Origin of the sequence: Blastococcus sp. CT_GayMR16, assembly GCF_004570875.1 — a bacterium.
Classification (GTDB): domain Bacteria; phylum Actinomycetota; class Actinomycetes; order Mycobacteriales; family Geodermatophilaceae; genus Blastococcus_B.
Genome location: NZ_SPQK01000001.1, coordinates 339,160 through 394,355, shown reverse-complemented (window position 1 = coordinate 394,355; position 55,196 = coordinate 339,160). Strand labels below are relative to the sequence as shown.

55 protein-coding genes and 3 tRNA genes (1 of these 58 running past the window's edge) are annotated in these 55,196 nt (G+C 73.0%); 29 read left to right on the top strand and 29 right to left on the bottom strand.

Going from position 1 to position 55,196, the window contains the following annotated elements:
* Positions 1 to 179 precede the first annotated feature (179 nt).
* Entirely contained in the window at positions 180 to 380 is a 201-nt protein-coding gene (locus tag E4P38_RS01960) for a hypothetical protein (protein WP_135130011.1), read from the bottom strand.
* 395 nt (positions 381 to 775) lie between these two features.
* Positions 776 to 848, bottom strand: a tRNA-Lys gene (locus tag E4P38_RS01955).
* Positions 849 to 1,016: 168 nt separating this feature from the next.
* Here E4P38_RS01955 and E4P38_RS01950 point away from each other — a divergent pair.
* The 5 genes from E4P38_RS01950 to E4P38_RS01930 all read left to right on the top strand — a co-directional run bounded on the left by E4P38_RS01950 (position 1,017) and on the right by E4P38_RS01930 (position 5,569).
* Positions 1,017 to 2,189 carry an Ig-like domain-containing protein gene (locus E4P38_RS01950; protein WP_245160731.1) on the top strand — a complete coding sequence of 391 codons (1,173 nt, stop codon included), beginning with the start codon at positions 1,017 to 1,019 and terminating at the stop codon, positions 2,187 to 2,189.
* An 87-nt stretch (positions 2,190 to 2,276) separates the two neighbouring features.
* A complete protein-coding gene (locus E4P38_RS01945; RefSeq protein ID WP_209308879.1) occupies positions 2,277 to 2,696 on the top strand; it encodes a hypothetical protein in 420 nt (139 codons plus the stop codon).
* 136 nt (positions 2,697 to 2,832) lie between these two features.
* Positions 2,833 to 3,915, top strand: a complete 1,083-nt coding sequence (locus E4P38_RS01940; RefSeq protein ID WP_135130009.1) for a sialidase family protein — start codon at positions 2,833 to 2,835, stop codon at positions 3,913 to 3,915.
* Positions 3,912 to 4,193, top strand: coding sequence for a ubiquitin-like small modifier protein 1 (locus tag E4P38_RS01935; protein ID WP_135130008.1), 282 nt, complete (start codon positions 3,912 to 3,914; stop codon positions 4,191 to 4,193). Before E4P38_RS01940 ends, E4P38_RS01935 begins: the two co-directional genes overlap by 4 nt.
* A 137-nt stretch (positions 4,194 to 4,330) precedes the next feature.
* Positions 4,331 to 5,569, top strand: a complete 1,239-nt coding sequence (locus E4P38_RS01930; protein ID WP_135130007.1) for an HNH endonuclease signature motif containing protein — start codon at positions 4,331 to 4,333, stop codon at positions 5,567 to 5,569.
* A gap of 44 nt (positions 5,570 to 5,613) precedes the next feature.
* Here the strand turns inward: E4P38_RS01930 and E4P38_RS01925 are convergent, their stop codons facing one another.
* Positions 5,614 to 5,856, bottom strand: a complete 243-nt coding sequence (locus tag E4P38_RS01925; RefSeq protein ID WP_135130006.1) for a hypothetical protein — start codon at positions 5,854 to 5,856, stop codon at positions 5,614 to 5,616.
* Between the two features lie 134 nt (positions 5,857 to 5,990).
* On the bottom strand, positions 5,991 to 7,130 hold the full coding sequence (locus E4P38_RS01920) for an acyl-CoA dehydrogenase family protein (protein ID WP_135130005.1): 1,140 nt from the start codon (positions 7,128 to 7,130) through the stop codon (positions 5,991 to 5,993).
* A gap of 92 nt (positions 7,131 to 7,222) precedes the next feature.
* On the opposite strand from E4P38_RS01920, the gene E4P38_RS01915 reads away from it, so the two are divergent.
* The 3 genes from E4P38_RS01915 to E4P38_RS23110 all read left to right on the top strand — a co-directional run bounded on the left by E4P38_RS01915 (position 7,223) and on the right by E4P38_RS23110 (position 10,735).
* Complete coding sequence (locus tag E4P38_RS01915; RefSeq protein ID WP_135130004.1) at positions 7,223 to 8,704, top strand: NAD(P)/FAD-dependent oxidoreductase; 1,482 nt, start codon at positions 7,223 to 7,225, stop codon at positions 8,702 to 8,704.
* 70 nt (positions 8,705 to 8,774) lie between these two features.
* Positions 8,775 to 10,100, top strand: coding sequence for a methyl-accepting chemotaxis protein (locus tag E4P38_RS23115; protein ID WP_245160730.1), 1,326 nt, complete (start codon positions 8,775 to 8,777; stop codon positions 10,098 to 10,100).
* 113 nt (positions 10,101 to 10,213) lie between these two features.
* Positions 10,214 to 10,735, top strand: coding sequence for a hypothetical protein (locus E4P38_RS23110; RefSeq protein ID WP_209308878.1), 522 nt, complete (start codon positions 10,214 to 10,216; stop codon positions 10,733 to 10,735).
* 54 nt (positions 10,736 to 10,789) lie between these two features.
* On the opposite strand, the gene E4P38_RS01900 is transcribed toward E4P38_RS23110, so the two are convergent.
* Together E4P38_RS01900 and orn are read right to left on the bottom strand one after the other, a co-directional pair.
* Positions 10,790 to 10,865, bottom strand: a tRNA-His gene (locus E4P38_RS01900).
* Positions 10,866 to 10,958: 93 nt separating this feature from the next.
* Entirely contained in the window at positions 10,959 to 11,627 is a 669-nt protein-coding gene (gene orn / locus E4P38_RS01895; protein ID WP_245160729.1) for an oligoribonuclease, read from the bottom strand.
* Between the two features lie 144 nt (positions 11,628 to 11,771).
* Between orn and E4P38_RS01890 the strand changes: the two genes are divergently transcribed.
* Together E4P38_RS01890 and E4P38_RS01885 are read left to right on the top strand one after the other, a co-directional pair.
* Positions 11,772 to 12,959, top strand: a complete 1,188-nt coding sequence (locus tag E4P38_RS01890; RefSeq protein ID WP_135130003.1) for a hypothetical protein — start codon at positions 11,772 to 11,774, stop codon at positions 12,957 to 12,959.
* Positions 12,960 to 13,118: 159 nt separating this feature from the next.
* Positions 13,119 to 14,924, top strand: a complete 1,806-nt coding sequence (locus E4P38_RS01885; protein ID WP_135130002.1) for a hypothetical protein — start codon at positions 13,119 to 13,121, stop codon at positions 14,922 to 14,924.
* Here the strand turns inward: E4P38_RS01885 and E4P38_RS01880 are convergent.
* Positions 14,921 to 15,517: a TetR/AcrR family transcriptional regulator gene (locus E4P38_RS01880; protein ID WP_245160728.1), complete on the bottom strand. Its 597-nt coding sequence runs from the start codon at positions 15,515 to 15,517 to the stop codon at positions 14,921 to 14,923. The two genes, E4P38_RS01885 and E4P38_RS01880, sit on opposite strands and share 4 nt — an antisense overlap.
* 90 nt (positions 15,518 to 15,607) lie before the next feature.
* On the opposite strand from E4P38_RS01880, the gene E4P38_RS01875 reads away from it, so the two are divergent.
* Genes E4P38_RS01875 through E4P38_RS01865 form a run of 3 tightly spaced genes read left to right on the top strand, consistent with a single transcriptional unit; the run spans position 15,608 to position 20,402 of the window.
* Positions 15,608 to 17,221, top strand: coding sequence for a carboxyl transferase domain-containing protein (locus E4P38_RS01875; RefSeq protein ID WP_135130000.1), 1,614 nt, complete (start codon positions 15,608 to 15,610; stop codon positions 17,219 to 17,221).
* 5 nt (positions 17,222 to 17,226) lie between these two features.
* Positions 17,227 to 19,248 carry an acetyl/propionyl/methylcrotonyl-CoA carboxylase subunit alpha gene (locus tag E4P38_RS01870; protein ID WP_209308877.1) on the top strand — a complete coding sequence of 674 codons (2,022 nt, stop codon included), beginning with the start codon at positions 17,227 to 17,229 and terminating at the stop codon, positions 19,246 to 19,248.
* Positions 19,248 to 20,402, top strand: coding sequence for an acyl-CoA dehydrogenase family protein (locus E4P38_RS01865; RefSeq protein ID WP_135129998.1), 1,155 nt, complete (start codon positions 19,248 to 19,250; stop codon positions 20,400 to 20,402). Before E4P38_RS01870 ends, E4P38_RS01865 begins: the two co-directional genes overlap by 1 nt.
* Here E4P38_RS01865 and E4P38_RS22705 read toward each other — a convergent pair.
* Genes E4P38_RS22705 through E4P38_RS22695 form a run of 3 tightly spaced genes read right to left on the bottom strand, consistent with a single transcriptional unit; the run spans position 20,374 to position 21,575 of the window.
* On the bottom strand, positions 20,374 to 20,544 hold the full coding sequence (locus E4P38_RS22705) for a hypothetical protein (RefSeq protein ID WP_167760400.1): 171 nt from the start codon (positions 20,542 to 20,544) through the stop codon (positions 20,374 to 20,376). The genes E4P38_RS01865 and E4P38_RS22705 overlap by 29 nt on opposite strands.
* A complete protein-coding gene (locus E4P38_RS22700; RefSeq protein WP_167760399.1) occupies positions 20,528 to 21,022 on the bottom strand; it encodes an adenylate/guanylate cyclase domain-containing protein in 495 nt (164 codons plus the stop codon). Before E4P38_RS22700 ends, E4P38_RS22705 begins: the two co-directional genes overlap by 17 nt.
* Position 21,023: 1 nt before the next feature.
* Complete coding sequence (locus E4P38_RS22695; protein WP_167760398.1) at positions 21,024 to 21,575, bottom strand: hypothetical protein; 552 nt, start codon at positions 21,573 to 21,575, stop codon at positions 21,024 to 21,026.
* Positions 21,576 to 21,919: 344 nt separating this feature from the next.
* Here E4P38_RS22695 and E4P38_RS01855 point away from each other — a divergent pair, with 344 nt between their 5' ends.
* Together E4P38_RS01855 and E4P38_RS01850 are read left to right on the top strand one after the other, a co-directional pair.
* Entirely contained in the window at positions 21,920 to 23,185 is a 1,266-nt protein-coding gene (locus E4P38_RS01855; protein WP_135129996.1) for a hypothetical protein, read from the top strand.
* Positions 23,166 to 23,831: a GNAT family N-acetyltransferase gene (locus E4P38_RS01850; RefSeq protein WP_135129995.1), complete on the top strand. Its 666-nt coding sequence runs from the start codon at positions 23,166 to 23,168 to the stop codon at positions 23,829 to 23,831. The genes E4P38_RS01855 and E4P38_RS01850 overlap by 20 nt, the downstream gene beginning before the upstream one ends.
* On the opposite strand, the gene E4P38_RS01845 is transcribed toward E4P38_RS01850, so the two are convergent.
* From E4P38_RS01845 to E4P38_RS01825, 5 genes are read right to left on the bottom strand one after another with little or no spacing between them, the layout of a single operon-like run.
* A complete protein-coding gene (locus tag E4P38_RS01845; RefSeq protein WP_135129994.1) occupies positions 23,821 to 24,834 on the bottom strand; it encodes an NADPH:quinone reductase in 1,014 nt (337 codons plus the stop codon). The genes E4P38_RS01850 and E4P38_RS01845 overlap by 11 nt on opposite strands.
* A gap of 32 nt (positions 24,835 to 24,866) precedes the next feature.
* The gene (locus E4P38_RS01840; protein ID WP_135129993.1) at positions 24,867 to 25,283 is read right to left on the bottom strand and encodes a hypothetical protein; all 417 of its coding nucleotides are present in this window, start codon (positions 25,281 to 25,283) and stop codon (positions 24,867 to 24,869) included.
* 22 nt (positions 25,284 to 25,305) lie between these two features.
* Positions 25,306 to 25,656, bottom strand: coding sequence for a cupin (locus E4P38_RS01835; RefSeq protein WP_135129992.1), 351 nt, complete (start codon positions 25,654 to 25,656; stop codon positions 25,306 to 25,308).
* A 32-nt stretch (positions 25,657 to 25,688) separates the two neighbouring features.
* Complete coding sequence (locus tag E4P38_RS01830) at positions 25,689 to 26,336, bottom strand: HAD family hydrolase (protein ID WP_135129991.1); 648 nt, start codon at positions 26,334 to 26,336, stop codon at positions 25,689 to 25,691.
* A 35-nt stretch (positions 26,337 to 26,371) separates the two neighbouring features.
* Positions 26,372 to 27,178, bottom strand: a complete 807-nt coding sequence (locus tag E4P38_RS01825) for a methyltransferase domain-containing protein (RefSeq protein WP_135129990.1) — start codon at positions 27,176 to 27,178, stop codon at positions 26,372 to 26,374.
* 71 nt (positions 27,179 to 27,249) lie between these two features.
* On the opposite strand from E4P38_RS01825, the gene E4P38_RS01820 reads away from it, so the two are divergent.
* The 4 genes from E4P38_RS01820 to E4P38_RS01805 are packed head-to-tail and all read left to right on the top strand — an operon-like array spanning position 27,250 to position 30,818.
* Positions 27,250 to 28,092 (top strand): formate/nitrite transporter family protein, encoded by an 843-nt coding sequence (locus tag E4P38_RS01820; protein WP_135129989.1) that lies wholly within the window; start codon positions 27,250 to 27,252, stop codon positions 28,090 to 28,092.
* Between the two features lie 11 nt (positions 28,093 to 28,103).
* The gene (locus tag E4P38_RS01815) at positions 28,104 to 28,919 is read left to right on the top strand and encodes an alpha/beta fold hydrolase (protein ID WP_135129988.1); all 816 of its coding nucleotides are present in this window, start codon (positions 28,104 to 28,106) and stop codon (positions 28,917 to 28,919) included.
* A gap of 55 nt (positions 28,920 to 28,974) precedes the next feature.
* A complete protein-coding gene (locus tag E4P38_RS01810) occupies positions 28,975 to 29,553 on the top strand; it encodes a metalloregulator ArsR/SmtB family transcription factor (protein ID WP_135129987.1) in 579 nt (192 codons plus the stop codon).
* Positions 29,550 to 30,818 carry an MFS transporter gene (locus E4P38_RS01805; RefSeq protein ID WP_209308876.1) on the top strand — a complete coding sequence of 423 codons (1,269 nt, stop codon included), beginning with the start codon at positions 29,550 to 29,552 and terminating at the stop codon, positions 30,816 to 30,818. Before E4P38_RS01810 ends, E4P38_RS01805 begins: the two co-directional genes overlap by 4 nt.
* On the opposite strand, the gene E4P38_RS01800 is transcribed toward E4P38_RS01805, so the two are convergent.
* From E4P38_RS01800 to E4P38_RS01775, 6 genes are all read right to left on the bottom strand, one after another.
* Complete coding sequence (locus tag E4P38_RS01800; RefSeq protein ID WP_209308875.1) at positions 30,805 to 33,411, bottom strand: bifunctional FO biosynthesis protein CofGH; 2,607 nt, start codon at positions 33,409 to 33,411, stop codon at positions 30,805 to 30,807. The genes E4P38_RS01805 and E4P38_RS01800 overlap by 14 nt on opposite strands.
* A gap of 52 nt (positions 33,412 to 33,463) precedes the next feature.
* A complete protein-coding gene (locus E4P38_RS01795; RefSeq protein ID WP_135129986.1) occupies positions 33,464 to 34,048 on the bottom strand; it encodes a dihydrofolate reductase family protein in 585 nt (194 codons plus the stop codon).
* 77 nt (positions 34,049 to 34,125) lie between these two features.
* Positions 34,126 to 34,974 carry an ABC transporter permease subunit gene (locus E4P38_RS01790; protein ID WP_135129985.1) on the bottom strand — a complete coding sequence of 283 codons (849 nt, stop codon included), beginning with the start codon at positions 34,972 to 34,974 and terminating at the stop codon, positions 34,126 to 34,128.
* Positions 34,971 to 35,933: an ABC transporter ATP-binding protein gene (locus tag E4P38_RS01785; RefSeq protein ID WP_245160727.1), complete on the bottom strand. Its 963-nt coding sequence runs from the start codon at positions 35,931 to 35,933 to the stop codon at positions 34,971 to 34,973. The genes E4P38_RS01790 and E4P38_RS01785 overlap by 4 nt, the downstream gene beginning before the upstream one ends.
* A gap of 19 nt (positions 35,934 to 35,952) precedes the next feature.
* A complete protein-coding gene (locus E4P38_RS01780) occupies positions 35,953 to 37,029 on the bottom strand; it encodes a hypothetical protein (protein ID WP_135129983.1) in 1,077 nt (358 codons plus the stop codon).
* Positions 37,013 to 37,645 carry a sigma-70 family RNA polymerase sigma factor gene (locus tag E4P38_RS01775; protein ID WP_135129982.1) on the bottom strand — a complete coding sequence of 211 codons (633 nt, stop codon included), beginning with the start codon at positions 37,643 to 37,645 and terminating at the stop codon, positions 37,013 to 37,015. Before E4P38_RS01775 ends, E4P38_RS01780 begins: the two co-directional genes overlap by 17 nt.
* 189 nt (positions 37,646 to 37,834) lie before the next feature.
* Here E4P38_RS01775 and E4P38_RS01770 point away from each other — a divergent pair, with 189 nt between their 5' ends.
* Positions 37,835 to 38,785 carry an intradiol ring-cleavage dioxygenase gene (locus tag E4P38_RS01770; protein WP_135129981.1) on the top strand — a complete coding sequence of 317 codons (951 nt, stop codon included), beginning with the start codon at positions 37,835 to 37,837 and terminating at the stop codon, positions 38,783 to 38,785.
* Positions 38,786 to 38,789: 4 nt separating this feature from the next.
* Here E4P38_RS01770 and E4P38_RS01765 read toward each other — a convergent pair whose 3' ends face one another.
* Positions 38,790 to 39,302, bottom strand: coding sequence for a flavin reductase family protein (locus E4P38_RS01765; RefSeq protein ID WP_135129980.1), 513 nt, complete (start codon positions 39,300 to 39,302; stop codon positions 38,790 to 38,792).
* A gap of 35 nt (positions 39,303 to 39,337) precedes the next feature.
* Here E4P38_RS01765 and E4P38_RS01760 point away from each other — a divergent pair, with 35 nt between their 5' ends.
* Entirely contained in the window at positions 39,338 to 40,759 is a 1,422-nt protein-coding gene (locus tag E4P38_RS01760; protein ID WP_245160726.1) for an NAD(P)/FAD-dependent oxidoreductase, read from the top strand.
* A gap of 14 nt (positions 40,760 to 40,773) precedes the next feature.
* Entirely contained in the window at positions 40,774 to 41,691 is a 918-nt protein-coding gene (locus E4P38_RS01755; RefSeq protein WP_135130141.1) for an NAD(+)/NADH kinase, read from the top strand.
* 6 nt (positions 41,692 to 41,697) lie between these two features.
* On the opposite strand, the gene E4P38_RS01750 is transcribed toward E4P38_RS01755, so the two are convergent.
* Entirely contained in the window at positions 41,698 to 42,483 is a 786-nt protein-coding gene (locus E4P38_RS01750) for a transglutaminase family protein (protein ID WP_135129978.1), read from the bottom strand.
* Positions 42,484 to 42,665: 182 nt separating this feature from the next.
* Between E4P38_RS01750 and E4P38_RS01745 the strand changes: the two genes are divergently transcribed.
* Positions 42,666 to 43,430, top strand: a complete 765-nt coding sequence (locus tag E4P38_RS01745; RefSeq protein ID WP_135129977.1) for a nucleoside phosphorylase — start codon at positions 42,666 to 42,668, stop codon at positions 43,428 to 43,430.
* A 10-nt stretch (positions 43,431 to 43,440) separates the two neighbouring features.
* Here E4P38_RS01745 and E4P38_RS01740 read toward each other — a convergent pair whose 3' ends face one another.
* A complete protein-coding gene (locus tag E4P38_RS01740; protein WP_245160725.1) occupies positions 43,441 to 45,402 on the bottom strand; it encodes an EAL domain-containing protein in 1,962 nt (653 codons plus the stop codon).
* 216 nt (positions 45,403 to 45,618) lie between these two features.
* On the opposite strand from E4P38_RS01740, the gene E4P38_RS01735 reads away from it, so the two are divergent.
* Positions 45,619 to 46,341: a hypothetical protein gene (locus E4P38_RS01735; protein ID WP_135129976.1), complete on the top strand. Its 723-nt coding sequence runs from the start codon at positions 45,619 to 45,621 to the stop codon at positions 46,339 to 46,341.
* Positions 46,342 to 46,436: 95 nt separating this feature from the next.
* Positions 46,437 to 47,483 carry an LLM class flavin-dependent oxidoreductase gene (locus tag E4P38_RS01730; RefSeq protein WP_135129975.1) on the top strand — a complete coding sequence of 349 codons (1,047 nt, stop codon included), beginning with the start codon at positions 46,437 to 46,439 and terminating at the stop codon, positions 47,481 to 47,483.
* Positions 47,484 to 47,493: 10 nt separating this feature from the next.
* Here E4P38_RS01730 and nadC read toward each other — a convergent pair whose 3' ends face one another.
* Genes nadC through nadA form a run of 3 tightly spaced genes read right to left on the bottom strand, consistent with a single transcriptional unit; the run spans position 47,494 to position 51,054 of the window.
* Positions 47,494 to 48,396: a carboxylating nicotinate-nucleotide diphosphorylase gene (gene nadC / locus E4P38_RS01725; RefSeq protein ID WP_135129974.1), complete on the bottom strand. Its 903-nt coding sequence runs from the start codon at positions 48,394 to 48,396 to the stop codon at positions 47,494 to 47,496.
* The gene (locus tag E4P38_RS01720; protein ID WP_135129973.1) at positions 48,393 to 50,039 is read right to left on the bottom strand and encodes an L-aspartate oxidase; all 1,647 of its coding nucleotides are present in this window, start codon (positions 50,037 to 50,039) and stop codon (positions 48,393 to 48,395) included. Before E4P38_RS01720 ends, nadC begins: the two co-directional genes overlap by 4 nt.
* Before the next feature lies 1 nt (position 50,040).
* On the bottom strand, positions 50,041 to 51,054 hold the full coding sequence (nadA, locus tag E4P38_RS01715; RefSeq protein ID WP_245160724.1) for a quinolinate synthase NadA: 1,014 nt from the start codon (positions 51,052 to 51,054) through the stop codon (positions 50,041 to 50,043).
* A gap of 74 nt (positions 51,055 to 51,128) precedes the next feature.
* On the opposite strand from nadA, the gene E4P38_RS01710 reads away from it, so the two are divergent.
* Entirely contained in the window at positions 51,129 to 51,848 is a 720-nt protein-coding gene (locus tag E4P38_RS01710; RefSeq protein WP_135129971.1) for an NUDIX domain-containing protein, read from the top strand.
* A gap of 106 nt (positions 51,849 to 51,954) precedes the next feature.
* The gene (locus tag E4P38_RS01705; protein WP_135129970.1) at positions 51,955 to 52,581 is read left to right on the top strand and encodes a hypothetical protein; all 627 of its coding nucleotides are present in this window, start codon (positions 51,955 to 51,957) and stop codon (positions 52,579 to 52,581) included.
* A gap of 68 nt (positions 52,582 to 52,649) precedes the next feature.
* Here the strand turns inward: E4P38_RS01705 and E4P38_RS23105 are convergent, their stop codons facing one another.
* Together E4P38_RS23105 and E4P38_RS01690 are read right to left on the bottom strand one after the other, a co-directional pair.
* Positions 52,650 to 54,074, bottom strand: a complete 1,425-nt coding sequence (locus E4P38_RS23105) for a lytic transglycosylase domain-containing protein (RefSeq protein ID WP_209308873.1) — start codon at positions 54,072 to 54,074, stop codon at positions 52,650 to 52,652.
* 189 nt (positions 54,075 to 54,263) lie between these two features.
* Positions 54,264 to 54,336: transfer RNA gene (locus E4P38_RS01690), tRNA-Arg, on the bottom strand.
* Between the two features lie 219 nt (positions 54,337 to 54,555).
* Here E4P38_RS01690 and E4P38_RS01685 point away from each other — a divergent pair.
* Positions 54,556 to 55,092: a single-stranded DNA-binding protein gene (locus tag E4P38_RS01685; RefSeq protein WP_135129969.1), complete on the top strand. Its 537-nt coding sequence runs from the start codon at positions 54,556 to 54,558 to the stop codon at positions 55,090 to 55,092.
* A 102-nt stretch (positions 55,093 to 55,194) separates the two neighbouring features.
* Positions 55,195 to 55,196, top strand: partial view of an energy-dependent translational throttle protein EttA gene (gene ettA, locus E4P38_RS01680; protein ID WP_135129968.1) — a 2-nt sliver only. The gene runs 1,669 nt beyond the window's last position; only 2 of the gene's 1,671 nt are visible here; the start codon is cut by the window's right edge — 2 of its three bases fall inside, at positions 55,195 to 55,196; the stop codon falls past the right edge of the window.

Sequence of the window (55,196 nt, the reverse complement as noted above, 5' to 3'; positions counted from 1 at the left end):
CGCCCCATACGGCTGGCCGCTCGCGCTTCGCACTGGAATGTCTCGGCAGCAGAGAGCGCCGGGGCAGTACACGTAGTCCTGGACGCGCAGGGGTCCGCACACGTACGTGTCGGGCCACCGTTCGTCTGCGATCTCGACGACGTCACCTTCGTGGAGATCGGCGACCTGTTGGCGGGTGATCACGCGACAGCTCCCGTGGTGGCTTCTCGGTACCAGCCGCGGACGGTTTCCGGCGTGATGTCGAGCTGGCCGTTCGAGGTGTCTCGGAGGTCGAGCGCGATGGCTCGCCAGGACTTCCCGTCCTTCCGGCGGTCGGTGACGAAGCGGTCGACACCGCCCTCGATGAGGTTGTCGGCGAGTCGCCGTAGCGGTGTGGGCATGTCAGAAGTGTTACCCAAAAGTTGGAAGTTGACAAGCCGAACATGCGAGGTTCTTGCAAAAGTTTGTCGCAAGCTTGATCATGCTGTGCATGACAGCCAGTCAGCAGCCCACAGAGGCGCTACCCGTAGACACTCGCATCGGCTCCGCGGTGCAACAGCTCATGGAGCACACCGATGACAAGAAGCTTCGGCTTGCCTTGGCCCTCGATATCTCCTTGGCCGGCCTCTACCGCAAGCTCTCCGGCGGCACGTGGAAGCCCGATGAAATCGAGTTGGTGTGCAGGCGGTATGGCGTCCAGCCGAACGACCTGTTCTCCGGGCAGCCGATCATCGACGGTCGCCGGCTTTCGGTCGTCGTCAACGACCCGGACGGCCCCGCAGGGCCCGACGGTGGGTGCGCCATCAGGGACTCGAACCCCGAACCCGCTGATTAAGAGTCAGCTGCTCTGCCAATTGAGCTAATGGCGCGTGTCGCCCGACCTGCTGGGCAACGAGGGAGAACGATACCAGCGCCGTCGCAGCGCGGTCCGGCCGCCCGGCGTGACGCTCGACTCGCCCGGTTTGTCGTCCGGACGTGGACACTGGGTCTCTGCGCACGTCAACGGTGCGCGGATGCACGAGGGGAGTCGGGGACAGGTGCGACGGACAGCCGCAATCATCGCCACGGGAGCACTGGTGTTCCTGGCCGGGTGCTCGGGGGACGACTCCGGCGGCTCCCGGGGTGCTGCCGAGGAGGCCGCGGCCCCGGCGCAGGTATCCCTCGCCGTGGCAGACGGCTCGACCGACGTCTCTCCCGTGGTGCCGCTCGAGATCGCCGTCACCGACGGGGAGTTGGGGGCCGTGAAGGTCGTCGACGGGGCCGGCGCCGAGGTCACCGGCACGGTCGCCGAGGTCGCCGAGCAGGAGGGCACCGCCGTCTGGACCCCTGAGGGGCAGCTGGCCTACGGCACGAGCTACACCCTCACGGCATCGGCGTCGAACGCTGACGATGAGGAGGCCACGGCGTCCTCGACCTTCACCACGGTCAGCCCGGCAGCGGTCTCCACGCCGTCGATCGGCCCGCTCGACGGCATGACCGTCGGGGTCGGCATGCCGATCCGCGTGTACTTCGACGACCCGGTGGTCGACAAGGCCGCCGTCGAGAGCCACCTGCTGGTCACCTCGTCCACGCCGACCGACGGCGTCTGGAACTGGTGGAGCGACTCCGAAATCCACTTCCGGCCCTCGCAGTACTGGCCGGCCAACACTCAGGTGACGCTCGACGCCAACCTCTACGGCGTCAACTTCGGTGAGGGCATCTGGGGCGAGAAGAACCGCGCGGTGTCCTTCTCGATCGGGGCGAAGCACGTCTCCATCGCCGACGCCGGCACCCACGTGATGGAGGTCTACGACGGCGACCAGCTGGTCCAGACCTACCCGATCAGCGCCGGCAGCCCGGACAACCCGAGCTACAACGGGCCGCACGTCGTCACCGAGATGAACCGCGAGCGGATCATGGACTCCAGCACCTACGGTGTCCCGGTCGACAGCCCCGGCGGCTACCGGACGCCCGTGGAGTACGCCGTTCGCATCTCCGACAGCGGCGAGTTCGTGCACGCCGCCCCGTGGTCGGTGGCGCAGCAGGGCAACACCAACGTGTCGCACGGCTGCATCAACATGTCGACCGAGCGGGCCGCCTGGTTCTTCAACTTCTCCCAGCCGGGCGACATCGTGGAGATCCGCAACTCCACCGCGGGCGATCTGCGGTCGGACATCTACGACTGGACGATCCCGTGGGACCAGTGGCAGGCAGGCAGTGCGCTGAAGTGACCGGCTGAACGCCCGCGGTGAGAGCCGCGGGCGTTTCTGCTCGGCGCCCCCGGGGCACAAGATCGGGGAATCCGAGGAGGGCTCGTCATGGACACCTGGGTCATCATTCTCATCGTCGTCGTCGCTGTCGTGCTGATCCTGGTGCTGGCGCTCGCGCTGTCGAAGCGCTCGCGCGTGAACAAGGTCCGTCAGCGGGAGCAGGCGCGCGAGCACCTGCAGGAGGCGCAGGTCCGCGGCGCCCGGGCGGAGAGGGAGCAGGCGCTCGCCGAGGAGCAGGCCGCGCGTGCACGGCGCGAGCGCGCCGAGGTCGAGGAGCGGTCGGCGCTGGCCGAGCAGGAGGCCCGCGAGCGCGCGGCCAAGGCCGGCGAGGAGCAGGCAGCCGCCGACGAGCTGCGCGCGAAGGCCGAGAAGATCGCCCCGGACCTCGCCGCCGATCGGCACCCGCACCGCGCGCCCGGCGACACCGTGAACCCGGATCATCCTGAAGGCGGCGCCACGCGCCGCTGAGTTCTCGGGCCGCGGGCGGTCTACCCCTTCGTGAGGCGACGGCCCCGAGCCGAACCGCGCCGGGAGGTCTCGATCCTGTCGGCCGCCGGCCCTACGGTCGCCCTCACGTCGATCCGTCGACCTCGGAGGGACCGCCATGACAGACCTGCTGGCCATCGGTACGCGCAAGGGGCTGTGGCTCGCCCGCAGTGACGACGACCGGCGCACCTGGACGCTGGACGGCCCGCACCTGCTGGCGCAGGAGGTCGCCGCCGTCTCGATCGACACGCGACTGCCCGCCCCGCGCGTGCTGGCCGGCATCCAGTACGGCCACTGGGGGCCGACGGTGATGTGGTCCGACGACCTCGGGACGACGTGGCAGGAGAGCGAGCACGGCGCGATCCGCTTCCCCGAGGACACCGGCGCCGCCCTGGCCCGCGTGTGGCAGCTGCGCCCGGATTCCGCCGATCGGCCCGGCGTCGTCTGGGCCGGGTGCGAGCCGCACTCGCTCTGGCGCAGCACCGACGGAGGGTGCTCGTTCGACCTGGTGCGCGGCCTGCACGACCACCCGCATCGGCCCACCTGGGAGCCCGGCGGCGGGGGAGGGGCGGTGCACACCGTGCTGCCCGACCCGGCATCGGACCGGATCACGATCGCGATGAGCACCGGCGGGGTCTACGTCAGCGAGGACGGCGGCGAGAAGTGGGAGCCCCGCAACCGGGGCATCACCGTCGTCTTCGGGCCCGACCCGCTGCCCGAGTACGGGCAGTGCGTGCACAAGGTGGCGATCGACGCGAGCGGTCCAGACCGGATGTACGCGCAGAACCACTTCGGCGTCTTCCGCACCGACGACGCGGGCGTCTCCTGGTCGTCGATCGCCGGCGGGCTGCCCGTCGACTTCGGCTTCCCGATCGTCTCCTCGCCCACCACCCCGGGCACGGCGTGGGTGGTCCCGCTGGTGGCCGACATGCAGCGCGTCCCGCTGGACGGCCGGCTGCGCGTCCACCGGACCCGAGACGCCGGGGAGACGTGGACCGAACTGGGCGAGGGACTGCCGGACGACGCGTGGGTGGCCGTCATGCGCGACGCCTTCTGCTCCGACGCCGGCGATCCGACCGGGATCTACGTCGGCACCCGCGACGGCTGCGTCTACGCGAGCAACGACGAGGGCGACAGCTTCACATTGGTCGCCGACCACCTGCCCGACGTCCTGACGGTGAAGGCGGCCACACTGCCGTGAGCGTCCAGGTGTTGCTGCCCGGGGTGCTCGCGGCGTTGGCCGGTGGCGAGAAGCACGTGCACCTCGAGCCGGCGGGCGACACCCTGGCCGATCTCCTCGATGCGCTCGCCGCCGAGCATCCGATGCTCGCTCGGCGGATCCGCGACGAGACCGGCCAGGTGCGCCGTTTCGTGAACGTCTACGTCGACGGGGACGACGTCCGGTTCGAGGGCGGGCTGGCGACCAAGGTCCGGGACGGCGCCGAGGTGCAGGTGCTGCCGTCCGTCGCCGGGGGCTGAGCGACCCCTCGGCTCGTCGGCTCGCGGCTGTCTGACTGGCTCAGTCACCCGGTCAAGGGTCTGGTCGCATCTGTGGACAGCCAGCTGACCTGTGGATTCATGTGGCGTGGCGTGCCCTTGACCGGTATTCTTCGTACATGTGTTCGAACGGCTCCGGTGATGCCCTCGCGGATCTGGAGTCCGCCCTGGACCGGCTGGCCGTCGAGGACACCCGGTCGATGTTCGGGCCGCAGGTGCTGGATCGGACTGGTCGGCTGCTGCGCGCGCAGAACCGGCTGGACGCGCGGGTCGCCCGTTCGGTGCGGGAGGGGGAGCTCACCCAGGCCGCGGAGCACGACGGGCTGACGACGATGCAGTCCTGGCTGCGCGGGCACGCCCGCCTGTCGCCGGCCGCCGCGCACCGGGTGGTCCGCGCCGGGCGGGCGTTGGAGCACCTGGCCGCCGTGGCCGCCGCGTTCGCCGCCGGCCGGATCACCGCCGAGCAGGTCGCCGTCATCGCCCCGGTCGCCCGCGACGAGCACCGGGCCGCGGCCACCGAACAGGACGTCGACCACGCGGCCGTCGACGCCCTGCTGGCCGACACGGCGAGCACCCGCCCGCACCGCGAGCTGGCCCAGGTGGTGCACCACTACCTGGAGCGGCTCGACCCCGACGGACCCGAACCCGACCCCACCGAGATGCGGTCACTCACGCTCGCTCAGCACCCCGACGGCAGCGTCACCGGCCGCTTCGAGCTCGACGCGGTCGGCGGGGAGAAGGTGCAGGCGGTGCTGGAGTCGATGCTGCAGGCCAACCGGCCGGCCGGCGACATCCGAAACCGCTCGCAGCAGCTCGGCGACGCCTTCGTGCAATGGGCCGACAACACCCTCGCCGCCGGTGAGCTGCCGTTCCTGCGCACCGTCAAGCCGCACGTCATGGTCACGATCGGCATCGACGACCTCGCCGACCCGCACACCGGCCACGGCGCCGCCGAGACCGGCTTCGGTGCCCGCATCTCCGCCGGCCGCGCCCGCTGGCTCGCCTGCGACGGCAACATCACCCGCATCGTCATCGGCCCCGACGGTCAGCCCCTGGACATCGGTCGCGACAAGAGGATCTTCCCCCCGCACATCCGCAAGGCGCTCGAAGTCCGCGACAAGGGCTGCGTGTTCACCGGCTGCTCCGCGCCCACCCACTGGTGCGACGCCCACCACCTGCTCGAATGGGTGCTCGACGACGGACCCACCTCCGTCGACAACGGGGCGCTGCTCTGCGAGAGCCACCACACCAAAGTCCACCACGGGTTCCGGGTGGAACGACAACCCGACGGCCGATGGCGCACCTGGCGACCCGACGGCACCGAGATCGTCCTGCACCCCCACCTGCTCGCCGCCTGAGCGCCCGAACGCACGCGGGTGGCGCGCCTCGGTGGGAGTGGGGGTCAGAGAGCGGCGAGGGTGGCGCAGTTCTCGCAGAGCTGCTGGGTCTCGTATCCCTCGGGCGGCCAGGGCAACTGCTCGTCGATCGTCACGTAGGCGCCGCAGAGCGCCTTGCGGCTCTGGCCGTTGACCCGCCCGATCGTTGCGTGCGCGGGGCCGATCTGTCGGGGCTTGAGCCCCTCCGCCCCGTAGGAGCCGACCATCACGACCGCGTGGGCAGTGCCGTACGAGTAGACGGTGGTCATGTTCGACAGGGTCCGAGCCTTGCGCGCCCGGCGCCAGTACCGCCGGACGCGTGTTCGGCGCACCCGCCACACCGGTCTCACCCGTTGCCGAACAGCCCGACGGGACGGACTTTCAGCGCCGAAAGGCCGCCTTCTCAGGTGATGAGCAGCCTGGCCACGATCTCGGTCATGATCTCGTTCGTACCGCCGCCGATGCCGAGGATCCGGCTGTCGCGGTAGTGCCGCTCCACCTCGGACTCCCGCATGTAGCCCAGGCCGCCGTGCAGCTGCACCGCGTTGTCGACGACGTAGTCGCATGCGGCGACCGCCGTGTTCTTGGCCATGGCCACCCGGGCGAAGACGTTCTCCCCGGCCTGCCAGTCGTCGACCACCGCCCGCGTGTACGTGCGCGCCACGTCGGTCTGGCGGGCCATCTCTGCCACGCGGTGCTGGATGACCTGCCGGCTGGCCAGCGGCCGCCCGAAGGTCTCGCGCTGCCTGATCCAGGAAAGAGTCAGGTCGAGGCAGCGCTGGGCCGTCGCGTACGCCTGAACGGCGAGACTCAGCCGCTCGGCCGCGAACTGGCGCATGATCGAGTAGAAGCCGCCGTTCTCCTCGCCGATCAGATTCCCGACCGGCACGCGGACCTCGTCGAAGCGCAGTTCGGCGGTGTCCGAGCACAGCCAGCCCATCTTCTTGAGCGGGGCCGAGACATGCACCCCCCGCATCTCCCGCTCCAGCACGAGCAGCGAGATGCCGCCGGCCCCCTCGCCACCGGTGCGGACGGCGACGGTGAAGAAGTCGGCGCGGGTAGCCGACGTGATGTAGAGCTTTCCTCCCGACACGACGAACTCGCCGCCGTCCCGCACCGCACGGGTACGCAGGTGCGCCACGTCGGAGCCGGCGTCGGGCTCGGTGATGGCCAACGACACGATCTTCTCGCCGGCCAGCACCGGGCGGGCCACCTTGTCGATCAGCGCCGGGTCGCCCGCCTCGACCAGATGCGGCAGCCCGATGCCGTGGGTGAACAGTCCCGCGACCAGCCCGCTGGAGCCGCCCGACTGGATGATCTCCTCGGCGATTACCAGCGCGTCCACGGGGGAGCCCCCGCTCCCGCCCGCCCATTCCGGGAAGCCGACGCCCAGCAGGTGCGCCGCGGCGGCCGCCCGGTGGAGTTCCCGCGGGAGCGCTCCGCCCTCCTCCCACGCGGCGAGGTTCGGCACGACCTCCGCCTCGGTGAATCGCCGGGCCGACGCCCGCAGGGCGTTGCGCTCGTCGGTGTCCCAGCTGCTCACGACGCTCCTCGATCTCCGGCGGTCAGGGCACCGGACCCCCCGCGTGACGTGCGGGTACGGCGCGGGGCCGATGCCGACCGTAGGGTGCCGCGGTGACCAGCGTCGCGATCATCGGCACCGGGTTCGGCGGCCTGGCGGCAGCTGTGCGGCTCAAGCAGGCCGGCATCGAGGACCTCGTGCTGTTCGAGAAGAGCAGCGACGTCGGGGGAGTCTGGCGGGAGAACACCTATCCCGGCGCCGCCTGCGACGTCCCCTCGCACCTGTACTCGCTGTCCTTCGCGCCCAAGGCCGACTGGTCCCGGCGGTTCGCCCCGCAGGCGGAGATCCACCAGTACCTGCGCGACGTCGCCCGCGACTTCGACGTCCGGCCGCACGTCCGGTTCGACACCGAGGTGCTCGCCGCCGCCTTCGACGAGGCCACCGGGCGCTGGCGGCTGACCCTGGCCGGGGGAGCCGAGCACGAGGCCGACGTCCTGATCAGCGCGACGGGGCAGCTGAGCCGGCCCAGCACGCCCGACGTCCCCGGCCTGGAGTCCTTCCAGGGGGCGCTGTTCCACTCCGCGCACTGGGACCACGGGCACGACTTCCGGGACGAGCGGGTTGCCGTGCTGGGCACGGGCGCCAGTGCGATCCAGTTCGTGCCGGCCATCGCCCCGCACACCGCCCACCTCGCCGTCTTCCAGCGCTCGGCCCCGTACGTCCTCGGCAAGCCCGATCGCGCCTACCGGGCCCGCGCCCTGCGCGCTTTCCGCTGGGTTCCTGGCCTGCTGCGGCTCAGCCGTGAGGGCAACTACCTGACCAACGAGCTGCGTTCGCTCGGCTTCAACACCGAGCCCCGGCTGCTGTTCGCGCACCGCGCCCGCTTCCGTAGGCACCTGGCTCGAGAGGTCCGGGATCCGGCCCTCCGGCAGAAGCTCACGCCCACCGACCCGATGGGCTGCAAGCGGATCCTGATGTCCAACGACTGGTACCCGGCGCTGCAGCTGCCGCAGGTCGACGTGGTGGAGGAGCGGATCGCCGAGGTCCGCCCGCATTCCATCGTGACCGTCGACGGCACCGAGCGCGAGGTCGACGCGATCGTCCTCGGCACCGGCTTCGCCGCGACCGAGTTCCTGGCCCCGATGACGATCACCGGCCGGGGCGGCCGCGACCTGCACCAGCAGTGGAAGGACGGTGCGAGCGCCCACCTCGGCACCGTCGTCCCCGGCTTCCCGAACCTGTTCGTGCTCTACGGCCCGAACACCAACCTGGGGCACAACTCGATCCTGGTGATGCTCGAGGCGCAGGTCGGCTGGGTGGTGCAGGCGGTCCGGGTGCTGCGGGACCGGCGGATCGGCTGGATGGACGTGCGCGCCGACGTCGCCGCCGCGTTCGACGCCTGGGTGCAGCGGCGGCTCCGGGGCACGGTGTTCGCGACGGGGTGCCACAGCTGGTACCTCACTGAGCGCGGCCGCAACACCCAGAACTGGCCCGCCTCCACGCTCACCTTCCGCCGCCGGATGCGCCGCCTCCGGATCGAGGAGTTCGAATTGTCGTCGGCGCCCGCGGCACTCGCCGGTGACCCCGTCTCCTAGCGGTCTTCCGAGACTGGAGTGGCTCCAGGGTTGCACTCAACTGGTCGGACATCCGGCCGAAGGAAGCAGAGTGACCACCACTGACACCGGCACGACGACGTCCCGGCCCACCGGCTTCTGGGCCCATGTGCCGCGCGGGGCGCGCCTGGAGGAAGCGAGCTTCGTCTCGCGGCACCGGATCATCTCCGCCGTCCTGGCCGTCCATCCGCCGGTGCTCGCCGTGATCGGGATGGTCCGGGACGTGAGCGGGTTCCTGCTGTGGGGCCAGTTGGCGGCGATCGTCGCGCTGCTGGTCCTCGGTCAGGTGCTCGGCAGCCAGGTGGCACGGGCCAGCGTGGTCAGTCTCGGGCTGATGATCGGCGCGGACGTCCTCGTGCACGTCAGCGGCGGCCTCACCGACATGCACATCTGGTTCTACGCCCTACTCGCCCTGGTGGCGCTCTACCAGATGTGGACGCCGTTCCTCCTCGCCGTCGGCTTCGTCGCCGTGCACCACGCCGCGATGAGCCTGTGGATGCCCGAGTCGGTCTTCTCCACCCACCAGGCCCAGCACAACCCCATCCTGTTCGCGCTCCTGCACGCCGTCTTCCTGCTCGCCGAGGCGACATTCCTGGCCTACGGGTGGAAGTTCACCGAGGAGGCCGACCGCGGGCGCCGCGCCGAGCAGCTCCGGGCCGAGCAGCAGGCCGTCGCCCAGGTCGCGGCCCAGGCCGAGCTCGCCGCCGAGCGGGCCCGCGCGGCCGAGGAGGCCGCGGCGACGCTGGCCGGCCGCGAGGAGCGGACCGCCCTGCTCGAGCACCAGATCGCCGAACTCCTGGAGTCCGGGCAGCGCCTGGACGAGAACGTCGGGACGGCGACCGCGGTCATGTCGGGCCTGCGCGAGGCGATCGGCGAGATCGCCGCGGCCGCCAGCCACGCGACGACGACGGCCGCGCAGGCCAGCGCCGGCTCCCGGGAGAGCGCCGAGACGGTCGAACGTCTTGCCGCCACCATGGCCGAGATCGACCACATCGCCGGCAGCATCTCCTCGATCGCCGACCAGACCAACCTGCTGGCCCTCAACGCGACTATCGAGTCCGCCCGAGCCGGTGAGGCCGGCAAGGGGTTCGCCGTCGTCGCGGGGGAGGTCAAGGACCTCGCGGGGGAGACGGCCAAGGCCACCGAACGGATCCGCCGGGTCGTCGACGCCGTCCGTGGCGACGTCGAGGCCGCCGGCGCTGCCCTGGGCAGCGTCCAGGAGGTCATCGAGGGCGTGGTCGAGGCGCAGACGACGATCGCCGCTGCGGTCGAGGAGCAGAGCGCGTCCACCGCCCAGGCGCAGGAGGCCATCGTCGGGGCGTCCCGCGAGGCCACCCGGATGGCCGCTGACCTGCAGCGGATCGTCGACGGCGTCTGACGACGGGCGTGAGTTCCGGCTGCGCCTGACCGTGACCTGTGCCACCGTCGCTCGTTGAACGGGTAGCGGGCCGTCCACGGGGACGGCCCGCGCGCGACAATCCAGGGGACACCATGACGCCGGCACGAGCTCTCTTCGGAGTGGCAGTCGCGGCTGCCGCCACCTACGTCGTGATCAACACCGTGAGCGACGAGGGCCCGCAGTACCTGGGGGACTTCCCCTCGATCGTGGAGCAGGCGCAGGCCGAGCCGCCGGCGGCGATCCCGGGCGTGGACCCCGGCCCGCCGGTGCCCGACCCGCAGCACTACGACGCGCAGCCCGTCTCCCCGGAGGCGCCGGCCGCCCCGCCGGCGGGTCCCGCGGGTCCTGGACCGGTCGGTCCCGCGGCTCCTGCAGGCGGCAACGGCACCGGCGGCGGGTCCGGGGTTCCCGACCCGGCCACGGGGAGTCCGCTGACTGGCGTCGAGGGATTGGGGTCCCTGTTCGACGGTCTGCCCCCGCTGCTCCGCGGGCTGACGGAGGTCGACCTGGCGAAGTACTGCATCGTGGACGGCATCGTCCTCGGACTGGCGCCCTGCGCCGCGATTCCGCCGATCGACCCGGGGGTGCCGGTCGATCCCCTGCCCATCGGCTGATCGGCGCCAACGACGCAGAAGGGCCCCGGTCTGGTGACCGGGGCCCTTCGCGCATGGGGTGAGTGACGGGGCTCGAACCCGCGACACCCAGGATCACAACCTGGTGCTCTACCAACTGAGCTACACCCACCATGTCCCAGCCGGACGCGAGCGTCGGTGGGGAACCGGCGTAACGATACCGGAGGCGATCAGCCTTCCGGCGCGCGACAGGGAGCGGTGGCTGTCAGGCCGTGCCGGCGGCGTCCTGGGCGGGGTTGGCGTCGCCCGCGGCCAGCAGGGCGGCGAAGGAGCCGACGACCTCGTCGGCCGCCGTCTTCGCCCGCCCGCTGTTGGGGCCGGGGGCCGGCACGAACAGGGTGCGGCGGTAGTACGCCAGCTCGCGCACGGACTCGATGATGTCGGCCAGGGCGCGGTGCGCGAGCCCCTTCGCGGGCTGCGCGAAGTACACCCGGGGGAACCAGCGGCGGGCCAGCTCCTTGACCGAGGAGACGTCGACCATGCGGTAGTGCAGGTGGTCGTCGAGCTCGGGCATGTCGCGGGCCAGGAAGCCGCGGTCGGTGCCGATGGAGTTGCCGCAGAGCGGCGCCGTCCGGCGCTCGGGCACCCAGCGCTTGATGTAGGCGAGCAGCTGCTGCTCGGCCTCGGCGATCGTGAGCGTGGAGGCGCGCACCTCGTCGGTGAGGCCCGACTTGGCGTGCATCTCGCGCACGACCTCGTTCATGTCGTCGAGGTCGGCGTCGTCCGCCGAGATGATGAGGTCCAGTCCCGGGTCGAGGACGTTCAGCTCGGAATCGGTGACGAGCACCGCCACCTCGATGAGCTTGTCCTTGACGATGTCCAGCCCGGTCATCTCGCAGTCGATCCAGACCAGGTGTCCCGCACTCTCTGCCACGTGGTCCGACAGTACGCACCGTCCGTCCGGCGTGCCGCGCCTGTCCGCCACTACCGCAACGCCTGCAACAGTGCCATTCGGAGGGTCGGAATCGGGACCGTGCGCGGCTAGGGTCGGTGCCACCACCGAGTCGAGGAAGTTCCCGTGCCCCCTCTTGCTGCACCCGCCCGTCCCCGCGCGGCGGCACCGCCGGCGCCCGGCTCGCTGGGCGCCGCGCTCGCCCATCCCCTCGCCTCGGTGCGCTGGCTCTGGCTGGCCTACATGACGCCCGGGCGCCCGGGCCGCGCCACCACCGAGACCGAGCTGCGGTGGATCTACACCGCCTGGCTCGGCGCCTTCCTGCTCAAGATGCTCGGCTCGTCCTGGGACGTCTCCTGGCACTTTCGCTGGCTGCGCGACGACCTCGCCCCGCCGCACCTGCTCAACTCCGCCGGAACCGCCGTGGTGGTCGGTCTCGTGGTCTTCCACAGCTACAGCGGCTACGGCGTCGACCGGCGGGCGCTGCGCCTGATGCAGTGGGGCATAGCGATGTTCCTGCTCGCCGTCCCGATCGACATCCTCAACCACCGGATCAACGGCCTGGACATCACCAGCTGGAGCCCCAGCCACGGGCTGCTCTACCTGGGGACGGCGATCATGCTGGCCGGGGCGATCCGCGGGTGGTGGCTCTACGCCGCGCCGGGCCGCGTCCGCAATCTGGTGTCGCTGGGCCTCTGGCTGTTCTTCGTCGAGAACGTGCTCTTCCCGAACCAGCACCAGGAGTACGGCGTCCTCTCGCTGCGCGACTACCTCGACGGGCACACGACCGCCGAGCCGCAGCTGCTGGACTTCGCCGCCTCCCAGGGGCAGACCCCGACGATGTTCATGCTCCCGGTGCCGTCCTGGGTGCACCCCGCCTGGCTGATCTGCGCGGGGCTGCTGTCGCTGGTCGTGGCCCGCAAGGCCGTGGGGCTGCGATGGACGGCGACCACCATCGCCGGCGTGTACCTCGCCTACCGCGCGGTCATGTGGCTGCTCCTGGTCGGGATGGGCTTCCCGCCGTCGGTGCTGCCGTTCGTGCTGCTGGTGGGGGCTGTGCTGGTCGACCTCGCGGTCACCTACCGGGTGCCGGGCTGGGCCGCGGGACTCCTCGTCGCCGGCGCCGTCTACGGCGCCGCCGTCGGGCAGGACGCCCTCGACCTGCTGCCGCCGTGGAACTGGTGGTCGGTGTTGCCGGTCGCGGCGGGGTTCGCCCTGCTCTGGGCCGCAGTCGACCTCCTAGTCCGCAGCTCCTGGCTGGCCCGGTGGACGACCGCCGACGAGCCCGAACCGGTGGGCAGCACGACCGCCTGATCCACGGCGCACCGGCGCGGACACGTGGGCCGGACCGCTCGATGACGTAGCGTCGAGGCAGGTGCCGTCGCCGGTACGCCCGCCCCGGGGAGCGCGCGTCCCGCGGCGCCAGGCGGCCTGACGCCCGAGAACCCGACGATCTGCCGGAGGACATACGACGTGCTGGCCCTGACCCCGGTGCCGCTGCAGACGGCGGGGGAGCGTGCGCTCTTTCACGAGCTCACCCGCTGGGACACGGGCGCGTCGGTGCGGGCGGCCGTCGTGGCCTCCATCCCGCTGGTGGACGGCCCCATGGAGCGCCGGCTCTCCGACGCGATCCTCTTCGTCCCCGAAGGCGTCGCCGTCGTCCGGATCGTCGAGGTCGTCCGCCAGTCCGGCGTCGTGACGGCGAAGCCCGAGGGGCCGTGGACGATCGGCCCCGAGGGAGATCCCGGCGCGGTGCTCCAACTCTCCGGTGGCGGGTCCAGCCCGCTGGACGGCCTGATGCGCGCCGGCATGGACACCGCCCAGAAGCTGCGCCGCGCGGGCCTGGAGCCCGGGCGGATCGCCCGGCTCACCGTGCTCGCCGGTGAGGTGACCGGTCTGCTGCCGAGCGACGGCGATCTCGGCGAGGGTGACCAGGTGGCCCTGCTCGAGCCCCGTTCGCTGCTGCTCGGGATCGCCCGGGCCAGCCGCTACACCGGCGTCGACAACCCCCGGCTCTGGACGACGGCGGACGTGCGCGCCGCGCTGGAGGCGCTCGGACTGCAGGGGCGCGGGCCGTCGGTGGAGGAGCTCAACGGCGAGGGGTTCCCGTACTCGCCGTACGTGCTGCGCCGTCCGGAGCTGCTCACGCCCGCGGCGATGGCCGCCTCCCCGTCGGCGGCCGGACCGGTGGCGCCGCCCCCGACCGCCGCTCCGACCGCCGCCCCGGCCCCCGATGCACCCCCCGCCCGCGAGCAGCCCAGCTCCGCGGCGATCGCACAGGCCGTGGCGGCCTCCGCCGCTGCTGCCCATGCCGCGGCCGCCGCGCCGCAGGCTGCCCCGGTGCAGGCGCACCGCGACACCGTGGCGGTGGACGGACCGCAGGCACCGCCCGACGACAACGGCATCGGTGGGCTGTTCGCCAACGCCGAGCCGGCCCAGCCGCCGGTGGCCCCGGCCGAGCCGTCCATGAGGACTGTGACGCCGCGGACGACCGCGGCGCCGCGGACCTCGGTCTTCCCGGCAACCCCGCCGCCCGCGGCCCAGCCGCCGGCGAGCCCCCCGCCCGCTCAGCAGGACGCCGGGCGCTTCTCGTACTGGACCGAGGATTCCCAGGCCGGCGACGTCGAGGACGACGAGTCCGACGGCGGCTCCGGGAAGCGCGCGCTGCTGATGGTGATGGCGGGCGTCCTGGCGGTCGCGGTGATCGGCGTCGTCGCCTGGCTGTTCCTGAAGGACGGTGCGGGGGACGACGGCGGCGGGGGCACGGCCGCCGGGTCCGCGTCGGCGGAGCCCTCGACGGCCGGGCTCGAGGTCGGCACCGTCCAGGACGCCGGTGGCGTCTCCTACACCGTGGAGGCCGCCAAGACCGACGAGACCTGTCTGGGACACGCCTACGGCGACACCGCCGACTTCTTCGCCGACAACGACTGCACCGGCCTGTCCCGGGCGCTGTACTCCGGTCAGGTCGCCGGTGAGGCCGTCGTAGTCTCGGTGAGCCGGGTCCGGCTGGCCGACGCCGCCGCTGCCCGCGCGCTCCGGTCGCTGACCGACGCCAACGGCAGCGGGAACGTCAGCGACCTGCTCCGCGAGGGGGTCCGCTACACCGGCAGCCCCGCGGAGCTGTCCGACGCGGAGTACGCGAGCGCCGTCTCGGGTTCCACGGTCACGATCGTGGAGGCCGCCTGGGTGGACGAGGACGCCGAAGGCAGCTCCGAGGACGTCGACAAGGTGGCCGACGACGGCCTGGCGCTGGCGGTCCCGTCCTTTCCTGCTGGTTAGCCGGTCGCCGCGGCCCAGGCCATGTCGGCCAGCAGGGCGGCCATCGCGGCGCGGTGCAGCCGCCCGGCGCTGTGCGGGGTGGAGTTGATCAGCCCGAAGACGGCGTGTGCGCGGGCCCGGCACGTGGCGGCGTCGGCGGCGGGGTGCAGCCGCGCCAGCACGGTCACCCACACCTCCACGTAGCGGCGCTGCAACCGGCGCACCTTCGCTGCCTCGGCGTCCGGGAGCGAACCGAGGTCGCGGTCCTGCACAGTGATCAGCGCCGGGTTGTCGAGGGCGAAGTCCACGTGGAAGGCGATCAGCGCGCGCAGCTGGGCGGCGGGGTCGGCGCCCGCGTCGGCTACCCGGTCGCTGCCGCCGGCCAGCAGGAACTCGCTGATCTTCACCAGCATCTCGGTGAGCATCGCGTCCTTGCCCGCGAAGTGCCGGTAGATCGCGGGGCCGGTGACGCCCACGGCCGCACCGACGTCGTCCATCCCGACCGCCCGTGAGCCCCGCTCGGCGAACAACTGCGCGGCGGCCCGGAGGATCTGCTCCCGGCGCGACGGGCGATCGGCGTCGGCGTGCAGCGCCGCGTCGCGGATGGAGGTCACGTTCGGCATCGTAGCGACGAAGTGAACGCGCGTTAACTACTCTGGGGTGTGCAGTGGACCATTGGAGTGAACGGGCGTTAACCTCTGCCCGTGGACGCTCCGGTGCTGCCCCGAGCCGCGGCGGTCGACGCCGACGGCGCCGCCCGCAATGCTGCCGCGCACGCCGAGCTGGCTGCCGACCTCGCCGCCCAGCTGCACCGCGTGGCCCTCGGTGGTGGTGAGCGCGCCCGTCAGCGGCACGTCGACCGCGGCAAGCTGCTGCCCCGCGAGCGGGTGGACGCGCTGCTCGACCCGGGCAGCCCCTTCCTCGAGCTCTCGCCCCTGGCCGCGCACGGCCTCTACGACGGCGAGGCGCCCGCGGCCGGGATCATCACCGGAATCGGGCGGGTCGCCGGTCGCGAGTGCGTCGTCGTCGCCAACGACGCCACGGTCAAGGGCGGCACCTACTACCCGATGACGGTGAAGAAGCACCTGCGCGCCCAGGAGGTCGCGCTGCAGAACCGCCTGCCGTGCATCTACCTGGTCGACTCGGGCGGCGCCTTCCTGCCGATGCAGGACGAGGTCTTCCCCGACCGCGACCACTTCGGCCGGATCTTCTTCAACCAGGCGAACCTCTCGAAGGCCGGCATCGCCCAGATCGCCGCCGTCCTCGGCTCCTGCACCGCCGGTGGCGCGTACGTGCCCGCGATGAGCGACGAGGCGGTCATCGTGCGGGACCAGGGCACGATCTTCCTGGGCGGCCCCCCGCTGGTGAAGGCCGCGACCGGCGAGGTCGTCACCGCCGAGGAACTCGGTGGGGGAGACCTGCACAGCCGGGTCAGCGGGGTCACCGACCACCTGGCCGACGACGACGCGCACGCGCTGCAGATCGTCCGCCAGATCGTCGGCACGCTGGGCCCGCGCGAGGCCCGGCCCTGGGACGTCGACCCGGTGGAGGAGCCGCTCTACCCGCCCGAGTCCGTGTACGAGGTCGTGCCCCCGGACCCGCGCACGCCCTACGACGTCCGCGACGTCATCGCCCGGCTGGTCGACGGCAGCCGGTTCGCCGAGTTCAAGCCGCTCTACGGGCACACCCTGGTCACCGGCTTCGCCACGCTGCACGGCCACCCCGTCGGGATCATCGCCAACAACGGCGTGCTGTTCAGCGAGTCGGCGCTCAAGGGCGCGCACTTCATCGAGCTCTGCGACCGCCGCAAGATCCCGCTGCTGTTCCTGCAGAACATCACCGGCTTCATGGTCGGGCGTGACTACGAGGCCGGGGGTATCGCCAAGCACGGCGCGAAGATGGTCACTGCCGTGGCCTGCGCGCGGGTACCGAAGCTCACCGTGGTCATCGGCGGCTCGTTCGGGGCCGGCAACTACTCGATGTGCGGCCGGGCGTACTCGCCGCGGTTCCTCTTCACCTGGCCGAACGCCCGCATCTCGGTGATGGGCGGGGAGCAGGCGGCGAGCGTGCTCGCCCAGGTCCGTCGCGACGGGGCGGAGGCCCGCGGGGAGGAGTGGCCGGCGGAGGAGGAAGAGGCGTTCAAGGCGCCGATCCGCGACCAGTACGAGCTGCAGGGCCACCCGTACTACGCCACCGCCCGCCTGTGGGACGACGGCGTCATCGACCCCGCCCAGACCCGCACCGTCCTGGGGCTCGCGCTCTCCGCCTGCGCCAACGCGCCGTTGGAGGACGTCGGCTACGGCGTCTTCCGGATGTGAGCGACATGTTCGAGACCGTTCTGGTCGCCAACCGGGGCGAGATCGCCGTCCGGGTCATCCGCACGCTCCGCGAGATGGGCATCCGCTCGGTCGCGGTCCACAGCGACGCGGACGCCGGAGCGCTGCACACCCGGCTGGCCGACGTCGCCGTCCCCATCGGGCCGGCCCCGGCGGCGCAGAGCTACCTGTCCATCGAGCGGGTGCTCGAGGCGGCCGCGCGCACGGGTGCTCAGGCGATCCACCCCGGCTACGGCTTCCTCTCCGAGAACGTCGAGTTCGCCCGGGCTTGCGAGGAGGCCGGGGTCGTCTTCATCGGCCCGCCGATCGCCGCGATCGAGGCGATGGCCGACAAGATCCGCGCCAAGCAGAGGGTCATGGCCGCCGGCGTGCCCGTCGTGCCCGGTCGCAACGAGCCGGGGATGACCGATGCCCAGGTCACCGACGCCGCCGTCGCCGTCGGCTTTCCCGTGCTGCTCAAGCCCAGCGCGGGCGGCGGCGGCAAGGGCATGCGGGTCGTGCGTTCCAAGGACGAGCTGCCGGACGCGATCGCCGGGGCCCGCCGCGAGGCCACCGGCTCCTTCGGCGACGACACGCTGCTGGTCGAGCGGTACGTCGGCAACTCCCGGCACATCGAGGTCCAGGTCCTCGGCGACTCGTTCGGCAACGTCATCCACCTCGGCGAGCGCGAGTGCAGCCTGCAGCGCCGCCACCAGAAGGTCATCGAGGAGGCGCCGTCGCCGCTGCTGGACACCGCCTCGCGCGCCTCGATGGGCCGGGCGGCCGTCGACGCCGCCACGGCGGTGGGCTACACGGGGGCGGGCACGGTCGAGTTCATCGTCGACGCCGATCGCCCGCGCGACTTCTTCTTCCTCGAGATGAACACCCGCCTGCAGGTCGAGCACCCGGTCACCGAGCTGATCACCGGGCTGGACCTCGTGGAGCAGCAGGTCCGGATCGCGGCGGGGGAGCGGCTGCCGCTGGACCAGAGCGACATCTCCCTCGACGGGCACGCGATCGAGGCGCGGCTCTATGCCGAGGACCCCTCCCGCGGGTTCCTCCCGCAAGCGGGCACCGTGCTCGGGCTGGTCGAGCCGACCGGGTCGGGCATCCGGGTGGACAGCTCGCTCGCCGTGGGCACCGTCGTCGGCAGCGACTACGACCCGATGCTGGCCAAGATCATCGCCTGGGCGCCCACCCGCGAGACCGCCCGCGCCCGACTCGTGGGAGCCCTCGGGCACACCGCCGTCCTGGGGGTGACGACCAACGCGGCGTTCCTCCGGGCGCTGCTGAACGATCCCGACGTCGTCGAGGGGAACCTGGACACCGGCCTGATCGAGCGCCGCGGGGACGCCCTGACCGCGCCCGAGCCCCCGCCGGCGCACGTGTACGCCGCCGCGGCGCTGGCGCTGCTCATCGAGTCCGAGCCCGCCGGCCCCGTCGTCGACCGCTGGGACGTGCCCGACGGCTGGCGGCTGGGCGAGCCGGCCTGGACCGTGCGGCGGCTGCAGGCCTCCGGCGGGGATCCGGTGGAGGTCCGGCTGCGTGGCCGGTCGAGCGCTGCAGTGGTCCGGGTGGGGGACGGCGAGCCGGTGACCGCGCGGGCCTTCCGCGACGCCGGCCGGCTGACGGTGACCCTGGACGGGCTCACGATGTCCTACGCGGTGGTGCACGAGGGCGGCACGGTGTGGCTGGCCGCCGACGGCCGCGTGGTGGCGCTGCGCGAGCACGAGCGGCTGTCCGCGCACGCCGAGGGATCGACGACCGGCGGCGCCGTCACCTCCCCCATGCCGGGAACGGTGACCGTCGTGCAGGTAGCCGTCGGCGACGAGGTGACGGCGGGGACCCCGCTGCTCGTCGTCGAGGCGATGAAGATGGAGCACGTGCTGACCGCCCCCGTCGCGGGGACGGTCACCGAGCTCGGCGTGACGGCGGGCCAGACGGTCGCGCTGGACGAGCGGGTGGCCGTGGTGACCCCGGAGATCCCGGTGAACCCAGCGGCAGCCGCTCCTGAGCAGCAGGAGAACTGATGTTGGACTACCGGCTCGACGTCGAGACCGAGGCACTGCGCACGACCGTCCGCGAATTCGCGCAGGAGGTCATCGCCCCGCAGATCGGGGAGTTCTACGAGCGGGACGAGTTCCCGACCGAGATCGTCCGGCAGATGGGTGAGCTCGGGCTGTTCGGCCTGCCGTTCCCGGAGGAGTACGGCGGCGGGGGCGGCACCTACTTCGACCTCTGCGTCGTCCTCGAGGAGCTGGCCCGGGTCGACAGCTCGATGGCGATCACCGTCGAGGCCGGGGTCTCACTCGGCGCGATGCCGATCTTCCGGTTCGGCACCGAGGAGCAGAAGCAGGAGTGGCTGCCGCGGCTGTGCTCCGGGGAGGCACTGGGCGCGTTCGGGCTGACCGAGCCCGGGGGCGGTTCCGACGCCGGCGCCACGAAGACGACCGCGAAGCTCGAGGACGGGCACTGGGTCATCAACGGGTCGAAGGCGTTCATCACCAACGCGGGCACCGACCTGACGCAGCTGGTCACCGTCACCGCCGTCACCGGTACGCGCCCGGACGGCCACAAGGAGATCTCGGCGATCATCGTCCCGTCGGGGACGCCGGGATTCGCCGTCGGCCAGCGGTACTCGAAGGTCGGCTGGAACGCCTCGGACACCCGCGAGCTGTCGTTCACCGACGTGCGGGTGCCCGAGGAGAACCTGGTCGGGGAGCGCGGCCGCGGCTACGCGCAGTTCCTGTCGATCCTCGACGAGGGCCGGATCGCGATCTCGGCGCTGTCGGTCGGGCTGGCGCAGGGCTGCGTGGACGAGTCGATCAAGTACGCGGCGGAGCGGGAGGCGTTCGGGCAGCCGATCGGCCGCAACCAGGCGATCGCGTTCATGATCGCCGACATGGAGGTGCGGGCCTCCACGGCCCGACTGGCCTACTACCGGGCGGCGGAGAAGATGCTGCGCGGCGAGCCGTTCAAGCGGGAGGCGTCGATCGCCAAGCTGTACAGCTCGGAGATGGCGATGGAGAACGCCCGCTACGCCACCCAGGTGCACGGCGGCTACGGGTTCATGAACGAGTTCCCCGTTGGCCGCTTCTACCGCGACGCGAAGATCCTGGAGATCGGCGAGGGCACCAGCGAGGTCCAGCGGATGCTCATCGCCCGCGACCTCGGGGTCGGCTGAGACGGCGGTCCGCCAGCGCGTCCGTGGCGGTCAGCAGGTAGGCGTCGACCGGGGTGTCCTTGCCCTTGACGACGAGACCCGGCACCGGTTCCACTGCGGCGCCCGCCGGCAGCCGGCGGCGGATCTCAGCGCCGATCAGCACCCTGCCGACCGGTGCGGCCGCCTGCAGACGGTCCGCGACGTTGACCGGGTCGCCGACCGCCGGATAGGCGACGTAGCCCGCGCCGCCCGTCTCGGTGGACCTCCGCCTGCAGAGCCGCTGCGGCGCGCACCGCCCGTTCCGCGTGGTCGGGCTGGTCGCCGCGCCGGTTGAAGGTGGCGAAGATGCCGTCGCCCATGAACTTCTTCACCTCACCCCCGAAGCGTCGGCTGATGCAGGGCGCCGCGACCTCGTAGTAGGCCCGCAGCATCGCTGCCACCTCGGAGGGGTCGTTCGCCTCGGTGAAGGTCGTGAAGCCGGCCAGGTCACCGATGAGCACCGAGACCTCTTCGCGGTGTTCGCGCGTGGTGGGGAGGTAGAGCTCGCGGAACCGCTCGTCGCGCCATTCGCGGCGGCGGCGAAGACGATCAGGTAGGCCGCCACGATCAGTGCGTGCCACTCCCACCAGGCGGAGTGCCACTTCATCTCCCCGGCGAAGGCGACGCCCACGAGGGCCTCGGCCAGGAGGACGAAGCAGGTGCCGACGCTGATGACCAACACGCGTACAGCCAGCGTCGGGCCCGGATGACGAGGGGTCCCACGCTCGGGCCGACGTCGACCAGGGCGGCCAGCAGCGCGAACACCGCGGCCAGCAGGAGGCCCGCCGAGATGGCGATCGTGAGGCCCGGCAGGGACGCCCGCACGAGGACGCCGGCGGTGCCGATGGCGTGCAGGGCCATGAAGCCGCTGGTCGACAGGAAGCCCAGCGAGAGCAGCAGCACCCGTGCGTCACCGCGACGCCGGGCCGCCTCCCCGGTCACCAGCGACAGGCTGGCGGCGGTCGCACCGACGGTGAGGAACAGGACGAAGTGGAGGGGCGCGTTCGTCCAGTGCCACTGGTCGTAGTCGATCCGCGCCAGGGAGAGCAGCCCGATCAGTGGCAGGACCAGCGCCACGACGAGGGCGGACACAGCCAGCGGGCGCAGCGTGCGGTCGCCGACCTGCCGACCCTCCAGGGTGTGCTGCTTCCCCACCGGTTCGTCACCTCCGGGCCGTCGCGGGCACGGTTCGCCGGCTCGGGCGAACCCGACAGGGTTTTCGCCGTCGGGCGTCCCCGCTTGTGCGCGCATGGGAGCGGGACGCCCAACGGATCGTCTCAGAATCGGAAATGCGCTGGTCAGGTAGGGGTCGGATGCGCAGATGGGGCTCGCGCGTCGCGCGGTGGTCCTGGGATAACGGCTCCCGATCGTCCCGGCGCGTTCGCCGACGGGAAGGGACGGCGGACCAGCGGTCGGCCACAGTCCGCTCCGGCTCTCGACGACGGTCGGCGGGAGACCGCTGGAGCCCCGTGATGCTCGCCCCTCCTCGCCCCACTCCTGTGCCCCGCAGGCGCGCGCTCGTCCGCGGCCCGTTGGTCGGCGTCGGACTGCTCGCCCTGACCGCGTCGGGCGGTTCCGTCGCGGTCGCGGACGACGAGGCGGACCTGGCCCCACCCGCCCCGGAGGCCGACCTCGACGGCGTTCCCGACTCGGCGCCGGTGCTGAACCCCGACGTGCCGGCGCCCGACGTGGCACGAGCCGCGTCGTCCATCGAGGGGTTCTTCGGCCGCGGGAAGACCGTCGGCTTCCAGGTCGACTACGACGCGACCACCGGAGCCGCCCCGGCCGGGCTGGACCTGTCGGGCGCGGTGTTCACGCTGACCGGCAACGGCCAGACGTTCGACTGCACGACCGGCCCGACCGGCTCCTGCTCCGTCACGAGTAACGACACCGGCGGGGACGTGCCGCCGAGCACCTACTCGGTGACGCAGACCGCGCACGCCGTGGGGCTGGCGGGCGCCACCGGCACGGGCTCGGTGCACGTCTGCAGCTTTCTCGACGGCTTCTTCGGGACCTGCGGCGGCGACTCGTTCGAGACGGTCGTCAACGACCCGACCTTCCGGACCCCGGTCGTGACGATCGTCGAGGACGCGGTCACCGGAGCACCGATCGCAGGCGCCGGCTACGCGCTCACCGGCCCGGGCTTCGCCTACGCGGCCTCCGGGGACGCCGCGGCCTCCGCGACCGCCCCGGCCCGGCAGGAGATCCGGGCGACCAGTGCCGCCGACGGCAGCCTGACGTTCTCCGGATGGTTCGCGCCCGACACCAGCTATGTCCTGGCACCTGTCAGCACGGTGGACGGCTACCAGGCCGACGCCGAGACGTCGGGCATCGAGATCGCGCCGTCGACCGGCACGCTGCCCGCGTCCCTGGCTCCGCGGCTGCTCACGCCCATCGGCGGCCCGGCACCGGTCACCCCCGTCGGCACCACCCCGACCGTGCCGGTTCCCGCACCCGTCGCGGCGCCGGCCGGCATCGGGTCGCCGGCTCCGGGGCGGCCCGGGCGGGCGGCCGCGCCGGTCGAACCGATCACGCCCGAGCCCCTCGCGCCGGCTGCCCCGTCGGCGACGGCCAGCTTCGACCGGTCCGGCGCCACGGAGCCCACGACGGCGCCGCTGGCGGGTGGTCCCGCGGCGCCCGCGCTGACCACGGTCAGCAGCAACCTTCCCGACAGGGGCCTGGCGATGGCCCTGGGCGGAGTGTTCCTGACCGCGATCCTCGTCGGCATCGGGCTCGTCCGGCGTCATGCCCGTCGCCGCGCCTGACCTCCTGCTGGACCCGTGGTGGGCCCGGCTCCCTGCACCGGGGGAGCCGGGCACCCCGGCCCGGCACACGCTCGTGGCCGTCCTGTCCGCGGAGTTCCCCGCACACACGGTGGTGCAGTTGCCGGGCGGCCGTCGTCCGAGGGACTGGCGGATCGCGGTGCAGGCCGACGTCGACGGCTCGCGCGTGCACCGCGTGGAGGTCGCCCTGCCCGGAGCGCCGTTGCTCTGGTACGTGGAGCTGCCGGAACCGGCCGCCCGCCCGGCGGCGTCGACCGTCGTGGCCTTCTCCGATCCGCGCTTTCCCGACGGCACGCTGCTCGACGCCGCCCGGGCCCGCCGCGAGGGCGTGGACGGGGGGAGTCAGGTGGGGGCCCTGCGCTGGTGGCCGGGCACCGGGCTGGTCCACCAGATCTACGTGACCCCCGACCACCGGCGCCGCGGGGTGGGCAACAAGCTGAGCCGCGCGGTCTTCGGGATGCAGGCCGCTCGCGGACTGCCGCACCTGCACGGTGACGGGCGCCGGACGGAGCTCGGCGAGGAGTGGCGGAACGGGCTGCACGCCGCGGTCGCCGCGCGGATGGCGCCGCTGTCGGAGGTCATGCCCGCGATGACCCCGTCGGACGCCGCCGGCCCGATCAGGCGGTGACGTCGACGAGCACCTTGCCGACGGCGCCGTCCTGCACCGCCTGGTGTGCGGCGGCCGTCTGCGCGAGCGGGAACACGTGCAGCGGCAGGCCCGACTCCCGGCCGACGCGGACCGCACCGTCGAGCACGGCGGCGTTGACGTCCTCGACGGCGAGGGCCTTGGCCCGCGCCGGCTCGGTGTAGACCAGCACGAACTGCCAGCGGGCATTGGGTCGCATCTGCAGGCGCACCGGGATCGTCACCTCGGCGCCGCCGTCGTCGGCGTACATCGCGACGGCGCCGTGCATCGCGATCACCTGCGCGTCGATGCCGGAGTTCACCGCGGCCGACACCTCCACGATCGCGTCGACCCCCTTCGGCGCGATCCGGCGGACCTCGGCGACGACGTCCTGCTGCCGGTAGTCGACGACGTGGTCGGCCCCGGCCGCGGCCGCCAGCTGGGCCTTGTCGGGACTGCTGACGGTGGCAACGACCGTCGCGTCGGCCCAGCGGGCGAGCTGGATCGCCGCGTTGCCGACCGCCCCCGCGCCGCCCTGCACCAGGACCGTGTGCCCGGAGAGGGAGCCCGGACCGATCCGGTCGGGGAGCGACTCGGCGACCGTCAGGCAGCGGTGCGCGGTGAGGAACGGGATGCCGAGCGCGGCCCCCAGTTCGAAGGACGGTTCGGCGCCGAGGAGGACCGTCTGCCGCGCCGGGACGACGGTGTACTCGGCGGCTGTCCCGAAGGGGCGCTGGTAGGCGGCCTCCCAGATCCAGACGCGCTCGCCGACGAGCACCGGGTCCACGCCCTGGCCGACCGCGTCGATCGTGCCCGCGCCGTCCTGGTTCGGGATCTGCCCGTCCGGACCCGGCTCGGCGTTGCTCCGCGACTTCCAGTCGGTCGGGTTCACCCCGGAGAACGCGACGCGGACGCGCACCTCGCCCGGACCGGGGTCCGGGTCGGGCCGGTCGACGAGTTCCAGGACGTCGGGCCCGCCGGATCGGCGGTAGGAGATCGCTCGCACGGGAAGGCCCTACCCGGGCGGCGTCCGGCCACTCAGCCCGGTGGCGCGTCGTCGTCCGTGGGCCAGGTGAGCGGGGGCAGGCCGGCGAGTGCGACCAGTCGGTCGACGGTCTCCTCGACGACCTCGTCCTCGGGCGGGGCGCCGTCCGGTGAGGCCATCAGTTCCTGCACCGCGGCCGGATCGACCTGCCGACCCTCGGCCTGCAGCAGCCACTGGGCGAAGCCCTCCGACTCGGCGCGGACGTCGACCGGATCGGTCGCGTCGGGTTCGTCGAAGTAGATGCGCTGCTCGTAGCCGAGGAAGAAGCGTCCACCCGTCGCGTCGGCGGCGCGGTAGTCCACCGTGGCGACGTCGCTGTCGTGCACGTCGATCAGGAGGAACGGCACGGCCGTGGGGCCGGCGGTGCTCCATCGGCCGCCGCTGTAGCTGAACTTCCCGAAGAGACCCACGGGCCGAGGCTAGCCAGGCGGCTCAGACCTCGACGGCGACGCTGAGCAGCAGGACGCTGTCCTCGTCGGCGTGCAGCGAGTGCCGCTGCATCGGGACGGGCGCGATCTCGCCGGTGCCGAGGGCCATGGCCGCGTCCGTCCAGACCAGCCGGACCCGGCCGCGCAGCACCTGCAGGCTGGCCGGTCCGGGGCTCTCGTGCTCGCCGAGCTCGGCGCCTGCGAGCAGCGCGATCACCGTCTGGCGGAGACCGTCGACCGGGTGCGCCAGGGTGTGCGCCGCACGTCGCGCCTGCGCGGAGGCCGCCGTGCCGAGCAGTTCGCCGGCGAGGGCGGCGAGATCGACGGGACCCGCAGCGGCGGCCGACTCTGACATCCCCTCAGGCTAGGGGTTCCGCGGGCCCGGACTCAGCGCCAGGTGCGCGTCTCCGGACGGCGGCCCAGGGTGCGCTCGACCTGCCGCGCGGCCTTCTCATCGGCGTTCACCAGCACCGGCCGGGGCGTGCCGGCGAACAGGGGGAGATCCGACGGGCTGTCGCTGTAGGCGGCCGGCCACGGCGGGGGATAGCCGCGCTCGGTCAGCAGGGCCACCTTCACCTCGCCCATCGCCCGCCGTACCCGCGGCGGCCACAGCGCTCCCGTGGAGCCGACCACGTCGAGGTCCCCGAGGCCGATGGCGGCCAGGAACCCCCGCGCCAGGGTCTCCTCGCAGCCGGTGGCGACGACGACCACGTCGCCGGTGCGCTGGTGTTCGCGGACGCAGGCGATCGCGTCGGCGACCGCAGCCTCGGGCTTGCGGGTCAGGGCCTCACCGAACGCCGAGGCGACCGCCTCGACGTCGGACTCCCGCCGGCCGCCGACGGCGATCCGGGTCATGACCCGGGCGGCCAGCGGCCGGAGCTGCGGCAGCATCGCGCCGGGCACCAGCAGCGGGGCCGCGAGCAGCAGGAGGAGCAGTCGGCCCGGGGCCTGCCGGAGCCGCCCATGGAGGAACAGCGTGGACGCGTCGCCGCCGAGCAGGACCTTGTCCAGGTCGAAGACGACCGTCGATGCCATGCCGGGGAAGTACCGGTGCGGTGCGGCGGGAAACCTCAGCCCGCCGTCCCGCGGACCGCCCAGGCGCGGGCGGTGAGGTGGATCGAGCCGTCGTCGGCGGTGGGCAGGCGCGCCCGGAGCGCGTCCCGGAGGGCGGCGCGCTCGTCCTCGGCCAGCGACATCGCGTAGGTGGGCGCGGTCCCCGTGCCGCCCAGGAAGGGGGTCCAGTACGCGTCGAAGCTCGGGAAGTCGGTCGGGACGACGATCTCCTCGACGTCCACGTCGAGCAGCCCCGCCTCGGTGAACAGTCTCCGGAGCGGGTCGGGGCGGCAGAAGTCGAACCGGGCGGCCTCGTCGAGCGACAGCGCGGCCGGGTCCAGGGCGACCGCTGCGGCCCAGAAGTGCGTCATCAGCTGCATCTCGCCCGGGTAGTCCCAGACATAGGCGGAGACCGTTCCGCCGGACCGCGCGGCGCGGCGCATCTCGGCCAGAGCCGCCGACCGGTCCGGGACGAAGTTGAGGACCAGCCCCGAGACGACGACGTCGAACGTGTCGTCGTCCACCGGCAGGGCCCGCGCGTCACCCGCCCGGAAGGAGGCGCGCGGATCGGGCACGTGCGCGGCCGCGTACTCGCGGAAGGGAGCGGAGGGCTCGACGCCCACCACCTCGGCCGGCGCGCAGCAGACGAGCACCGTCTCGGTGAGGGCTCCGGTGCCGGAGCCGACGTCGAGCCACCGGGCGCCGGGGACGACGGCGAGCCGGGCGACGAACTCGGCGGCGACGAGCCGGCTCCACCGACCGACGTAGGACTCGTAGCTCAGACCGCTGGCCCAGGAGTCCGACGGCCGGACCGTTCCGCTCACTGGGCACCTCCGAGAAGCGCATCCCGCACCGTGCCGCCCATACTTCCGGCATCGACCCTCGGGAGGCGCTGATGTCCGCGCGCGAACCACAGGAGATGGCCCAGGTCGCCGCCGAGACCGGGGCGAAGAAGGTGCACCGCACCTGGGACCGGGTGCTGGTCAGCGCCTTCCTCGCCGGGGCGTACATCTCCTTCGGCGCACTGGTCGCGATCACGGTCTCCTCGGGCCTGGACCCCGGGACCTGGGGAACACTGCCCACCCTGTTCATGGGCGCGGCGTTCACCCTCGGGCTGGTCCTGGTCCTGATCGCCGGCTCCGACCTCGCGACCGGGAACATGATGCTGGTCCCGCTCAGCGCCATGCGCGGCAAGATCAGCGCCGGCGACGTCGCCAAGAACCTCACGCTCGTGCTGCTGGGCAATCTGGTGGGGGCCCTGTTCGTGGCGTTCTTCCTCGCCGTGCAGACCAAGGTCATCGGGGATTCCGGCTCGGAGGGCAGCGCGCTGCTCACGTACGAGCGGCTCGCCTCGATCGCGGAGGGAAAGACCGGGCACACCGCGTGGGAGACATTCCTGCGCGGGGTGGGCTGCAACTGGCTGGTCTGCCTGGCGGTGTGGATGTCGCTGGCGTCGAAGTCGGTGTCCGGGAAGGTCCTGGCGATCTTCTTCCCGGTGATGGCGTTCGTGGCGATGGGCTTCGACCACGTCGTGGCCAACATGTTCTTCATCCCGGCAGCCATCTGGGCCGGCGTGCCCGACATCGGCTGGGGCGACGCGCTGTACAACTGGCTGCTCGCCGGCGTGGGCAACCTGGTCGGCGCGGTTCTCTTCGTGTCGACGTCCTACTGGTACCTGTTCCTCAAGGACCAGCCGGACAAGGCCACCGCCGCGGAGGAACCGGCCGAACGCGCCTGAGCCCGGTCGCTGTGCGCCGGGCCCTGCTCGCGACGGGCGTCGTCGTCGTGCTGTTCGCTGTCCTCGTGGGTCTGCTGTGGGGGTTGCAACGGAAGCTGATCTACCTGCCGGACGCCGGTCCGGGCGCACCGGCTGCTGCGGTGCTGCCGGGCGCCGAGGACGTCCTGCTGCGGACGGCGGACGGCCTCGAACTGGCGGCCTGGTACCTGCCCGGTCCGTCGCCCGACGCACCCGCCGTGCTGGTGGCGAACGGCAACGGTGGCCACCGCGGAATGCGCGCCCCGCTGGCGCAGCGGCTGGGGGAGGCGGGGCTCTCGGTCCTGCTCTTCGACTATCGCGGCTACGCAGGCAATCCCGGCAGCCCGAGCGAGGCGGGGCTCGCGCTCGACGTCCGGGCTGCGCGCAGCTTCCTGCTGGAGGACGCCGGCGTGCGCGCCGACCGGCTCGTGTACTTCGGCGAGAGCCTGGGTTCGGCCGTCGTCACCGAACTCGCGACCGAGCACCCGCCGGCCGGTCTGGTCCTGCGTTCACCATTCGTCGATCTGGCGTCGGTCGGCGCCGTCCACTACCCGTTCCTGCCGGTGCGGGCGCTGCTGCGGGACCGGTATCCCGTGCTCGAGCAAATCGCCGGGATCCGGGTTCCGACGACCGTCGTCTACGGCAGTCGCGACTCGATCGTGCCGCCCCAGCAGAGCCGCAGGGTCGCCGAGGCGGCGGGAGCGCTCTGCCGGGCGGTGGAGGTGGCGGGTGCCGACCACAACGATGCCGTCCTGCTCGACGGCGACGCCGTGGTGAGTGCCCTCGTCGAGCTCGCGGATCGGATGTGAGGAGAGATGTGCAAGAACGGTTGCGCAACAGCTCTTGCGCAACCATGATGGGGGCATGGCCACTGAACGCGAGGTCCGTCAGGTCACCGACGCGAAGGTGCTCGCGGCGATGGCGCATCCGCTGCGCTGGCGGCTCATCGACGTCCTGAAGGTCGACGGCCCCTCGACCGCCAGCGCCCTCGCCGAACGCACTGACCAGCGCGTCGCCAACGTCAGCCACCACGTCCGCGTGCTGGCCGACGCGGGCCTGGTCGAGGAGGCTCCGGAGCTCGCCCGGGACCGGCGCGAGCGCTGGTGGCGGCTGGTCTCACCCTCGCTGCGGTGGTCGCCCGAGGACTTCACCGGCGACCCGGCCGCGGAGGCCGTCGCTCAGGCCGCCCAGTCGCTGAGCCTCGACCGGCACGCGGGCCACGCACGCACCTGGTTCGCCGCCGGCGACGAGGAGCGCGAGCCCTGGCGCGAGGTCTCGTTCAGCACCGACAAGTGGCTGCACCTGACGCCGGGTGAGCTCGCGGAGCTCAACCGCCAGGTCATCGACCTGTTCGCCGCGTGGAGCGAGCGGGAACTGCCGGACGACGGCCAGCAGCGCGAGCCGGTGCTGGCCTTCGCCTACGGCATCCCCGCGCGGCCGTGACCAGCGCTGGGCTGTTCCGCGACCACGACTTCCGGATGCTCTGGATCGGGGAGACCACCAGCGCGCTCGGCACCAACGTCACCCGGCTGGCCGTGCCGCTGGTCGCCGTCCTCACCCTGGACGTCAGCACGTTCCAGGTGGCCCTGCTGACGGCGGCCGGCTGGCTGCCGTGGCTCGTGATCGGACTCCCGGCGGGCGCGTGGGTGGACCGACTGTCGCGCCGTCCGTTGATGCTGGTCTGCGACGGCGTCTCGCTGGCCCTCCTGCTCAGCGTGCCGGCGGCGGCGTGGGCCGGCGGACTCACGTTCGCCCATCTGCTGGGCGTCGAACTCCTCCTGGGCACCGCCGCCGTGTTCTTCCAGACGGCCTATCAGGTGTACCTGCCCGGCATCGTCGACGCGGGCTCCATCCCCGAGGCCAACGCCAAGCTCCAGGGGAGCGAGGCCGCAGCCCAGGTGGCCGGGCCGGGTATCGCCGGGCTGGTGACCCAGGCCGTGGGTGCGGTCGCGGGGCTATTGGTCGACGCGCTCAGCTTCGCGGTCTCCGCCGTCTCGCTGTGGCGGATCCGCAGTCCCGAACGCGCCGAACCCGCGGCCGAGGACGCCGGGGGCCTGCGCCGGCAGATCACCGAGGGACTGCGGTTCCTCGGCGGGGATCCCTACCTGCGGGTGCTCGCCGGCTACGGCGCCCTGAGCAACCTCGCGCTGACCGGCTACCAGTCGATCCTGGTCGTGTTCCTCGTCCGGGAGCTGAGCGTCACCGCGGCCACCGTCGGCCTGCTCGTGGCCGGGATGAGCGCCGGTGGCCTGCTCGGCGCCGCCGTCGCGACCACCGTTGCCCGACGTCTCGGCAGCGCCCGCGGGATGATCGCCGCCAACTTCGCCGCCGGCCCGTTCGCCCTGCTCATCCCGCTGGGGGCGCCGGGTCCCCGCCTGCTGCTGGTCGTCCTGGGCGGATTCGGCATCGGGGCCGCCGTGGTGGCCGGCAATGTGATCAAGGGCAGCTTCCGTCAGACGTACACGCCCCGGCCGCTGCTGGGCCGCGTGGTCGTGGGCATGCAATTCCTGAACTACGGCACCATCCCGCTCGGCGCGCTGCTCGGCGGGGCGCTCGGCACCGGCCTCGGCCTGCGGCCGACGATGTGGATCATGGTCGTCTGCGTCGCGCTCGCACCGCTGGCCCTGCTGATCGGCCCGGCCAAGCGGGCCCGCGACTTCCCCGAGAGCCCGCGGACTGTCCGGGAGCAGGCGCTCAGCGCGGCGTGATCGACAGGGTGAGCCGGGCGCGGCCCTCGTCGGTGCGGGCGGTCGCCATGCGCTCGGCTGACGGCGTGCCGTACTCCGTCGTCCGCTGACGGGCCGGGCGGCCGATCGCCGCGGCCATCGCCTCCAGCTCGGCGATGGTCTTCAGCGAGCCGTTCTCGCTGCCGGCCATGCGGCTGATTGTCTCCTCCATCAGCGTGCCGCCGAGGTCGTTGGCCCCGCCCTGCAGCACCGCCTTGGTTCCGGCGTCGGCCAGCTTCACCCACGACGTCTGGATGTTGGAGATCCGGCCGTGCAGCAGCAGCCGGGCGACGGCGTGCACCGCCCGGTTCTCGCGCACCGTCGGGCCCGGGCGGGCGACGCCGGCCAGGTAGATCGGTGAGTTGTGGTGCACGAACGGCAGCAGCACGAACTCGGTGAAGCCACCGGTCTCGTCCTGGACGGCGGCCAGCGTGCGCAGGTGCCCGACCCAGTGCGCCGGGGTGTCGACGTGGCCGTACATCATCGTCGAGGTCGTCGGCAGGCCCACGCGGTGCGCGGTCGTCACGATCTCCAGCCAGGACGCAGTCGGCAGCTTCCCCTTGGTCAGCACCCAGCGGACGTCGTCGTCGAGGATCTCCGCCGCCGTGCCCGGCACCGAGTCCAGCCCGGCCTCCTTGGCGGCGGTCAGGAAGTCCTCGAACGACAAGCCCGTCCGCGCCGCGCCGTTCACGATCTCCATGGGCGAGAACGCGTGCAGGTGGATGCCGGGCTGCCGCTTCTTCACCTCGCGGGCCAGGTCGAAGTACGCCGTCCCGGGCAGGTCGGGGTGGATGCCGCCCTGCATGCAGATCTCGGTCGCCCCGGCGGCCCAGGCCTCGTCGACCCGGTCACCGACCTGGGCCATCGACAGTGTGTAAGCGTCTACGTCGGTGCGCCGCTGGGCGAACGCGCAGAAGCGGCAGCCGGTGTAACAGACGTTGGTGAAGTTGATGTTGCGGTTCACGACGTAGGTGACGTCGTCGCCGTTGACGTCGGCGCGGACGGCGTCGGCGAGTGCGCACAGGTTCTCGAGGTCCGTACCGTCGGCGCCGAGCAGCGCCAGGTACTCGGCGTCGGACAGCCCGGCCGGGTCCTGCTCGGCGTGCAGCAGTGCGGCCAGCACCTCGCGGTCGCCCGCGACCAGCGCCGTGGTGTGGCCGTCCCGAGCGGCCACGGTGCGCTCGCGCAGCTCCGACCAGTCGCCGTAGACCGCGTCGAAGTCGCTGCGCCGGTCGGCGGACCGCCCGACGGTGTCGACCTCCACGTGCAGGTCGACCCGCCCGGACGACGTCCACGACTCGTCGGGCTCCTGCCACGGCAGCCCGGCCGGGATGCGGCCCTCGACGGCGAGCCCGTCGGGTCCGGCCAGGGCGAACACGTGCGGGCGGACGCGCGGGTCCAGCCACGGCTCGGGCTGCACCACGTAGCCCGGCTGGGCGGCCAGGCGCTCCCGCAGCGTGAATCCGGCCTCGGCTGAGAGCGCCGCCAGCTTGTCGATGTTCGGCCACGGCCGTTCGGGGTTCACGTGATCCGGGGTGAGGGGGGAGACGCCGCCCCAGTCGTCGACGCCGGCGCGCAGCAGCAGCCCGAGCTCGGTGGAGTCCGACAGGTTCGGCGGTGCCTGCACCCGCGCCTTCGGGCCGAGCAGCAGCCGGGTGACGGCGACCGCGGCCGCGTACTCCTGCAGCTCGAGGTCGTCGTGTGCCTGCATCGCCGTCCGGGGCTTGGCCCGGAAGTTCTGGACGATGACCTCCTGCACGTGCCCGTGCCGCTGCGCGGACGCCCGGATCTCACCGATCGCGTCCACTCGCTCGGCGTAGTTCTCGCCGATACCGAGCAGTACGCCGGTGGTGAAGGGAACCGCGGAGCGCCCGGCGTCCTCCAGCACGCGCAGCCGGACGGTGGGCTCCTTGTCGGGAGAGCCGTAGTGCGGGCCGCCGGGCTCGGACCACAGCCGCGTCGCCGTCGTCTCCAGCATCATCCCCATGGAGGCCGAGACCGGCTTGAGCCGCTGGATCTCCTCCCAGGTCAGCACGCCGGGGTTGAGGTGGGGGAGCAGCCCGGTCTCCTCCAGCACCCGGATCGCCATCGCCCGCAGGTAGCCCAGGGTCGAGTCGAACCCGTGCGCCTCCAGCCAGGACGCGGCGACCGGCCAGCGGTCCTCGGGCCGGTCGCCGAGGGTGAACAGCGCCTCCTTGCAGCCCATCGCGGCGCCGGCACGGGCGATGTCGAGCACCTCGTCCGGCGACAGGAACGGGGCCTTGCCCTGGGCGCGGAGCTGGCCCGGCGTCGTCACGAACGTGCAGTAGTGGCAGCGGTCGCGGCACAGGTGGGTGAGCGGGATGAACACCTTGCGGCTGTAGGTGACCACGCCGGGCCGGCCGGCCGAGGCCAACCCGGCGTCGCGGACCCGTTCGGCCGCGGTCAGCAGCCGGTCCAGCGGCGCGCCGTCGCCCAGCCCGCGGGCATGCAGCAGCGTCTCCGCCTCGACGGCGTCGAGGGTCACGCCGCGCTCGGCGCGGGTGAGCGCGCGACGCAGCGCGGACTCGGTGGGAGGTCCGGACAGGGCAGTCACGATCAGGACGCTAGTCGCCCCTGGACGCCGCGACGCCGGGCGGGGCTTTCGCTCAGCCGTGCAGGGTGGGCCGGTAGACGAGCTCCTGCGTGCGTCCGTCGAGCGTCCGGCTCTCGATGAGCTCGAGGTCGAAGTCGGCCGCACCACCGAAGATCGGATCCGCACCGGTCCGGCCGGTGATCACCGGGAAGATCGTCACCTGGAGGCGGTCGACCAGGCCGGCCGCCATCAGTGCCCGGTTCATCGCCAGGCTGCCGTGCGAGCGCAACGGCAGCTCGGACTCCTCCTTCAGCCGGGCGACGACGTCGACGGCGTCTCCGTTCACGAGCGTCGCATCGGGCCAGTCGAGGGGTCCCTCGAGGGTCGTCGACACCACGGTCGTCGGCATGTTCTTCATCCGGGTGTTGATGGGGTCGTCGACGTCCGACCCCGCCGACGCAGGGCCCAGGAAGTGCAGGAACTCACGGAAGGTGGTGGCCCCGAGGACGAGTCGCTGTTCCTCCTCGTACTGGGCGAGGCGGCGGGCGAGGAACTCCGGGCCCTGCTTGCCCCAGTAGCCGCCCCAGTCGCCACCCTCGCCGTAGGAGCCGAAGCCGTCGAGGCTGCAGAAGACGTCGAAGGTGTAGGTCGCGGGCATGGTGGCTCTCCTCTGGTGCACTCGGGTTCGAAGGACAGACCGGGAAGGACGGTGGGACTCATCGGCCCCGTCCTCTTTCAGACGTCGCGGCGCTGGAATGACACGGCCGTCAGACCCCAGACCACGGCGATCCAGAGCACGGCCCACGCCAGGTAGGCGAGCGTCAGCGGGGACTCGCTCAGGAACGGGAACCCGCCCTCACCGGGTCCCATCTGGACGAGTGCGATCGGGTCCTGGAAGGCGTTCATGGCCCCGCGCCACAGCCCGTCGGTCGGGAGGATGACCCGCGACACGGTGCCCACGCGCTCGACGCCCTCGTTGCCCAGGGCCCCGCCGATGCCACCGACCACGCCCGCGACCCAGGTGGCCCCGAAGAGCCCGACCGCGATGATGCCCGAGGCCATCGTCGAGACGACGCTGGACAGCAGGAGGGCCAGCGTCAGCAGCACGATCGTCTCGGCCGCGAGCAGCGCCAGTCCCCTCGCGGGGGCCGGCGGCCAGTAGCCGACGACCGTACGGACGACGAGGATCTGCGCGAGGCCGGCCAGGACCACGTAGCCGCAGCCAAATGCGACGAGACCGAGCCATTTGCCGAACAGGACCGACGAGCGGCGGACCGGGCGGGCGAGGATCGACAGCGCCTGCCCCGACTCCACCTCGCCGGCCACCGTGGGGCCCGCGAGGAACGCCGTGCCGATCGCGGCGATGAGGCTGAACCCGAACATGATCAGGTTGAGCAGCAGCGAGGCGACGAGGCGGGCCTCACCGCTGGTCATGGTGCCCAGGTCGGTGTCCAGGCCCACGAGCTTCGAGAAGCCCCAGCCGCTGAGCGCGAGCAGCACCACCGTCAGCACCAGCAGTGCCCACACCACCCGACGGCGGGCGGCCTCCCGCAGCGTGAGCCCGGCGACGGTCAGCGCAGTCATCGCCCGACCTCCTGGTGGCTGGGCTCTTCATGACGCAGGACGGCGAGCAGGCGCTCCTCGAGGCTGATCCGCACGGGCTCGACGGCGTGCACGCGGACGCCGAGGCCGACCAGGTCCCGCACCAGGTCGGGCACGGTGACGCCGTCGTCGTCCGCGTCCAGTTGGACGGTGAACCAGTCACCGCTGCGCGTCAGCGCGCCGGCCGCGCGCAGCCGGTCCTCCGCGCGGCCGTCGGCTGTGCCGAGCCGGAGGCGCACCTCACGCTGCCCGAGGAGCTCGGCCAGGGTGCCCGACGCCGCCACCCGGCCCTTGTCGAGGATCACCACGCGGTCGCAGACCCGCTCGACCTCCCCGATGAGGTGGGAGTTGAGCAGCACCGCGACGCCGCGGGACTTCAGCGAGAGCACGAGGTCACGCACGTCGACCCGGCCCAGCGGGTCGAGCGCGCTCGTGGGCTCGTCCAACACGACCAGCTCCGGGCGGGCGACCAGCGCGACGGCGAGGCCGAGACGCTGCTGCATGCCCTTGGAGAACCCGCCGACCCGGTCGCCGGCGCGGTCGGCGAGTCCGACGAGCGCCAGGCACTCCCGCCGTTCGGCGGCCGGGACGTCGACGCGGGACAGCTTCACGTGCAGGTCCAGCACCTCGGCCGCGGTCAGCCACGGCTGGTAGCGGAACAGCTCGGGCAGGTACCCGACGGCGCGGCGGGACCGGGGATCGGAGGACCGCCGACCCAGCAGCAGCACCTCCCCGCCGTCGGGCCGGACGAGGCCCAGCAGCATCTTGATGACGCTGGTCTTCCCGGCACCGTTCGGTCCCAGCAGGCCGAGGACCTCGCCGCGGGCCACCGCGAAGGAGACGTCGTCGACGGCGGTCTGGCGCCCGTACCGCTTGCGCAGCCCGGAGCACCAGACCGCCGCGGACGGCGGCAGACCGGCGAGCTCGGTCTCAGGGATCACCCCGCGGACGGTAGCGGCGTCAGCGGAGGCCACGGGCGACCGAGAGCAGCTCGTCGGCACTCAGCGTCCCGGCCACGCCGGTCATCACGCCGTCCTCGACCCAGACCACGCCGGCGAAGAGCCCGTTCCGGGACGTCAGCACGGTCGCGTCCGCGCCGTTCACGTCCGCCGCGGAGGTGGTCACCAGCTCGGCGGGGACGGGCAGAGGCAGGGTGCCGTCGTCGTCGTCCGACAGGTCGCGGAGCTGCGCCGCGAGACCGGGGGGCAGGCCCGGGAGGGACAGCAGGTAGTCGCGCACCGTGTCGAACTCGACGCCGCCCGAGGCGTCCACCGTGGGCGCGCCCACTCGGGCGACGACCAGCGTCGGCACACCCGTGGGCTGCGACCAGAAGGCCGCCACGCCGGGACCGGCCTGCAGCCGGAGCGAGCTGCCGTCCACCCCGGGGGGCGGGGCCGGCAGGTCCTCGCCCTCGGCGGCCGCGGCCTGCGCCGCCGTCTCGGCCGAGAAGGTGAAGATCGCACTGATGGTGCCGGCCACCCGGTAGGTCGGATCCCCGCTCACGCCCTCGGGCAGCTCGGCAACCTCGGGGACGGCGAGACCGGTCCGCTCGCGCGCGGTCGCCGCGTCGGGCACCTCCACCGTGTCCGGCTCCTGGGTGACCTCGAGGTCGCCGTACGCGGAGAGATCGGGCAGCTGGACCAGGTCGGCGGTGGTCACCTCGACCGGGTCGACGCTCTCGGTCTGGAAGATCGGCAGCCAGTCGTTGGCCGCCGCCACCCCAGCCCCGGTGACCAGCACGACCGCGCTGATGGCGGCGACCGCCGGACGGCGCACCGCCGCCCGCCACGAGCGGCGCGGAGCCGCCTGCCGCTGTTCGGCCGGATCGGTCGTCGTCAGTCGCACCCAGGCCGCGTCCAGATCCACCCCGGTCGTCACCGGTGCCAGCGCGGCGTCGACGACGCGGGCGTCCGCGCGGACGTCGTCCAGCGCGCGGCGGCAGGCGACGCACGAGGCGACGTGCTCGCGGTCGGAGTCGGAGACCCCGGCCGGCTCGTCGACCAGACGGCGCAGCGTGCCCTCAGTCGGATGACGCATGACGGTTCAACTCCTTGCGCAGTGCGGACTCGGCGCGGCGCACGGTCGTGCCGACGCTGCCGGGGGACATCTGGAGTGCGGACGCGACGTCGGCGTAGCTCAGGCCGCTGTGCCGCAGCACCAGGGCCACGGCCTGCTTCCGGGGAAGCTCGGCGAGTGCCGCACGGACGCGGCTGCGCTCCTCGAGCGTCACCACGGCGTCGGCCACATCGGGCACGACCGCGGGGTCCGCCGCGGCGGCGCTCTCCTCGCGGGTGGAGCGACGGCGTCCCGAGCGGATCAGGTTCAGTGCGGTGTGCGCCGCGGCGACGGAGAGCCAGCCACCGGCCTCACCGGCGGGCACCGACGAGCGGGCGAAGGACAGGAAGACCTCCTGGGCGACGTCCTCGGCCTGGTCCTGCGAACCGAGCACCCGCGCGGCCACGCCGACGATGCGCTGGTACTCGCGACGGAACACCAGGTCGAGATCGGCCCGCATGGCACCGCGGGCCGATGACCCCGAGACCGGCACGCCGACCTTCCCTTCGATCCGACCCACCGCACCGGTGGGCACCGCTCCGGCGAGCGCCAGGACGGCCGAACCCGGTGGTCGCCGGGAATGCCGAACGAGGTCCATACCTCTACAGCACCGCCGCGGCCGGCCATGTGACACCGAGCCCGGAAATTGTGCCCTGCCGGGTGCCGCCGTCCGGCGGAGAACCGGGGCTGTCGCTCACAGGAAACGGGCAGCAGGGGCACAGCCCGGCGCCTGGTCGGCTGCCTACGGTCGGGAGAACCACCCCACGGAGACCCCCGGAGAACCCGCATGCAGAGCACCTCCCAGCCCGAGCACGGTCCGACGTTCGAGGGCCGGTCGTTGCCGCGCCCGCAGGAGGAGCTCGTCGATCAGGGGCTCGGGTTCGATGTCGGCACGCTGCTCAGCCGCCGGCGCCTGCTGGGAGTCCTCGGCCTCGGCGCAGCCACCGTGGGCCTGGCCGCGTGCGGAGGCGGAGCGGGCAGCTCGGCGACCGCGACGTCGTCGGCCTCTGCCTCGGCGAGCCCGGCGGCCGGGGAGATCCCCGACGAGACCGCCGGGCCCTATCCGGGCGACGGCTCCAACGGACCGAACGTCCTGGAGCAGAGCGGCATCGTCCGCAGCGACATCCGATCCAGCTTCGGGGACGCCAGCGGCACCGCCGAGGGCGTGCCGATGACGCTGGAGCTGACCGTCTCCGACCTGACCAACGGCGGCGCGCCCTTCGCGGGGGTGGCCGTCTACGTCTGGCACTGCACACGCGAGGGGGGCTACTCCCTGTACTCCTCGGGCGTCGAGGACCAGAACTTCCTCCGCGGCGTCCAGATCGCCGACGCAGACGGAAAGGTGAGCTTCACCAGCGTCTTCCCGGCCTGCTACAGCGGGCGCTGGCCGCACATCCACTTCGAGGTCTATCCCGACCAGGCCAGCATCACGGATTCGACCGCGGCGATCGCCACCTCGCAGGTGGCCCTGCCGGAGGACGTCTGCACCACGGTCTACGCCGAGTCGGGTTACGCGGCCTCGGTCCGCAACCTCGCGCAGGTCAGCCTCGACAGCGACAACGTGTTCGGCGACGACGGTGGCGCCACCCAGCTCGCCACCGTCTCCGGCAGCGTGAGCTCCGGCTACACCGTCAGCCTCGCCGTCGGGATCGACACCACGACGACCCCGACGGGAGCAGCCGGTGGTGGCGGCGGTCGGCCCCCCGGTGGCCAGCCGCCCTCGGCACCGGCCGGCTGACCGGTCAGGCGCGGCCGGCCGCCCGGCCGGTCTCGTCGACGTAGCGGCCGCGGTGCCGGAGCAGAGGCGCGGCCGCGGGGTCGCCGGGCAGCACGTCGTCGACCGCGAGCAGAGCGAGCACGTGATCGCCGGCCTCGACCAGTCGCTCCAGCCGGCAGTCCAGCGCGACCAGCCCGCCGTCGAGGACGATCGCGTCGCTGGCGGGCGCGCGCGACCAGGGCACCGACTCCAGCAGGTGCCGGGCGCTGGGCCGGCCGGCCGAGGAGAACCGGCTCGCGACGATCGCGTGCCCGGCGGCCAGCACGGTCAGCCCGCAGCGGCCGACCTCCTCCAGCACCTCGGCCGGATAGCCCGCAGCGACGAGCCCCACGGCGATCAGCGGCGGCGCCGCGGACACGCTCACGACCGAGCTGACGGTCGTCCCGACGTCGTCCATGCCGTCGCGCACGGTCAGCAGGCACACCCCGGAGGCGTGCTGGCCGAGCGCGGCGGTGAACTCGGTGGGGGAGACCGGCATGGCGGCCAGTCGACCACACCGACAGGATGGTGCGGGTGAGCAGCGCAGTAGAGCGGACCTATGACGTCGTCGTCCTCGGCGCGGGCTCGACGGGTGAGAACCTCGCCGACATCGCCGTCCGGGGCGGGCTGACCGCCGTCCTGGTGGAGAGCGAGCTCGTCGGCGGTGAGTGCTCCTACTGGGCGTGCATGCCGAGCAAGGCGCTGCTGCGCGGCACGGAAGCGCTCGTCGAGGCACGGGCCGTCGACGGCGCCGCGCAGGCGGTGACCGGCGAGCAGGACGTCGACGCGACGCTGGCCCGGCGGAATCGGTTCACGTCGAACTGGGACGACTCCGGGCAGGTGACGTGGGTCGACGGTGCGGGCATCCACCTGATCCGCGGCACCGGGCGGCTGGCCGGCGAGCGCACCGTCGTCGTCGACACCGGCGCCGGCGAGGTGCGGCTGACCGCCCGGCACGCGGTCGCGGTGTGCACCGGGTCGGAGGCCGCCGTGCCTCCGGTCGACGGGCTCGACGCGATCGACGCCTGGACACCGCGGGAGGCCACCAGCGCCAAGGAGGCGCCGGCTCGGCTGCTGATCCTCGGGGGCGGCTACGTCGGCTGCGAGATGGCCACCGCCTGGCAGGCGCTGGGGTCGCAGGTGACGTTGTTCCAGCGCGGCGAGCGGCTGCTCGACGGCCTGGAACCGGCCGCCGGGGAGGCGGTCGCGGCATCCCTGCGGGCACGCGGGGTCGAGGTGCGACTCGGCTGCGAGATCACCGCCGCCCGGCGGGACGGCGAGGGGGTCGTCGCCACGACGTCGCACGGCGACCTGCGCGGCGACGAGCTGCTGGTGGCGGTGGGCCGCCGGGCGCGCACGTCCGATATCGGGGTGGACACGGTCGGTCTGGAGCCCGGGGAGTACCTCGAGGTCGACGACACGATGCAGGTCGACGGGATCCCGTGGCTCTACGCCGCCGGCGACGTCAACGGCCGCAGGCAGCTGACGCACATGGGCAAGTACCAGGCGCGCCAGGCGGGGGCGGCGATCGTCGCCCGGGCCCGCGGGGAGGAGGTCTCGACCGCGGACTGGTCGCCCTTCGTGGCCACCGCCGACCACGCCGCCACTCCGTCCGTGGTGTTCACCAGCCCCCAGATCGCCAGCGTCGGGCGGACCGTCGCGGAGGCGGAGGAGGCCGGCCTCCCGCACCGTGTCGTGGAGTACCCCATCGGCGACGTCGCCGGGGCCTCGCTGTTCGCCGACGGGTACACCGGGACGGCGATCGCGGTGGTCGACACCGAGCGCGAGGTGCTGCTCGGGATGACCTTCATCGGCCCGGCCGTCGCCGAGCTGCTGCAGGCCGCCACGATCGCCGTGGTCGGCGAGGTGCCGATCAGCCGGCTGTGGCACGCCGTCCCGGCCTATCCCACGGTCAACGAGATCTGGCTGCGCCTGCTCGAGACCTACCGGGGGTGACCGCCGTGCAGCGCATGGAACGCATCGGGCTGGTGCTGCACCCGCGGCGCGACTGCTCCCCGGCCGTGGGGCAGGTGCTGGCGTGGACGTCCTCGCACGGGGTGGAGCTGGTCGCCTCCACCGATGACGTCACCCGCCTCGGTGTCGGCGGCCTGGTCCCCGTTCCCGTCGAGGAGCTCGCCGCGAGCTGCGACGGCATCATCGCCCTCGGCGGCGACGGCACCCTGCTCGGCGCCATGCGCCTGGTCAGCGGGCGCCCGGTGCCCGTGCTCGGTGTGAACTTCGGCAATCTCGGGTTCCTGGCCGAGGTCGAGGGCGCCGAGCTCGACCGGGCCCTGAGCTCCATGGCCGAGGGCGGGTCGACCGTCGAGATGCGCGGCTGCCTCGTCGTGCGGCACACCGGCGGTGAGAGCCTCGCGTTCAACGACGCCGTCGTCGCGCGGGTGCCGGGGGAGGGGCTGGTCGAGGCGACGATGTCGGTCGCCGGCCGGCGCTACGGCCGCTACCGCTGCGACGCGCTCATCCTCGCCACCCCGATGGGATCGACGGCCTACAACTACGCAGCCGGCGGACCGGTGGTCAGCCCGGGCGCCGAGGGGATCCTCGTGACGCCGTCGGCACCGCTGAGCGGCATCTCCCGCAGCCTGCTGCTGGGGCCGACCGAGCCGCTTCGCCTGGAACTGACCGCCGGCCGGCCCGCCTTCGAACTCGACGGCGTGCTCACCGGCCGGCTCGATCCCGGCGAGATCCTGGAGGTCGAGTGGCGTCGCGACGCCGGGCTGCTCGTACGCCTGGCGGGCTCGCGGGCGGCCGACCGCAGCCGGGTCAAGCTCTCGCTGCTCGACCTGCCCCTGCTGCCGCAGGAGCTCCTGGAGCTCGTGCCCGAGAGCCTGCGCCGGCGGCTCGACGACGGGTCGGCCGACGCGGGGTGACCGGCGTCAGGGCAGCGGGAACGGGGCATCATCCGGAACCGGCAGGGGGCCGGCCGTCGTCGCCGTGACGTTCATCGTCCGGAACTCCGCGATCCCGCCGAACAGCGACAGGAACGCGGTGTCCGCGGCGTCGCGGCCCGAGCAGATCCGCACCAGGGAGCTCGTCGGCGCCAGCCGCGTCGAGTCCACGACGCACCACGTGCCGTCGACGTCGGCCTCGACCACGGCGTGGAAGTCCATCGGCGACAGCCCCGGGGCGTAGACCGCCACCAGCCGGGCGGGGATCTCCAGCGCCCGCAACAGGGTGATGGTCAGGTGCGCGTAGTCGCGGCACACGCCCTGACCGGCCAGCAGCGTGTCGACGGCGGTGTCGACCGGGCGGCTCGCGCCGGAGGTGTAGATCAGGCGCCGGTTCACCCAGCCGGCGACCGCGGCGACCAGCTCGCCGCGCGGCAGGGTGCGGTCGAACTCGGTGGTCGCAAAGCCCTCCAGCTGGTCCGAGGGGCAGTACCGGCTCGGCCGTACCGCCACCGCCCACTCCGCCGGGGTGACCTTGCGGGGGGTCCCGCCGGTCTCCGTGGCGGCCGAGTAGGTGATCGTCGTGTCGCCCGCGTTCAGCTGCAGGCGGTGCACGCGGGCGCCCTCGGCGTCGAACTCCTCGGCGTCGACCGTCGCGCCGCCGGAGAGCACGGTCAGCTGCTCGGTGGCCGGATCGGCGACGGCGACCTGCAGCAGCGCGGTCGCCGGTTCGGGGGACCAGATGGTGAGCGTGGCGGCGACGTCGATGCGCATGTGCCCATCCTCGCCCGGACCTGCGGGTTCCTGCTGTGTGCTGCGTCTCGCAGCCGCTCTTCTTACGTGCTGTTCACACGCCGCTGCTTGGGTGGACCCATCACCCCGCCTGCCGCGGGGTCCATCCCGGGCATCTACGGGCGGCTGTCCGCACCGCGGTCCATCGCGTGAGGGAGCAGCGCATGACCACCGTGGACAAGTCCTCCGTCGGGACCACCGGCCGCCAGTACCACGTGGGCGTCGAGCTGGGCGAGATCAGCGACGTCGTCCTGATGCCCGGCGACCCGTTCCGGGTGCAGCTGATCGCCGACCATCTCGAGGACGCCGTCGAGGTCGCCCACCAGCGCGAGTACCGCACCGTCGTCGGCACTTACCGGGGACGACGGATCACCGCCTGCTCCAGTGGCATGGGTTGCCCGTCGACCGCGATCGGCGTGGAGGAGCTGGCGCGGGCGGGCGCCCGCACCTTCATCCGGGTGGGCAGCACCGCGGCCCTGCAGCCGGGCATAGAGGTGGGCGACCTGATCATCTCGGAGGGGTCGCTGCGCAACGACGGGACGTCGGCGGCCTACGTCCCGGCCGGCTATCCCGCCGTCCCCGATCTGGAGCTGACCGTGCAGCTCACCCGGACGGCCCGCCGGATGGGCGCGGCGGAGGGTTTCGCGGTCCACACCGGCATCAACGCTACCGACGACGCCTTCTACGCCGAGACGCCCGAGTGGATCGCGCGGCTGGCCGGGCTCGGCATCACCAACGTGGAGATGGAGAGCTCGGCGATGTTCGTCGTGGCGCGGCAGCGTGGCCTGCGCGCCGGGATGGTGTGCGCCGTCTCGGGCAACCTGGTCACCGGCGACGTCGTCTACGGCCGCCCGAACGAGCGGCTCGCCGTGGGCTGGGACCACAGCATCCGTGTCGCACTGGAGACGGTGATCGCTCTGGGCATCTGAGGCTTCGGGGTTACTCGTCCTCGGGCTCGTCGGCGAGCTCGTCGAACAGCTCGCCAGTGGAGTCGCCGGTCAACGCGAACTGGCCGTCGAGGCGCCCGGTGTCGTCGTCGTCGTCGAGCAGCTCTGCGGGCACGATCCGCTCGACGGGCAGCTCGGACGTCGGGATCGGGTCGTCCATCAGCTCGCCGGCGACGATCTCCGCGGGTGCGTCGAGCAGCTCGCCCATGAGCACCTCGGCCCGGCTCGGCAGCGGCGCGGGCCGGCCGAACGCGTAGCCCTGGGCCATCGCGCAGCCGTGGTCGAGCAGCCAGGCCGCCTGGTCGAGGTCCTCGATGCCTTCGGCGATGACCTGCAGGCCCATGCCGCGGCCGAGCTGTAGCAGCCCCTGGACGAGGGCGGCCGTGGCGGGCTCGGTCACGACGTCCGCGACGAAGGAGCGGTCGATCTTGACGGTGTGGATCGGCAGCCGGTGCAGGGCGGTGATCGCCGAGTACCCGGTGCCGAAGTCGTCGAGGGCGAGAGTGACGCCGGCGTCGGTGACGACGGCGACCGAGTGCAGCGTGGCCTCGGCGGCGAACAGCGCCGTCGACTCGGTGATCTCCAGCTCCAGTCGCTCGGGGGCCAGGCCGGACTCCGCGAGGGCGGCGGCGACCAGGTCGCTGAACCCGTCCTCGGCGAGGTGGCGGGCGGAGATGTTGACGTGCACCCGCAGGTCCTCGGGCCACTGGGCGGCGTCGGTGCAGGCGCGGTGCAACACCCAGGCGCCCAGCTTGGCGGTGAGCCGGTTGTCCTCGGCGGCGGAGAGGAACATCGCCGGCGGCAGCAGGCCGCGGGTGGGGTGCTCCCACCGGACCAGCGCCTCGTAGCCGAGCAGTGTCTCGTCGCGCAGGTGGACGATCGGCTGGTAGAAGAGCCGCAGCTCCTCGTTCTCCAGGGCGTGCTTGAGGTCGGTCTCCAGCTGGAGGGCGTCGACGTCGTCGTGGGCGAGCGCGCCCTCGTGCACCTCGATGCGGGCCCGGCTGCCATCGGCCTTCGCCCGGGTGAGAGCGCTCTGCGCCTGCCGCAGCAGGTCGTCGGGAGTCATGTCCGAGCCGAGCGTCAGGCCCACGCTCGCCGACAGGGTGATCTCCCGCTCGTGGACGATGAACGGCTCGTCCAGAACGCTGAGCAGCCGATCGGCGAGCGCCCGCAGCCCGGCGAGGTCCTCGACGTCCTCGGCGACGACCAGGAACTCGTCGGCACCCAGCCGGACGGCGGTGTCCTCGACGCGGGTGCTCCAGCGGAGGCGGTCGGCGACCTGGCTGAGCAGCATGTCGCCGGCCTCGTGGCCGAGGGCCTCGTTGACGGCCTTGAACCGGTCGATGTTGAGGTGCACCAGGCCGACCTGCAGCCCACGGCGGCGGGAGAGCGCGACCGCGTGCCGGAGCCGGTCGGTGAGCGCGCGGCGGTTGGGCAGCCCGGTGAGCGGGTCGGTGAACGCGCGGCGGACCAGGTCGTCCTCGGCCCGGCGGCGGTCGGTGACGTCGACCAGGGAGAGGACGACGAACTGCGGCTGGCCGTTGTTGTGGCGGACGATCTCGTGGGACTGGATCGCCCACAGCTCGGTGCCGTCGGAGCGGCGCAGTCGCCGTTCGCCGTCCAGCAGGAGGTTGGGGTCGAGCTGCGGCTCACCCTCGGCGACGTTCAGGCCGAGGTCACCGACCGGAGGGTCGTCGGGGTGGGCGAGCAGGTCCACGTGCCGGCCGGCCAGCTCCTCGGCCGTCCGCCCGGTGAGCGCGCACATCATCGGGTTCGCGACCAGCACGTGACCGTCGAGGTCGACGAGGGCCTTGGGGATGGGTGCGGAGAGGAAGAGCGCCTGGAACAGCTGCCCGCGGTCGGCGAGGAGGGTGTCGATGGCCCGCATTCGCTGTCCGGCGGGGCCGGTCGCGCCGGCGGGGGTCCGCGGCACCTCGGAGGCGGGGAGGCTCACGTCCACAGGGTCACGCATCGGAGCGGCAAAGTGACGGAACCTGACCACGGAGAGTCGTGATCGAGCCGTCACACACCGTCACTCAACGCACCGTACGCACCCTGTGACGCACCGGTCCGTCGACTCCCGCGCTGCCGTCCTCGTGCCGCTAGCGTCCGGCGCACTCAGCGCACGGCCAACGGGGGTCGTGGTGCGTCCAGGAAAGGGATCCACCTCTTGAAGCGAACCATCGGTCTCGGGGGCGCTCTCGCTCTCGGCATCACCACCGTGCTCCTGGCCACGCCAGCGCTGGCGGCGCCGGGGCCGGGCGTCATCCACGTCCCGAGCGACTTCGACCCCGCGCTGAGCGACACCAGGGCCACCGGTCATTACGAGGTCGTGGGGTCCGGTCTGCGCATCTGGACGGACGGCAGCGGGTCGACCGACAAGGTGGCGGAGTACGTCGACACCGACGTGCCCCTTGCCGACGTCGGCGAACCGACTCTGGACTACACCACCACCTCCGGCACCATCCCGCCCGGCTTCCAGCTCGAGGTGGACGTCGACGACGACGGCTCGATCGACGGCATCCTGGTCGGCGAGCCCACCAAGTACGGCGACGACTGGTGGCTGAACAACGCCGCCGACGCCGACATGAAGGCCGACGCGCCGAACACCGGTGGCGGCTCGGGGAGCAACTGGTACGGGACGCTCGACGAGTGGCGCGCCGCCTTCCCCGACGCCCAGGTGCTGGCCTTCGGGTTCTCGCTCGGCTCGGGCGTGCAGGGCGACTACCTGCTGAACGCGATCAACTTCGACAACACGCGGTACACGTTCGCCGCTGACGTCGTCCTGACCTCGAAGGACCAGTGCAAGGGCGGCGGCTGGGCGACCAGCTACCCGACGACCTATCGCAACCAGGGCGAGTGCGTGAGCTCGTTCGCGAAGGCCAAGAAGTAGTCCCAGTCGCTGCGAAGGCCCCCACCGGTGTGCGGTGGGGGCCTTCGTCGTCCCGGCCCGGGAACAGCAGGCCCCGCCGGTGCGCTCGGTCGTGCATGAGTGCGGTGGAGAAGCGGATCGGGTTCCTGTCCTTCGGGCACTGGCAGCCCATCCCCGGGTCACAGGTGCGGACCGGGCGGGATGCCCTCGTGCAGAGCGTCGAGCTCGCGGTCGCCGCCGAGGAGCTCGGCGTGGACGGCGCCTACGTGCGGGTGCACCACTTCGCCCGGCAGCTGGCCTCGCCGTTCCCGCTGCTCGCCGCCATGGCCGCGCGCACCAGCCGGATCGAGATCGGCACCGGCGTGATCGACATGCGCTACGAGAACCCGCTGTACATGGCCGAGGAGGCGGCGGCGACCGATCTGCTGAGCGACGGCCGGCTGCAGCTCGGTGTCAGCCGGGGATCGCCGGAGACGGCGCTGCGGGGGTCGGAGGCGTTCGGCTACGTGCCGGCCGACGGCGGCACCGACGCCGACCTGGCCCGGGACAAGACCGCACTCTTCCTCGCCGCCGTCCGTGGGCAGACCGTGGTGGACGCCGACCCGGGGATGACCGGGGGCGTCGCCGGCCGGCTGGCGATCCAGCCGCAGTCGCCGGGCCTCGCCGACCGCATCTGGTGGGGTTCGGGCACGCGGGCCACCGCCGAGTGGACGGCGCAGCAGGGCATGAACCTGATGAGCTCGACGCTGCTGGTCGAGGACACCGGCGTGCCGTTCGACGAGCTGCAGGCCGAGCAGATCGCCCGCTACCGGGCGGCGTGGGCCGAGGCCGGCTGGGAGCGCCAGCCCCGGGTGTCGGTGAGCCGCAGCGTGATGCCGATCGTCACCGAGCAGGATCGCCAGTACTTCGGGAACCGGTCCGAGGACGACCAGGTCGGCATCCTCGACGGCGTCCGGGCCCGGTTCGGCAAGAGCTACGTCGGGGAGCCCGACCGGCTGGCCGAGGAGCTGGCGAAGGACGTCGCCGTCCAGGAGGCCGACACCCTGCTGATCACCGTGCCGAACATGCTCGGCGTCGAGTACAACGCCCGGCTGCTGGAGAACGTCGTGCGGCACGTCGCCCCGGCCATCGGCTGGGTGCACCCGGACCGCCGCACCTCCTGACGGGAACGCCCTAACCGCGCAGATCGAAGCCCAGGTCGAGCACCGGTGCGCTGTGCGTCAGCGCGCCGACGGCCAGGTAGTCGACGCCGGTCGCGGCGACGGCGCGCGCCCGCTCCAGCGTCAGGCCGCCGCTGGCCTCCAGCCGGCAGCCCGTGCCGCGGGCCAGCTCGACGGCCGCGACGGTGTCGTCGATACCGAAGTTGTCCAGCAGCAGCAGGTGGACGCCGGCCGCCAGCGCCTCGCGGACCTGCTCGAGGGTGTCGCACTCGACCTCGAGCGGGATCGCGGGCGCCGTCGTCCGGACGGCCTGGACCGCCGCGGTGATGCCGCCGGCCGCGAGGACGTGGTTGTCCTTGATCAGGGCCGCGTCGCCGAGGCCCATCCGGTGGTTGACGCCGCCGCCGCAGCGCACGGCGTACTTCTCCAGCGCGCGGAGGCCGGGCGTGGTCTTGCGGGTGTCCCGGATCGCGGCGGCGGTGCCGGCGACGGCGTCCACCCAGTGCCGGGTCAGCGTGGCGATGCCGGACAGGTGCCCGATCAGGTTCAGCGCCGTCCGCTCGGCGGTGAGCAGGGCGCGCGCCGAGCCGGCGGCGGTGAGCACGGCCTCGCCCGGACGGGCAGCGGTGCCGTCGGCGGCGAGCAGCTGGACCTCGATCTCCCCGCGGCCGACGAGGTCGAAGACCGCCGCGGCGACCGGGATCCCGGCGAGCATGCCCGGTGACCGCGGCACGACGTCGCCGGTGGCCTGCGCCCGGACGGAGACGGTGGCGTCGGTGGTGACGTCGGGGCCGAAGGCGAGGTCCTCCTCCAGTGCCCGGCGGACCACGCCCTCGACCTCCGCGGGGTCCAGCCCGCCTGCCGACAGGGCGGCGGCGTGCGTGCGGTGCACCGAGCCGAGCGCGAGGCCGGTCATGCCACGACGAGGTCGAGGTCGCGGACGGGCTCGGTGCGGGTCTGCAGCCGTCCGGCGCCGTCCAGCCGGTGCACCAGGCGAGCCCGCCAATCCGGCGACGAGACGGGCGCGTCGGTGCGGCGGTGGCAACCGCGGCTCTCCGGGCGGCTCGCGGCCGCGGCGGCGAGCAGGGTGGCAGCCGTGTGGAGGGCGGTCGTCTCGACGGCGGCCAGGTCGAGCGGGCGCCCGGCGGCGAGCCGGGGGACGGTGGTCAGCACGCGGGCCAGTCTCGCAAGTCCGTCGCCGTCCCGGAGGACCCCGGCGTCCCGGGTGGTGGCCGAGGTGACCGTCGTCCGGGCGCTCGGGTCGATCGCGTCCCCGCCGGCTCGGGCGACCGGCTCGCCGCCGGCGGGCAGGTCGGCGGCCAGCAGGGCGGCGCACCGGCGGGCGGCGACGAGGCCCTCGGTGATGGAGTTCGACGCCAGGCGGTTGGCGCCCTGGACGCCCGTGCAGGCGACCTCGCCGACGGCGAAGAGCCCGGGGACGGCCGTGCGGCCGTCGAGGTCGGCGACCACCCCACCGCAGGAGTAGTGCGCGGCCGGCGTGACCGGGACGAGCTCCCGCGTCATGTCCACACCGGCGTCGCGACAGGCGCGCAGGATGCCGGGGAACCGGCGCCGCAGGTGGTCCGCGCCCAGGTGCGTGGCGTCCAGGAACACGTGGTCCTCGCCGGTCGCCCGGAGGTGCGCGGCGATGGTGGCGGAGACGACGTCGCGCGGTGCCAGGTCGGCCAGCGGGTGTGCGCCGGGCATGATCCGGCGTCCGGCCCGATCGACCAGGACGGCGCCCTCGCCACGGACCGCCTCGGAGATCAGCGCCTGCTGTCCGGCGGCGCCCGGCCCGGTCCAGAGCACGGTCGGGTGGAACTGCACCATCTCGACGTCGGCAACCTCGGCGCCGGCCCGCAGTGCGAGGGCCAGCCCGTCACCCGTGGCGCCGTCCGGGGTGGACGTCGCGGCGTAGACCTGGCCGTAGCCGCCCGTCGCGAGCACCGTGGCGCGGGCGCGCAGGTCTCCGGCGTCGAGCAGCGAGCCGTCGTCCCCGATCCGGGCGACCCGCAGCCCGACCACGCGACCGCCGGAGTCGCGCAGCGCGTCGAGCGCGACGGTGCGCTCGAGCACGTCGACGCCGCGGGCGCGCAGTGCGTCGCCGAGCGTGCGGGTGACCTCCGCGCCGCTGGCGTCACCGCCGGCGTGCACGATCCGGTCGCGGCTGTGCCCGCCCTCGCGGGTCAGTGCGGGCCGGCCGTGGACGTCGAGGTCGAGCCGGGCGCCGAGTTCCTGGAGCAGGGCGATCGCGGCCGGTGCCTCGGCGACCAGGGTGCGGACGGCGACCTCGTCGCAGAGCCCGGCGCCGGCGACGAGGGTGTCCTGCACGTGCAGCTCGGGATCGTCGTCCGGACCGAGGACGGCGGCCAGGCCGCCCTGGGCCCAGGCGGTGCTGCCGTTCCCGAACGCGCCCTTGGTGACGACGGTGACCGCACGGCCGGCGTCGGCCAGGGCCACCGCGGTCATCAGCCCGGCGGCGCCGCTCCCGACCACGATGACATCGGTGGTTCGGGTCCATCCCGCTGGCGGCAGGGGGAGCGCCGCGACCAGGGTCACGTCACTCGCCGATCGGGGACGGCGTGCCGATCGCGACCATCGCCTCGACCGCCGCTCGGGCGCGGGCGGCGATCACCGGGTCGACGGTGACCTCGTCGCGGCCCTCGCGCAGTGCGCGCAGGAGCTTCTCGGGGGTCGACATCTTCATGTACGGGCAGGCCGCGCGGGAGTTCACGGGCTGGAAGTCGGTGACCGGGTTGGCCTGACGGAGCTGGTGCAGCATGCCGATCTCGGTCGCGACGAGCACCCGCTTCGCCGTCGTCCGCCGGGCCTCCTCCAGCATGCCGCCGGTGGAGAGGATGTGGACGCGCTCGGTGGGCAGCTGCCCGTCGGAGACCATCCAGAGCGCGCTTGTGGCGCAGCCGCACTCGGGGTGGACGAGCAGTTCGGCGTCCGGTGCGTTCTCGACGCTCTGCCGGAGGTCGGTGGGGGAGATGCCGGCGTGCACGTGGCACTCGCCCATCCAGATGCGCATGTTGGTGCGTCCGGTGACCCGCTGGACGTGGGCGCCGAGGAACTGGTCGGGGAGGAAGAGCACCTCGCGGTCGGCCGGGATCGACTCGACGACCTCGACGGCGTTGGACGACGTGCAGCAGATGTCGGTCTCGGCCTTCACCTCGGCGGAGGTGTTGACGTAGGAGACGACGACGGCGCCGGGGTGCTCGGCCTTCCAGGCGCGCAGCTGGTCGGCGGTGATCGTGTCGGCCAACGAGCAGCCGGCGTTCGCGTCCGGCACCAGCACCGTCTTCTCGGGCGCCAGGATCTTGGCGGTCTCGGCCATGAAGTGCACGCCGGCGAAGACGATCGTCGAGGCCTCGCTGGTCGCCGCGATGCGGGAGAGCGCGAGGGAGTCACCGACGTGGTCGGCGACGTCCTGGATCTCCGGCGCCTGGTAGTTGTGCGCCAGGACGACGGCGTCCTTCGCGGCGGCGAGCGCGCGGACCTCGGCGCGCCAGGCCTCCCACTCGTCGGGGCTCCAACTCGCGGCAGTGGGTGCGGACAGCGTTGCGGTCACCGGAGACCTCCGAACGAGGGGTGGTTTCTTACTATCAGTCGAAAACCTCTGAGGCGAACGTACCATTCCCGCTCGTGACATCCGTCTGGTCCTCGCCGGAACGCCCCGCCTATCCGCACCAGGCGCTCGCCGTCGTCCTGCAGGTGCGGGCCGGGCGGCTGGTCGTGATGCTCTGGCGTCGCGCGAACGAGCCGTTCGCCGGGGCCTGGGCGCTGCCCGGCGGGCCGCTGCTGGCCGACGAGACGCTCGGTGCCTCGGTCGCCCGCCAGCTGGCCAGCAAGGTGGAGGTGCGCCAGCTGTCGCACCTCGAGCAGCTGGAGACCCGCAGCGACCCCGGCCGTGACCCCCGCGGGCGGACCGTGGCCACCGCCTACCTCGGGCTGGTGCCGTCGCACCTCGACCCGGCGCTTCCCGCGGACACCGCCTGGCACCCCACGGACGCGTTGCCGGGCACCGCCTTCGACCACGGCTCGATCGTCGGCTCGGCGCTCGGCCGGCTGCGGGCGAAGCTCTCGTACACGAACGTCGGGTTCGCCCTCGCGCCGCCGTCGTTCTCGATCGCGGAGCTGCGCGACATCTACGTCGCGGCGCTGGGGTACGAGGTGACCGCCACCAACCTGCAGCGCGTGCTGCTGCGCCGGGGCGTGCTGGCGGCGACGGGGGAGACGGCGCCGCCGGGTCGTGCGGGTGGGAGGCCGGCGATGCTCTACCGGTTCGCCGCCCCGGCGCTGGAGGTCACCGACCCGTTCGCCGTCCTGAAGCCGCCGTCGGGGCGTGGTCACGCCGCTTCTTGAGGATGCCTTGCGCTTTCCTGGCGCCCGGCCTGCGGATCGCCGCGCACCGTGGGGTCGTCGCCAGGGCGGAACAGCCGCCCGGGCACAAGCTCGGGGGAGCACGACCGTGACCACCATCGACAGCACGACCATGACCCGCCGCCGTTCCGCAGCCAAGATCGTCGGCGCCATCAGCGCCGTCGGCGCCGCCGTCGCGGTGGCCGGTCTGGGCACGCTGGGTGGCTTCACCGATTCCACCAGCCCCGTCGGCACGAAGGTCGACACCGGTGTCCTGTCCATCGACGTGAGCGCGCCCGGCGGCTCGGCCACCGTTCCGTTCAGCGGCGGTCAGATGCTCGCCGGCGACTCGCGGACCCACGTGATCGACCTGGTCAACGACGGGACGACGGCGCTGGCCGGCATCACCCTGAAGACCTGGGCGACGTCCTCCAGCATCCTCGACCAGGACGCGGTGAACGGCCTCCAGCTCAAGGCGGAGTCCTGCTCGGTGGCCTGGGACAGGTCCGGTGCCACGCCGACGTGCGCCGGAACGGTGCGGACCTACTTCTCACTGCCGATCATCGTCAACAACGTGGCGCTCACCGCCACCGCGGCCCTGGCGCCCGGTGCGACCGACCACCTGAAGCTGACCGCCGCGCTGCCCGCCAGCGCGTCGGGTGACGCCTTCGAGGGCGCGACCAGCGCGCTCAACTTCCAGTTCACCGGCACCCAGCGCGCTGGTGGGGCGCGCTGACCCACCGCACCCCCTGATGACGGCGGCCCCTCCGATCGACTGATCGGAGGGGCCGCCGTCATCCTGCGTTACGGGCAGACGGGCAGGGCGGGGATCACCGGCAGGCCGAGCCCATTCAGCGTGGTGCACGTGACCCCGGGAACCGGGGCAGGCGGCACCGGTGCTGGCGGCACAGGGGCGGGCGGCACGGGAACCGGGAGCGGGGGAACCGGGGCCGGGGGAACCGGCGCCGGGATCGCCGGGGCGGCCGGGGCCGGGCCGGAGCTCGGTCCCGGGTTCGGGCCCGGCGCGTGGCCTGCCGGAGCCGGGCCGGCCGGCGGTGTCGAGCCGGGCGTTGTGCCGCCGCCGCCGTCCCCGGCTGGTGCCGCGGGACCTCCCGCCGCGCCGCTGTCCGCCGGGGCGCCGGATCCGGCCGGCGCCCCACCTGATGCGTTCTGGCCCGTCGTGGGCCCGGAGGCGGGAGTCATGTCGCCGGCGCCGATGGCGGGGCCGGGGTTGGCCGGGCCTCCGTAGTACGTCGGTCCGCCGCCGGAGCTGGTGAAGGGGCCGGGGGCCGGGATCGCGCCGGTGGTGTTGCCGACGAGCGGGATGTCGGCGACAGGGATGCCCGAGGCGTAGGCGCGCGCCAGGGCCAGGACCTCGTTCACGTAGCTGTCGGAGTGGTTGTAGGCCATGACCGCCTTGCGCTGGCCGGCGTCGGTGCGCAGGTTGCCGCCGGAGGCGCACAGGTAGTTCGCCGCTCCGAGGGCCGCGTCGTTGATGTTGAACGGGTCGGCCGTCCCGTTGCCGTCGCCGTCGATGCCGTAGGCGCGCCAGGTGGCCGGGATGAACTGCATGGGCCCGACCGCGCGGTCGAACGTGGCGTCGCCGTCCCAGCTCCCGCCGTCGGTGTCGCGGATGAAGGCGAACTGCACGCCGTCCAGCGGGGGGCCCATGATGCGCGGCGTCGACGTCCCGTCGGAGTTGAGGACGGCGCCGCGGAAGCGCGCGTGGTTGGTCTCGACGCGGCCGATCCCGGCCAGCAGCGACCAGTCGATGCCGCAGGAGGGCTCCGCGCTCGCCATCCGGGCCGCCGCGACGCGGTAGGCGTTGAGCGCGACGTTCGGGATGCCGTTGGCGGCCAGCCCGCTGATCACGGTGGGCGCGATGGGCTGCTGGTCGCCGGTCTGGGCCGGGGCGCTGGCCAGGACGATCGAGCCGGTCGGCGCGCCCGAGGACAGGAAGGAGATCGTGCCGGCCGAGGTCAGGCCCGTCGGGAGCGAGGCGTCACTGACCTCCGCGGCGAGCACCGGGTCCGTCGGTCCGGGTGGGGGGACGACGAGCGCGGCGAGCGCGGCAACGGCCGCGATGACCGGCCACCGGCGACGCCGGTGGAACCTGTGTGCACTGGCCTGCGCCGCGGGGACGGCGTGCCGACCGCGCTTCTTTCCCTCCGGGGAGGGAGCGCCGTCCGGGGACACATCCTGGGGCTGGGGATGATCGATCTGAACCATCGACGGCTGCACTCCTGCGGATCGACCTGGTGGCTTACCTGTAACCCCCGCTACCGGTAAGCCGCGTCTACCCGCGTCGTTGTTGCGCCAATCACAACCCCGCGGACGGACCTGGTCCGCAACGCCGGTGGCTCGCCGACGCCGGCAGCGGGGGAGGCGCTGGCCCGGGCGGCTCGAGCGGGCTGACGGCGCGCCCGGCAGGGATCGAACCTGCGACCAAGTGCTTAGAAGGCACCTGCTCTATCCACTGAGCTACGGGCGCTCGGCTGCCGATCATCGCATCGCCTCCGGGCACGGGGGCGCAGGCCGGGGGACCAGTCACGCGGGGGAGTGAGGGCATCCGACGGTCGTCCACAGGGCTCCGGGCCGTCCACAGATCCGCTGCCGGGCCGCTCCGGCGGCGGGCCCGCGCCCAAGGTCGTCGGCACACCGGCAGCGAGCCGGTCCGCGCCGGACCGGCGCCGCAGACCTGAGGAGCACCATGAACGACACCGAAGTGACCGTCGTGGGCAACGTCGTCGACTCGCCACGTCGCGTCCGCCTGGAGAACAGCGCCGTGACCAACTTCCGGATGGCGTCGACGGCCCGCCGGTACGACAGCGGGAAACAGGAGTTCGTGGACGCCGGCACCCTCTGGGTGGACGTCGAGGCGTGGGGCGAGCTCGGCGGCAACGTCGCGCGGAGCATCAGCAAGGGCGACCCGGTGATCGTGCGGGGCACGCTGACCACTCGCAGTTGGGAGTCCGAGGCCGGACGGCGGTCCGCGCCCCAGATCCGGGCCACCGCGGTCGGGCCCAACCTGGCGCGGGGATGGAGCGACTTCCACCGGCCCGCTCGGCCCGCGCAGGCGGTCGGCCAGGAGACCGGCGCCGTGCCGGAGTCCGAGCCGACGCCCGAGGATGAGCAGTCTGCCCGCGCCCTCGCCGACGAGTTCACCGGCGGGGACTACGGCAGCGGGTCCGGACCGTTGTACGAGGTGGACTCCGAGGACTCCTCCCTGGAACCGGCGCGCGTCTAGTTGTGCCGGGCTGGGAGGATCGGAGGTGAGAACGCATGGGGTGGGGCCGCGATCCGGCGGCCCCGCCCCCGCTCGCAAGACGACGGAAGGCTCCGAAGCCCAGT

What these genes read in the sequence shown, in the direction of transcription:
- E4P38_RS01780 (WP_135129983.1), bottom strand. Translation starts at nt 37,029, where the DNA reads ATGCGTCATCCGACTGAGGGCACGCTGCGCCGTCTGGTCGACGAGCCG.
- E4P38_RS01745 (WP_135129977.1), top strand. Translation starts at nt 42,666, where the DNA reads ATGACCACCGTGGACAAGTCCTCCGTCGGGACCACCGGCCGCCAGTAC.
- E4P38_RS01770 (WP_135129981.1), top strand. Translation starts at nt 37,835, where the DNA reads ATGCAGAGCACCTCCCAGCCCGAGCACGGTCCGACGTTCGAGGGCCGG.
- E4P38_RS01945 (WP_209308879.1), top strand. Translation starts at nt 2,277, where the DNA reads ATGGACACCTGGGTCATCATTCTCATCGTCGTCGTCGCTGTCGTGCTG.
- E4P38_RS01750 (WP_135129978.1), bottom strand. Translation starts at nt 42,483, where the DNA reads ATGCGCATCGACGTCGCCGCCACGCTCACCATCTGGTCCCCCGAACCG.
- nadC (WP_135129974.1), bottom strand. Translation starts at nt 48,396, where the DNA reads ATGACCGGCCTCGCGCTCGGCTCGGTGCACCGCACGCACGCCGCCGCC.
- E4P38_RS01925 (WP_135130006.1), bottom strand. Translation starts at nt 5,856, where the DNA reads ATGACCACCGTCTACTCGTACGGCACTGCCCACGCGGTCGTGATGGTC.
- E4P38_RS01930 (WP_135130007.1), top strand. Translation starts at nt 4,331, where the DNA reads ATGTGTTCGAACGGCTCCGGTGATGCCCTCGCGGATCTGGAGTCCGCC.
- E4P38_RS01795 (WP_135129986.1), bottom strand. Translation starts at nt 34,048, where the DNA reads ATGCCCGCGACCTACACCTTCGACGTCTTCTGCAGCCTCGACGGCTTC.
- E4P38_RS01870 (WP_209308877.1), top strand. Translation starts at nt 17,227, where the DNA reads ATGTTCGAGACCGTTCTGGTCGCCAACCGGGGCGAGATCGCCGTCCGG.
- E4P38_RS01765 (WP_135129980.1), bottom strand. Translation starts at nt 39,302, where the DNA reads ATGCCGGTCTCCCCCACCGAGTTCACCGCCGCGCTCGGCCAGCACGCC.
- E4P38_RS01775 (WP_135129982.1), bottom strand. Translation starts at nt 37,645, where the DNA reads ATGGACCTCGTTCGGCATTCCCGGCGACCACCGGGTTCGGCCGTCCTG.
- E4P38_RS01790 (WP_135129985.1), bottom strand. Translation starts at nt 34,974, where the DNA reads ATGACTGCGCTGACCGTCGCCGGGCTCACGCTGCGGGAGGCCGCCCGC.
- E4P38_RS01810 (WP_135129987.1), top strand. Translation starts at nt 28,975, where the DNA reads ATGGCCACTGAACGCGAGGTCCGTCAGGTCACCGACGCGAAGGTGCTC.
- E4P38_RS01865 (WP_135129998.1), top strand. Translation starts at nt 19,248, where the DNA reads ATGTTGGACTACCGGCTCGACGTCGAGACCGAGGCACTGCGCACGACC.
- E4P38_RS23105 (WP_209308873.1), bottom strand. Translation starts at nt 54,074, where the DNA reads ATGGTTCAGATCGATCATCCCCAGCCCCAGGATGTGTCCCCGGACGGC.
- E4P38_RS01850 (WP_135129995.1), top strand. Translation starts at nt 23,166, where the DNA reads ATGCCCGTCGCCGCGCCTGACCTCCTGCTGGACCCGTGGTGGGCCCGG.
- E4P38_RS01755 (WP_135130141.1), top strand. Translation starts at nt 40,774, where the DNA reads ATGGAACGCATCGGGCTGGTGCTGCACCCGCGGCGCGACTGCTCCCCG.
- E4P38_RS01960 (WP_135130011.1), bottom strand. Translation starts at nt 380, where the DNA reads ATGCCCACACCGCTACGGCGACTCGCCGACAACCTCATCGAGGGCGGT.
- E4P38_RS01830 (WP_135129991.1), bottom strand. Translation starts at nt 26,336, where the DNA reads ATGGCATCGACGGTCGTCTTCGACCTGGACAAGGTCCTGCTCGGCGGC.
- E4P38_RS01835 (WP_135129992.1), bottom strand. Translation starts at nt 25,656, where the DNA reads ATGTCAGAGTCGGCCGCCGCTGCGGGTCCCGTCGATCTCGCCGCCCTC.
- E4P38_RS23110 (WP_209308878.1), top strand. Translation starts at nt 10,214, where the DNA reads ATGACGCCGGCACGAGCTCTCTTCGGAGTGGCAGTCGCGGCTGCCGCC.
- E4P38_RS01685 (WP_135129969.1), top strand. Translation starts at nt 54,556, where the DNA reads ATGAACGACACCGAAGTGACCGTCGTGGGCAACGTCGTCGACTCGCCA.
- E4P38_RS01820 (WP_135129989.1), top strand. Translation starts at nt 27,250, where the DNA reads ATGTCCGCGCGCGAACCACAGGAGATGGCCCAGGTCGCCGCCGAGACC.
- E4P38_RS01940 (WP_135130009.1), top strand. Translation starts at nt 2,833, where the DNA reads ATGACAGACCTGCTGGCCATCGGTACGCGCAAGGGGCTGTGGCTCGCC.
- E4P38_RS01730 (WP_135129975.1), top strand. Translation starts at nt 46,437, where the DNA reads ATGAGTGCGGTGGAGAAGCGGATCGGGTTCCTGTCCTTCGGGCACTGG.